A 57671-nucleotide genomic window follows, 5' to 3' on the forward strand; every position below is an offset into this window, starting at 1 on the left:
ATGCCGACGTTGCCGGTAGCCAACATCGTCATCACTGGTGTGGAACGAACACTGCCCGGAGTGTAGTAATCGACAGCGTCGGTGGTCCCCCAGTATGTCCTAATTAAATTATTAGTGCCTCCCACCCAGTTGGTGTTGGGAGACACCCTTATCCCACTTCCGTATGGGAACGCTATATTTCCATTCACTTCCAGTTTGTCTCCAGGGGACCCCGTCCCAATCCCGACGTTGCCGCCTGGTAAAATCGTAGCTGCTACAGAGCCACCGTTGAAAAATCGGAGATTATTGTCGTAATTATCAATACGCCAAGTTGTGGATCTAGTCCCACCTGGAAGCAAAGCTAACTCGCCTCCCTCTGCAGTGGCGTCCTGATTCCGCAGGTTAAGAGTACCGGTGCCTGTGTACATTGACCCCGACACATCCAGGCTGCCGCTTGGCACAGTAGAACCGATCCCGACGTTGCCAGAGGTAGCAGCAATCGTAATGCCCTTTGCACCCGAGCTCTGCAACTGCAATGCACCAGCATCGTTGCGCAGCGTACCAGTATTGGTGCCGCCGTCGGCTGACCGAGTTGAGGAGTTGAGGAACAGATTCATGTTAGCTACAGTGTCGTTAGCAACGCGGAAAATTGTGTACGCACTGGCACCAGTATTGGCGTTGTTGACTTTGGCACCGACTTCGCCGTTAGTGTTGCCGTAGACATGCAACGAGTTACCCGGGGCATTAGTGCCAATCCCAATGCTACCTGCAGTATCCATCGATAAGTACGAGGGGCTAAAGGACGTATCGGTAGCAGTACCACCGCCGAAACCGAAGGTGTTAGAGTTAGGCAAGTAACCAAGTGAGACAACTCGGTTACCGTTGCGGATGAAGGCAGCCTGTTGCCCAGCGGTGGGAGCCCTTGTGATTTGCAGAGCTTGCCCGTAGTTTGTCGGATCGTTCGTTCCATCTGTGGTAATAGATAATTTAGCTGCAGCTGAAGTCGAGCCGATCCCGACATTGCCTGTGCTTCTAGCAATCGCAATACCCAGTTTCTCAGTGCCATTTTCGTTACCCGAGAGTCTGAGAGTATCGCTGACCTCGTCGTACTTAATTTTGGCTCCGTAACTACTGGAGGCCTCCTGGAATTCGATCCCTTTGTAACCTCCTGACGGCACAAAGAGAGACAGCAATTCAGTCGGTGCAGTTGTTCCAACCCCGACGTTGCCGTTGGTATCAATTCGGACTCGACCAGTATTGTTAGTAAGTAGGTCAAGAGGGTGAGCTGTATAGGAACCAACAAAAAATGTGTTTGCATTAACAGCGAGATCGCCGCCAACAGAGCCGTTGCGTAACCTGTACCGGGTGTCGGTGGTCCCGGAAGTCATTAGGTCAAGCTGAGTAGTTGGCGCCGTAGTCCCAATCCCGACGTTACCACCCGTCGTGATCCGCATCTTCTCAGTGTTACTTCCACCATTCACCCGGGTGTTAAACGCCAGGTCAAACCCGTAATCACCAGCGGTCGCATTGGTCTTGAATGCGTGGATCGTTGCCGCTTCGGTCGGTGTCGTACCGGTGTAGTTACCCATAAACTCGATACCACCACCAACACCGGCAGCCATGGACGTGGTGTCTTGCACGGCTAGGCCTACAGAGTAAGGCGAGGTCTTGGAGTCTTTGACTGAGGCAATGTGAAGTTTTTCGCCAGGTGAGCCAGTGTTGATACCTAGGTTACCCGCAGCTGTGAAGGCAAATCTGTTAGTACCGCCACTTTCTAGCTTCATCAAATAAGACCCTGCATCTGTCGCCGCAGTCTTAACAAGTAGGCCGTTACGGTTAGTTGCCGTTGCATCTGTATTGGAAATACCGAGAGAGTATCCTGCCCCGTTTGTTGCCCAGGTCAGACCACCAATGGCATTCACTGGCGAGCTTGCAGCATCGGACACTGCAGTGGATGTATTAGCAAGTAAGCTTGGCGTCGATGTCACACCAATACCGACGTTACCTGACGAGTAGCTCAAGGTGTTAGAACTGTTGGTCCACCCAGTGCTCCAAGTCAGCGTACCAGCGTTGTTGGTCAGTACAGCGTTAGTGCCAGCGTTGCTTGCGGGCCAGGTGTAGGTCTGGCCTTTGATAGCCTTGATGTCACCCGTAGAGTCGACCTGGAATTGGGACGTGGAGCCGACGCTGAACAACCTGGCTGGGGCGGTGGTGCCGATACCGACGTTTCCATCTTTCGCCATATAGACTCTGGTGTCGTAGGTGCCATTGTTATCAAAATCATTCGAGAAACTTAGGCCGTAACCACCAGTGCCAAGACGCCACTCTGCCGTATCAATATCGCCGATCTCAACCGTCGTAGCACCGCTGGTGCTACCTAGCCTGACGCTGCCAGCCACGTCTAGTTTGTAGAGAGGATTGTTCGTCCCAATGCCTACGTTACCACCAGACTGCTGCATCACTACCGCACCAGTCGTACCACCCACTACCCCAGCACCACCGTTGAGGGTCAAGCTGCCGCCGTTAGCAAGTGTCGCACCAGTTGCGTTACCGCCGCGGACGGTCACGCTACCACCGTGCGTGCTGCTGCCACCCTCACCACCACGCACGGTGACTGCACCTGAAGTGCCGGTCGAGCTAGTACCGCCGGCGATGGTGACAGCACCACCAGTAGCAGCACCAGTGGCGCCTGCACCCTGGATAGTCAGAGCAGCACCAGCTGTGGATGCCGTAGTGCTGTCAGCTACCTTGATGGTGCGAGCCGACTCTTTTGACAGTGTGATGTCGCCATTAACTTCAAGCGCTGTCGATGGGTTGGTGGTACCGATACCGAATTTACCAGCCGACGTGAAGGTAAACCGATTGGTACCACCACTCTCCATTTTCAAGAGGTATGATCCTGCATCAGTAGCTGCGGTCTTAAGGAGCATACCGTTGCGGTTGGCGGCAGTGGCGTCGTTGTTGGCGATCGTGGCGGCATAATTGGCACCATTGACGGCCCAGGTCACACCGTTAGCATTGGCGCCAATCGAAGCGGCGTCGCTCACCGCGGTGCCAGTATTGGCTAGCAGTGAGTAGGGACTATTAGTCCCGATACCAACAGAGCCACCTTGGTAGATCAAGTTGCTACCCGAGCTTACCCACTGGTTAGACCAGCTGAGGCCCCCGCTGCCGTTATTGGTCAGTACGGTGTTAACACCACCAGCTGCGACCGGCCAGGTGTAGGTCACACCACGGACCTTAGCCAAGTCACCATTGGCATCTACTTGGAACTGTGCAGAACCCGTGCCGATACTAAGCAGCTGGCCTGGAGTTGTGGTGCCGATACCGACGTTACCTACAGTGCTTAGCTGTCCATCAACATGGAATCTCGTAAAGTAGCTGTTAGTACCACCACCGTATGCGCTCGGTTTACGAGCTGAACTTGCACCAGCGCTTTCAAGGTAGAGCACGTTGGTACCGGTTGGATCCAAGCGGAATTGAGGACCACCACTGCCGTAGCGGTGGAAGCCCAATGTCGGTGCTGAAGTAGTGACCGTGGCATTATTGTTCACGATCTCGATACTGTTTGTGGTGAACGCTGCGTTCATCCAGGAGTAGCCGGCTGCACCGGTGTTGCCGTAAGCTGCCCAGGACTGGCCCGCAAGATTACTTGTACCAATAAGGTCGAGTTTGTATCCGGGATTAGTCGTTCCGATACCGACGTTGCCGCTGGCACCATCAATCGTCATCTTTGCGTTGGATGAGGATGGAGTCGCACCCGACGAGTTCGCTGTAAAATACATCTTATTGCTGCCGCCCAAATCAGCCGCAATGCCTAGCCTTTCTGAGGTGCAACACGCTTCCGTGAAATCCAAGTAAGTAATACCACCGGTTGCCGCCATCATCCGGATGTTTCCCGACGTACCGAGGTCTAGGCGCTCAGCTGGAGCCGTAGTCCCAATCCCCACGTTACCCGCCGCAGTAATGCGCATACGCTCGTTTCTCACGGCAGCGGCTGACGTCGTATCAAAGGCCAAGTAACCGGCTTCGGCCGATGTCGTTGCATTCTCGATACCACCGCCGATGAAGGCGTATTCTGTACGAGTGCCGGCAGCATTTTTCTGATCGAAGGTATACCCAGCCTCGTCCCCAACTGCCGCCGCGGTCGCACCTTTGCGTTTGAAGGCAGTGATGATACCAAACGTCCCTGCGCCTGTGGCATCTGAGATACCGGTGATAATCCCGGCATTACCCGTAGTGGTCACAACTTCAAGAGCCCTAGCCGGTGTGGTCGTACCGATACCTAGGTTACCGTTACTATCGAGTACCATTTTAGCCAAAGAATCAGTATACCACTTGTAACCGCCATCCGAGTTGAACCACATGTTGCTAGGTTCAACACCAAGCGAGTAGTCAGATGCACCCACGGTACCAGAGGTACCTGATAATTGGATGCGCTGACCGGTACTGTTGGTACCAGGTACTGCAGCAGTTACACCACCCATGAAGATATCTGCATTGGCGGCAAGTGCGATGTTGCCGTTGACGTCCAGTTTCTGCGACGGCGTTGCAGAGCCGATACCGACGTTACCGCTTTGGAACAAATTGACGTTAGAGCCTGAAGTAGTCCATGGCCAGGCACTGATACAGTTAGCGCTACCACCGAGACAGATGGATCCGTTGACGTCTAGTTTGCCGGCTGGGGCGGTGGAGCCGATACCGACGTTGCCGGCACTATCGATCATTAATCGCGTAAGGTTTGAGGTACCAAGTATCAGATTTGATGTATATTCATTAACGAGATTTAATTGATTTGAAGAATCTAGACCGACACGCCCCTGAACAACTGCACCGTCTTGAGAAAACCGCAAAGTTGGAACATCAGTTTCAGTCACATTATCGGTATCAGCTTCAAGAAGTAAGCTAACGCTTCCTGTACCTGACACGTGAAGATTGGACGTAGGATTAGTCGTTCCAATCCCGATGTTACCACCCTGCTTAATGATCATGTCAGTGGTCCAAGTACTTGGATTAGTTAAACCCGAGCTAGCATGCATAAATCGGATATCACGATCAGCGCCGTTGAATGCGTAGATGTACAGGTCATCATCGCCAGCCGTAGCGCTCATACCACCTGCACCGATACCAAAGTTCGCGTCGTTCATGTAGATTCGACTGTGTTTTGTATAGGTCACATCGCCGAATGCACCGTCCAGGAACATAGACGCGTTACTAGAGCCCTCGGTACCTAGTTGCAGGTTGTAAGATGGGTTGGTGGTTCCAATTCCGACATTGCCACTCACTGCGAGTCCGTTAGCTGGACCTGCAGTTGCGGCTGAGTAGCCAATAGCAGCGTTACCATTAACCTGGAGTTTGGATCCTGGCGACGTTGTTCCGATCCCGACGTTGCCGCTTAACGTCGTCGTGCCCTGAACGTGGAACCCGTCCCACACAGCTAAACCGGTATTGCCGCTGCCATTGGGATCAAGTGTTGTCCAGCCAGCCGTCGCTGTACCAACTTTGTCACCGGCACTGAAGCGAAGCTCAGTGGTTCCGTCGGTGATTTTTGCGGTCGAGGCGCTGACACCACCCGTACCTTGGACATGCAACTTGGCAGTCGGGTTGTTGGTACCGATCCCGACATTGCCAGTGTTGTAGTAGATGTCGTTGGTGTTGACCGAAGTCCACTTGGACGACAGGTAGGTAGTCCAGCTTAGGTTACCGGAGCCGTCGTTCATCAGTAGCTGATTCGAGCTGCCCTGAGCAGATGGCCAGACGTAAGGAACGTTGTTTACTCTCGAAAGGTTACCTGTTGAGCTCACTTGGAATTGTGAGCTAGAACCGACAGCTAGCATGTTTGTGGGGTTAGTGTTGCCAATACCGACGTTGCCGCTGTTTAGAATTGTCAAACGATCATCGTAACCTGCCGTCGCATTACCGGTCGCGAATACAAGACTACCAGTGTTTGTACTTACTGCTTTTTCGTAGATGCGAGCACCGCGCTCGGATGTCGAGTGCAAGAAGCTGATGGCAGCACCATCACCCGCGCTTGATACGCCTCCTGTACCTACTGCAAGGTTTAATGAAGCGGCTTGTGCACCTGTCGTGGAATTGACTTGAAGCGTCGATCCTGGCACCGTTGTCCCCACACCGACGTTACCACCCGTAAACGTCGCAGCGTAGTTTGTGGTACCACCACTGACGTTGACGTTTAGACCAGTGTTGATAGCGCCAGCACCGTTCCAAGTACCTGTGCTTTGAATGTTGACGCCGGTCTTGTTGATGGAGGCTGTGCTCGAGGTGTTGGAGATGTTGAATGACGCGCCAGTAACCGCGGTAGTTTCTGCAGTCGCTTCAGAGACTTGCAAGAGCGAGGTCGGACTCGTGGTACCGATACCAACGTTGCCGTCGCCATTGAGCACCATCTTGGAACTACCGCCGTAACGGAAGTCTAGGTACCTAGATGACACGCCGCCCGTCGTGAAGTCTACGTAAGGAGACGATGTAGACGCATCATATGCGACGTCTAAGTATCGACCGCTCAAAGTATTGTGCTCCAAGCGGAGTGTTGCGGGCGCACCGGTCACATGGAGTTTTGTCGTTGGCGCTGTAGTCCCAATCCCGACGTTTCCATCTTTCGCCATATAGACTCTGGTGTCGTAGGTGCCATTGTTATCAAAATCGTTCGAGAAACTTAGGCCGTAACCACCAGTGCCAAGACGCCACTCCGCCGTATCGATATCGCCGATCTCAACCGTCGTAGCACCGCTGGTGCTACCTAGCCTGACGCTGCCAGCCACGTCTAGTTTGTAGAGGGGATTGTTCGTCCCAATGCCGACGTTACCACCAGACTGCTGCATCACTATCGCACCGGTCGTGCCGCCTGCCACTCCAGCACCACCTCTGAGGGTCAGACTACCGCCGTTGGCAAGTGTCGCACCAGTTGCGTCACCGCCGCGTACGGTCGCGCTACCACCGTGGGTGCTACTGCCGCCCTCACCACCGCGCACCAGGACCGCTCCGGAAGTCCCGGTATCGCTCGCACCAGCGGCGATGGTGACAGCACCACCAGTAGCAGCGCCAGTGGCGGCTGCACCCTGGATAGTCAGAGCGGCACCAGCAGTGGATGCTGTGGTGCTGTCAGCTACCTTGATGGTCCTAGCCGTCTCTTTCGACAGTGTAATGTCGCCGTTTACTTCTAGTGCCGTCGATGGGTTGGTGGTACCGATACCGAATTTACCAGCCGACGTGAAGGTAAACCGATTGGTACCACCACTCTCCATTTTCAAGAGGTACGATCCTGCATCAGTAGCTGCGGTCTTTAGGAGCATACCGTTGCGATTGGTGGCAGTGGCATCATTGTTGGCGATGGTTGCAGCGTAGTTAGCACCATTAACAGCCCAGGTCAGACCGTTTGCATTGGCCCCAATCGAAACGGCGTCGCTCACTGCGGTGCCAGTGTTGGCGAGCAGTGAGTAGGGACTATTGGTCCCGATACCAACAGAGCCACCTTGATAAATCAAGTTGCTGCCAGAGGTTACCCATTGTGAAGTCCAGCTGAGGCTGCCGCTGCCGTTGTTGGTTAACACAGTATTGGCAGCACCTGCGGCCACCGGCCAGGTGTAGGTCACACCACGGACTTTGACCAAGTCACCGTTGGCATCAACCTGCAACTGGTTGGCACCGGTACCGATGCTCAGTAGCTGGCCAGGGGTGGAGGTACCGATACCGACGTTGCCGGTTTTAAACACAGCTGCGTAGTTATTTGTGGCACCCGTCTGAGCGTCGACAAACAAGCTGTAGCTGTTTGTCCCACCACCCAGAGCTGTCGAGCCGATGCCCAGGGCGACCGAGTTAGTGATGGTGTCGTTGGTGCCTTTTTTCGGTGAGCCAGCTAGGTACAGAGAGTAGCCGTTGGTGGTCGTGACTGTTGTGTTAGTAGACGCCAAGGTCGGGGCAGCAATAGCGTTAAAGGCCATGTTGGCTGCGGTACCCGATGCAGCCGTAGCGCTGTCAGTGAAGGTTGGACCTGCGAGGCCGATATAGGCACCGGTCAGACTTGGTGTACCAGACTTAGCACCGCTGACGTCGAAAAGGGAGCCAGGAGCGGTGGTGTTGATACCGACGTTGCCAGAGGTATTGATCATCATTCGTGGTGTATTCAACGGCGACGAATAGACCAGCGGTCCAGTGGATTGGAATACCAATGGGCTCCCAGTTACGCCGTTCCAGGTCCCGTTGATTTGGCCGAAGTAACTATTCGCTCCTCCGTTAGTAAACAACTGAACAACTGCATTGCCACCTGCCAAAGTATTTTCGAAGCGAATCATATCGCCCGCAGTGCTAGTTGATACATGAAGCGGTAAAGCCGGTATCGTCGTTCCTATCCCGACGTTGCCGTTCGTCTTGACCGTTAATTGAGCGCCACCACTGTTTGTGTAGAGGCCGAAATCATGATTGCTCAAAGTGCCGATAAATCCTCCGCGAGCGGAGTCTGCCCATGTAGAAACAATAACTCCGTTGGCGGTCTGTCTGATCCCTGAGACATTGTTAGCAGTGGCAACGTCCAATAATGAAGCCGGCGTCGTCGTCCCAATCCCCACATTACCCGTCGGCGTGATCGCCATCACACTGGCCATCGTATTTGCCGTGCTGCTGGTCGCAGTGGTAGGCGCGGTTTGGAATAAGATCGTACCAGAACCACCAGTACCAGTGCCGTTACCTGCAGTTACCGTCAGGTCTTTACCTTTTTTGTCGGTACCGGTGATATTGGCTGCCCGCACCGTACCACCCGTGGCACTCGCGGTGGCTTCGTTAGTGCCTGCGATCACTGTGGGTGTGATCAGGTTGGTAGCATTGATGCTGTTAAAGGTGGGCGATGCCGTCGTGCGGATGTCTTGTGCCGTGTCGAGCGACAGGGTACCAGCACCTAATGTGTACGTAACACCTTGGTAGGTACCTTGACCCAGGGTAGCTGGTACGGGAGCTGCACCCGTCGATCCCACCAGCACCTGACCATTGGTCATCGCTGCCGTCGAGGTCGGTGCTCCACCGGCACCACCACCTAGGACGATACCGCGCTGGGTCAAGAGACCAGACGATAGCATCGTACTCGTTGAATTGAAGTAAGGCATACCACCCGAGGTACCCGTGGTGAGGCCAGTACCACCGCTTACTACTGGCAGGGTGCCGGTCACGGCATTAGCTGTCTGCGACAAATCGATTGCGCCGAATGATGGAGCGCCACCAGCATTGGGCACTCGTAGCACTTGGGCGCTCGTACCAGCTACCGTGCTGTTGAGTGTGTTCGTGCCGTTACCAAGCATGACGCCGTTAGTAGTAAACGTGCCAGCACCGGTACCGCCGTTGGTTACTGCCAGTAAACCGTTCACGGCCGAGGTCGATGCCAAGTTAACCGCACCGAAGGTCGGCGTACCACCAGCACCGGCTTGCAGCACTTGGTACTGCGTGCCTGCAGCAGTGACGCCGACGTTGCTCGTACCGTTACCGTAGGTGATACCGTTAGGAGTGATCGTCGTGAGACCTGTACCACCCTGACCCACTGGGACTGTGTTTAGTGTCATGGTGTTGCCACTGATACTCAGAGGCGCGTTAGCTACTAAGTTGGTGGTCGTGCTAGACGCAGTGAGGATACGTGAGTAAGCGCTACCGTTTTCTGACAGCATCATGCGGTTGCCAGTCGAGTCAAAGTAGATCTCACCCTGACCCGCAGGGCTCACTGCTGGTGCCGTCACACCACGAGCGATGATGGCACCGTTCATGTCGATCAGAGCACCTGGGTTGGTGACACCGATACCGACGTTACCGTCGTTCATGATGCGCATACGCTCTGCAGGTGGTGCGTTGTTAGCAGTCGATAATACCAACGCGCCTTTGTACGAAGCATCCGTGATGTCGGTGATGATACCGCCGACGCCTGCCACGTTAGTGAGGCCGGTGCCCGTACGGTTAGCTGCGTAGACCGTTTGCGCACCAGAGTTATTGGCTGCTGCGACAGTGTTTTGCATCCGTTCTACAACTTGCAGACCTGCACCCGAGGTAGCAACGTCTAATTTATAGGTCGCTGTCGTCGTACCGAGGCCGATGTTGCCGGAGACTGCTAGACCGTTGCTTGGAGCAGCTGTCGATGTCGCGTAGCCGACCGCGGCGCCGCCGTTAACCTGCAGAGCAGATCCTGCTACGGTCGTCGCGATACCGACGTTGCCAGAGACCGCGAGACCGTTGGTTGGTGCCACCGTTGATGCGCTGTAACCAACCGCTGCACCACCGTTAATTTGCAGTTTAGAGCCGGCCGTCGTCGTACCGATGGCCACGTTACCAGAGACTGCCACACCGTCAGTGGGTGCCGTCGTTGCCGTTGCGTAACCAACCGCTGCACCACCGTTAATTTGCAGTTTTGATCCCGCATCAGTGGTACCAATGCCCACGTTGCCAGAGACGGCGAGTCCGTTGGCTGGACCAGTCGTAGCTGTCGCGTAACCGAGAGCGGTAGCACCATTGACTTGCAGTTTCGAGCCTGCACCCGTCGTGCCGATGCCGACGTTGCCCGACACTGCCAAGCCGTTAACTGGTGCAGTGGTCGCCGCCGCGTAACCAACCGCTGCACCACCGTTAACTTGCAGTTTCGATCCTGGTCCCGTCGTACCGATGCCGACGTTACCGTCGCCCAGGATGATCATCTTCACATCGGGCGTACCATCGGTGGAGCCCGAGGCACCGCTGGTCGCGGTCGAGAAAGTGATCGCTGACGATCCCGTACCGGTGGAGTAACCAGAGGCGAGGGCCAGCGTGCCACCATTTTGGTTAGACACACCGGAGGCTGCACCGCCAGCATTGATACTCAAGCTTGCGCCACCCGCACCGCTCGTATTGCGGTCCACTTGCAGGACGCGCGGACCGTTACCGCCGAAGCTCAAGTCAGCAGTCGGCGACGCTGTACCGATGCCTAGGTACAGGAGCGAGTTGATACCTTGGTTGTTGAAGTTGGAGGCAGCCGTGGCGATAAAGCTCGTCGCTCTCACCACCCCGTTAACATCGAGCTTGTAACCAGGTGAATTAGATCCGATGCCGACATTACCAGCGATGATCATGCCGTCGGCAGGCGCATTGTCGGTGCCGTAAGCTGAGCCAACCGATACACCGCCACCGACGCTCAGTTTCGATACTGGGCTGGAGATACCGATGCCGACGTTGCCAGCATTTTTGATCGTCATCGCTGCCTGTGGGCTAGCGGCAGCTCCCGTGCCACTTGTGTTTTGTGACGCGGTCTTAAAGCTGATGTCACCACTACTAAACTGAATCGTATTACCGTAGCCGTCGGCGCCGTAGCGGAATGCCGATCCGTTCCAGTATAAGTTGTCGCTAATCAACGTATTATTGTTTGCAACACCCTGGAGCATCATGCCGGCAGCTTCGATCGTCGGGTATGACGACGTGCCAGCTAGTTCCAGGGAGGCACTTGGTTGCGTCGATCCAACACCAACATTACCAGCGTTGGTGATCGTTACGCGTGTTGCCAGCGTTGCCTGAGTTGAGCCCGACAGCAGCGGTGAGGCGGTTTGGAAGCTGATGTCTCCCGAGCCACCAGTGCCCGTGCCTACACCGGCAGCGATGGTTACGGTGCCGCCTTTTTTATCCAAAGTGCCGGTAGCTACGTTGGACGAGCGTAGCGTACCACCAGCAGCGCTGGCGCTATTGTCACCCGTACCGACCATAGTCGTGCCTGCATTGAGCAAGGCAAAAGTCGGGCTTGCTGAGGTTTTAAGATCCTGGGCTGTATCAAGGGTAATGGTGCCACTGGCATTAGTGACGACAACACTGTTAGTGCTGCCCTGCGTCAAGGTACCCAGGGTATAACCCGTGCCGTTACCAATGAGGAGCTGTCCACTCGTGGGTAAAGATCCAAGTCCAGTACCGCCTCGCGTCACATCCAAAGTGCCGCTTGCTATGGCCGATGCCGGAAGTGGAGGAATATCGGCCACGTCGAGTGTCGTACCCATGTAGGCACGGCCTTTAGCGTCCACGGCTACTTTGGTGTAGGTACCACCACCAACTCCCGTAGCAGTTAGCGTTGGACCTGGGTAGTTGCCTGTGAGATCACCGCTGGCAGCGCCAGTGAGTTGCGACGGCATCCAAGCCAGCGAGCCGGACCCGTTGGTGGTCAGCACTTGGTTAGAGGTACCATCGTTGACAGGTAAGACATAGGTAACTGAGGTGCCAAGTAATGCCGGCGCCTTGAGCGACAGCGTATTGATGTTGCCGTCGGTTAAGGTGATTTTGCTGTTGTTGTTGACAACGATGTCGTTACCAGAATTGACGGTGCCAGTGGTCGTGATATTGCCGTTGGCATTGATGGATCCACTCGCGATGGTGCCCGTAGTTGCTACGATGGTGGACCCACCAATCGTGCCGGAGTTCATGACACTGGCCGTGATCGTTTTGTTGCTGAGTGCCTCGGCAGCGTCGCGCGTGACTACTACCCCGCTGGTGGGGAACGTTGCAGTCGAATTGACACCAGTACCACCAAAGGCCGTCGGTAGCTGACCAGTCACCGCACCACTGGTGCCTAGGCTTAGCGCGCTGAATACGGGTGCGCCACCACTCACTGTGAGTACTTGACCATTGTTACCCGTAGCCGTGGTTACCGGGCCAGTGCCGCCACCGATGACAACGCCACCGGCAGCTAGGTTGCTGACACCTGTACCACCGACGCTGACGTCGAGAGCACCGCTGGTGATGGCCGATGCAGATAGAGGTGGGATATCGCCCGGTACCAGCGTGCTAGCCATGTAAACGCGGCCTTTAGTATCGACCGCTACTTTGGTAAACGTTCCGTTGTTTACACCCGTAGTCGTGAGCGTGGGGTTAGGATAATTACCAGTGAGATCACCACCACCCGCAGCACCGGTTGGCGTCGCCCCAGTGACCCAGCTCAGGTTACCGACGCTATCCGTGGTCAGGAGCTGACCGTTGCCACCGTACATAGTCGGCAGGGTAAAGGTGATATCGGACGGTGATGTCAGACTCGGAGCACGCAGCGAGACCGATCCTGAGTTGGCGTCGGTGTTAAAGACTAATTTGTTGGCAGATACCCCAGAGCCACGGATGGTGACGTCACCGCCCGTGGTCACGGTAGATTGAGTGTTGATCGAGCCGGTGGTGTCGATGACCGAGTTACCGCCAATGAGTGAGGCACCGCTCACCGTACTGGCGGTGACAAGCACCTGAGACAGAGTTTTGTTCGTCAGTGTCGCCGTACCGGCTTCAGTCACGATGGTACCGGTGACCGGGTAGACAGCATTGGATGCTGTACCGGTACCACCCAGGGATGACGGCAGGATACCAGTCACCGCACCGCTAGCACCGAGATTAAGAGCACTAAACGATGGAGTGCCGCCAGCCGCAGGTATCGTCAGCACTTGGTTGGCAGATCCAACCGCAGTAGCTCTCAGACCACTCGCGCCAGAGCCGATGACGACACCGTCGTTAGTGAGGCTCGCAACACCCGTACCACCTTGAGCCACAGCCAAGGTTCCAGAGGTTACGATATCGGCTGAGATTTGCGGGATATCGGAGCCCACAAGTGTGGTGGCCGCAACGACACGTCCTTTGGTATCGACCGTAACTTTGGTGAAGATACCGCCAGCGCCGAGGACCGTAGCCAGGCTTGGGTTAGGATAGTTGCCAGCAAGGTCGCCGCCAGCGACGCCGGTAGGTGTGATGCCGCTCGTCCAAGCCAGCGTGCCAGAACCATTAGTGATCAGGAACTGACCTGATGTGCCCACACTTGCAGGCAGCGTCAGCACCATCGATTGGCTCGGTGCATCGGGTGCCTTGATGCCCACATAGTTGAGGTTATCGGCACCTTTGAGGACTAACTTGTTGGTGCTGGCACCGTTGCCGTTGATGGTGACATCGCCCGTGGCCGTCATCGTGGAGGTAGTCGTGATCGAACCAGCGGTGCTGATGACGGTGCTGCCACCGATAAGTGAAGCGCCTTCCACCGTGCTGCCACTGATCACCGAGGCGGTGATCGTTTTGGTGGTTAAAGTCTCCGCCGCCTCACGAGTCACCACCGTGCCAGTCGTTGGGAAGGTGGCCGTGCCACTCACTCCAGTACCGCCACGTTGGGTTGCCAGAGTTCCTGTCACCGAAGCGCTCGCGCCGAGGTCAATTTGCCCAAATTCAGGACCGGAGCTTCCGACGCGCAGCACTTGGTTTAGCGTACCCGGTGCCGTCTGGGTGAGTGCAGCGCTGCCGCCACCACCGAGAATGACGGCACCTGCGCTAAAGCTAGAACCACCGGTACCACCGTTGGCGACACTGAGTTCGCCAGTGGTAATTTTGCTCGCAGGTAGCGCAGGCACATCAGCTACGACGAGCGAGGTCGCACTCGTGACACGACCTTTGATGTCGACAGTAACCTTGGTGTACTCGCCGAACGGGACACCCGACGGAGCTAGTTCGGGGTTTGGATAGCTACCTGCCAGATCGCCTCCGGCAGCACCGACTGGCATCGTACCCGCCGACCAGCCAAGGGAGCCTGCACCATTAACGGTGAGCACTTGACCACTGGCTCCGGCGTCAGCTGGCAGTACCAAGTCAAGCGAGCCTGCTAGCGTGTCCGGCGCGCGCAGCGCTACGTAGTTGGTCGCACCTTTGTCATTCAACATCAGTTTATTAGCAGCAGTGCCCGATCCTTCGACTATCAAGTTACCCTGAGCCGTCACGCTGGCGGAGCTGCGGATCGCGCCGGTAGTATTAATCACCGTCGAACCTGTGATGAGGGACGCACCTGATACCGTGCCAGAGCTCAAGACAGAGGCCGTTAAAGTCTTGGTGTTTAGTGTCTCAGTCGCTTCCCGTGTGACCACGGTGCCGCTGGTTGGGTAGGTAGCGGTCGATGCCACACCCGTACCACCTAGCGATGTCGGTAACGTTCCCGTCACAGCCGCAGCACTCGACAAATTGACAGCACCGAAGGTAGGCGACCCACCTAGCGTCGGGACGACGAGCACCTGGCCAGGGCTACCTGCAGCTGAGTTGATCGTACCGGCACCGTTGCCGATGAGCACTGCGTTACTAGGCACACTCGACACACCGAGCCCACCGTTGTCCATACCAAAGACACCGGTGATCGACGTTGTCGGCAGAGTTGGGATGTCGCTCACCGCAAGCGAAGTCCCGAAGATGGCCCTACCCTTCTCGTCGACGGCGAGTTTGGTGTAGGTGCCAGCAACCACAGAGGTGGCCGCTAGGACTGGGTTTGGATAATTACCAGTGAGGTCACCACCAGCGGCACCGCCTGGCGTCGCACCCGATGTCCAGGTCAAAGTGCCAGTACCGTTGGTCGCTAGCACTTGACCAGCGCTACCGTAAGACCCGGGTAGCGTTAAAGTGATCGACTGTGTCGGGTTATCGGCCGCACGGAGAGCTACAAAGTTATTGTTGTTGGCACTGTTCAGGACGAGGTTATTGCGCGCGCTACCTGTGCCGCGGATGGTGACGTCACCGGTGGTCGCCAGTGTCGCGGTCGTATCGATCGCACCCGAGGTTGCGATTACAGTAGGACCAGTGATCAAACTCGCACCGTCGATGGTACTGGCGTTGACCAGGGCGCCTTGTAATGTTTTGTTGTTTAGAGTCTCGGTGGCATCGAGAGTCACAATGGTACCGGACGCAGGATACACGGCTGACGACGAGATCCCGGTACCACCGTTGCTGCTCGCCAGGATGCCAGTGACCGCGCCGGCAGACCCGAGTTTTACTGCACCAAACACCGGTCCGGTTGGTCCTACGGTCAACAGCTGATCGACACTTCCGGCAGCCGTCGCCGTAACCGCACCTGTGCCTGCACCGATGAGCACGCCTTTGTCTGTGAAGGTGGTTGCACCCGTACCACCAACCGTGACGTCAACAACACCTGATTGAATCACCGAGCCAGCAAGCGGTGGGATATCGCCAGCCGTGAGCGTCGTCCCGGCAGTGACGCGGCCTTTGGTGTCCACCGTCACTTTGGTAAAGGCACCGCCACTTGCCAGGATGTTGGCAAGTGTTGGGCTTGGATAGCTACCAGTGAGGTCACCACCTGCGCTGCCAGACGGAATACCACCTGCGACCCAACTCAAATTGCCCGAGCCGTCGGTCTGCAGGAGTTGACCCGAGCTGCCACTCGAGGCTGGTAGTGTGAGGGTGTAGGAGGCGCCGAGCGTGTTCGGAGACTTCACGTTCACAGCGTTGGTGCTGCCACTGTCGTTAAGCACCAAGCTACGTGCCGCAGTGCCGTCACCGATGACGGTGAGGTTGCCACTGACGTACTGAGCACCAGAGCGCACCGTGCCAGTGGTGTCGATCGTCGTGGTGCCACCAATCACTGACGCGCCGTTGATGGTCGCAGTGGTGATCAGCGGTGAGGTCAGTTGTTTGTTGGTCAGGGTCGCTGCACCACTTTCAGTAACGATGGTGCCGGCCGTAGGATAAACAGCCGTTGAACTCGTGCCGGTACCACCCATGGTGCCAGGCAGGATGCCGACAACCGCCGCTGGGCTAGCCAAGTTGAGGGCGCCAAAGATTGGGGCGCTGCCGTCAGCAGGCACCGAGAGGACTTGGTAGGCTGTGCCGACTGCCGTCGTCTTGACCGTACCAGTGCCGTTACCGAGCATGACGCCATTAGTGGTGAGTGTAGTCACGCCTGTGCCACCAACACTGACGGGCAACGTGCCCGAAGTGATCACACTGGCAGCTAAGTTTGGAATATCAGCAGCCGTCAGGTTACTGCCTAAGGTGACGCGACCTTTAGCATCGACGCTCACTTTCGTGTACTCACCCACCAAGACGCCAGTGCCCACGAGTGTTGGGCTTGGGTAGTTGCCAGTAAGGTCGCCACTTGCCGCACCGGATGGAGGCACGGACGATGCCCAACCCAAAGATCCCGAGGCGTTTACGGTAAGGACTTGACCGGACGTCCCTGCGCTCGCTGGGAGTACCAGGTCGACATTGCTACCTAGGGTATCTGGAGCACGGAGGCTGACGAAGTTGCTCGTGCCTTTATCGTTAAACTGAAGTTTGTTTGAAGCCACACCGCTACCTTGGATGACCATCGCGTTACTAGTCGTAATCGTAGAGGTCGTCTTGATCGAGCCCGAGATGTCGATGGTGCTGGCACCCATCAGGAGCGAGTTACCACCGATGGTGGCATCGTCTATCACTGGTGTATCGAGCGTCTTGCCGGCAAGTGTTTGCGGTGCATCTTCGGTCACAACCACACCGGTGGTCGGGAATGTTGCTACCGAGGCAACACCGATACCACCGCGCGAGGTCGGCAAGATGCCCGTTACTGCAGCTGCATTGGTTAGATTGACTGCACCAAAGGTGGGAGCACCACCACCATCCGGAACCACCAGGACTTGGTTGGAGCCACCAGGTCCTGCCATGCCCAGCGTCCCGCCGCTTGTACCGACGACGACACTGTTGGCCGTGAACGACGTGAAGCCAGTACCGCCGCGCACGACGGGCAGCGTGCCGCTCGCGATTTTAGATGCATCAACTGGGGGGACATCAGCTTCGACCAGTGTTGTGGCCGCAGTGACCCGACCTTTAGCATCGACGGTAACTTTGCTGTAGCTACCGGGCGTAACACCAGTGGTTGTTAGTTGTGGGTTCGGGTATGTGCCGGTCAAATCACCGCTCGCATTACCCGCAGCCGCAGCTCCCGACACCCAAGCGAGATTGCCGGCGCCGTCGGTACCAAGGAGTTGACCTGAGGCGCCGCTGCCGCTTGGGAGCGTTAAAGTACCCGAGGCGTTAAGGGTGTCGGGGACTTTCAAGGCGATGAAGTTACTGTTGGCTTTATCCTGGAGCACGATGCTGCGCGCATTGGTACCGTCACCGGTGACCGTCAGATTACCGTTGACTGTTTGTGCGCCCGAGGTCACAGATCCCGTCGTATTAATGACGGTCGATCCCGTGATGAGCGAGGCACCGCTGATCGTACCAGCGCTCAAGGTCGCAGTAGTTAATGTTTTGTTTGCCAGTGTCTCGACTGCGTCGCGGGTCACTACCGTGCCAATCGTCGGGAACACGGCCGACGAGGCGACGCCGATACCACCGTTAGCCGTGGCGAGAACTCCGGAGACCGCACCGGCCGATCCGAGATTCACCTGGCCGAAGGTCGGACCACTCGCGCCGACCACCAGGACTTGGTCCTGAGCACCAGCTGCCGTAGCCGTCACCGCAGAGGTGCCACCACCGACCAGGACGCCGCCTGCAGTCAGGTTGGAAGCTCCGGTGCCGCCGTTGGTCACGCCGAGGGTGCCCGCTGTGATCATGGTGGTCGAAAGTGGCGGTAAATCGGCTTGTTCGAGGGTCGTCATGCCAATGACGCGACCTTTGGTATCGACCGCAACTTTAGCATAGGTGCCGGCAGCAATTCCGGTCGCTGCGAGTTCTGGATTTGGATAAATGCCCGTCAAATCGCCACCAGCTTGACCCGTAGGCGATGCGCCGCTGACCCAGCTCAAATTACCGAGGCTATCCGTGCGCAGCAATTGACCGTTGGTGCCAAGTGCCGCCGGGAGTGTCAGGACCACGGAACCAGCAAGGCTATCTGGAGCCTTCAGGGCTACACTCTGGCTATTGTCAGCGCTATTAAGGACCACACGACTCGTTACGCCACCGGTGCCCTGCAGCGTCACGTTACCACCTGATGTGATGGAAGAACTCGTGCTGATCGCACCAGTGGTCGCAATCGTCGTAGCACCACCGATTAGTGAATTGCCCTGGACCGTGCCACCGTTGAAGACGCCACCAGTGATCGTCTTATTAGTGAGGTTGGCGACGCCCGCCTCAGTTACGACGACGCCCTCTGTTGGGAATGTTGCCGTCGAGACCACCCCGGTACCACCGTTACTCACGCCAAGGACGCCGCTCACTGCCGCCGCGTTTGCCAGATTGACCGCACTAAACCGCGGCGTACCACCACCTGGAGGCACTACCAATACTTGGTTAGCTGTACCTGGGTTGGTCGCCATCAAGGCACCCGAACCGCTACCGAGCACCACACCATTGTTATTGAAGGTGCTAGCACCCGTACCACCGTTGGTGACACCTAACGTGCCCGAGTCGATTTTGCTGGCCGGAATGCCAGGAATATCAGCCGCTACCAAGGAGGTCCCTGCGGTGACGCGCCCTTTGGTATCGACCGTGACTTTGGCGTAATCACCGGCACTGATGCCAGTAGGTGCAAGTACTGGATTTGGATAATTACCAGAGAGATCGCCGCCAGCTGCACCCATGGCGCTGGCGGGCGAGGTCCACGAGAGCGACCCTGTGCCGTTGGTTGTCAGTAGCTGTCCGTTACTGCCGTCACCGCCTGGGAGTGTGAACGTGACAGAACTCGCAACGGTGTCGGGCGCTTTGAAGCCAATGAAGTTGAGGCTGCCCTTGTCATTAAACATGATTCTGTTTGCAGCGCTGCCGCTCCCCCGGATACCAAGATCACCGACAACCGTCTGCGCACCTGAGCGGATCGTGCCCGTCGTATCGATCACGGTCGCCCCGGTGATGAGCGAGTTGCCGCTCACGGTACCAGAGGCCAATATGGTCGCATTGAGAGTCTTATTACTGAGGGTCTCGGTCGCAGCTTGCGTGACGATCACGCCGGTGGTGGGGTAAACGGCATTGGAGCTAGTTCCCGTACCACCTAAGCTCGCAGGCAAGATACCGCTTACAGCTGAAGCATTAGAGAGATCGACGGCGCCAAAGGTCGGCATCGCACCGTCAGCCGTGACGCGCAGCACCTGGCCGTTGGTTCCGGGACCAGTCGATTGGAGAGCTGAGCTGCCGTTACCGACCAGGAGGCTATTGGGTGTAAACGTGGCGACACCGGTACCACCGTTGGCAACACCAAGCTCACCCGAGGTGATCTTACTTGCAGCGATATTGGGAATGTCCGCAGCGACGAGATTCGTCCCGTAAATGGCGCGGCCTTTGGCATCGACTACCAGTTTGGCGTAAGTGCCAGCGACGACCCCACTAGATGCGAGTGTTGGGCTAGGATAAACGCCATCGAGATCACCCGTTGCCGGTCCCGTCGGTGCTGCACCACTGACCCAGGTGAGTCCACCAGTACCGTTGGTCGAAAGGATCTGGCCGTTCGTTCCCGTGCCGCTTGGCAGTGTCAGAGTCATCGACGACGCCAAGCCATCGGGTACCTTGATCGACACGGCGGCCGAGTTATCTTGATTATTGAGCACCAGTTTATTGGCAGCAGCGCCACTGCCGCGCACCGTCACATCACCATTCGCTGTCACGCTACCTACTGTAGCCGCTCCAGACGTCGCGATTACCGTGGCGCCACCGATCAGCGACGCACCGACGATAGAGCCAGACGTTATCACCGGAGCCGATAGCGTTTTGTTAGTCAGATTGCTGACACCAGCCTCAGTAACGATCACACCGGAGGTCGGATACGTAGCCGTGGAGCTGGTGCCCGTACCACCTGCACTTGCGGGGAGGATACCAGTGACAGCGTCAGCGTTGCTGATGTTGATAGCACCGAATGACGGCGTACCACCACCAGCCGGAACGCGTAACACTTGGTTAGAAGTACCTGCCGTCGTCGCACTGAGACTGCCGTAACCACCACCAATCACGACACCATTGTTCGTTAAGTTATTGACACCGGTACCACCACGGTCAACACCAAACACACCGCTGTTGATCGATGTCGTCGTTAGGCTGGGGATATCGGCGGCATCTAGTGTCGTTGAAGCCGTAACGCGACCTTTGGCATCGACCACCACTTTAGCGTAGGTACCCGCATTGACACCGCTATTTTTCAGCACTGGATTTGGATAGTTGCCGGTGAGATCACCATCGGCAGGACCGATGGGCGCTGCACCGCTGGCCCAACCAAGAGAGCCTGCACCGTTGGTACTTAGGAGTTGTCCAGCCGTTCCGTCAGCCTCTGGCAGCGTGATGGTATAAGAGCTGCCGACGGTATCGGGAGCTTTTACTTTGACAAAGTTGGTGGTGCCTTTGTCGTTGAAGGTCAGCGTATTAGCTGTGGTAGCGTTACCTTGAATGGTGACGCCACCAGCGATCGTGGCCGTGCCGATGCTGAGCGTGCCCGTGCTTGCAATCGTCGTATCGCCCGTGATGAGCGACGTGCCGTTGATGGTGCCCGAAGCGACGACGGTGCGACTCAGGGTCTTATTGCTGAGTGTTTCTGTGGCCGTTTGCGTCACGATCACGCCGCTCGCTGGGAACGTTGCCGTCGTCGTGATGCCAGTACCACCGTTAGACTTACCGAGTATGCCGGTGATGGCTTCGCTCTGCGCCAGATTGAGAGCGCCAAACACTGGGGCGCCACCACCACTCGGTACGGTCAACACTTGATAGGCACCACCGGCCGTAGTCACTTGCAAGGTGCCGCTACCGTTACCAAGCATGACGCCGTTACTAGTAAAGGTCGATGCCCCCGTACCACCACGCGCCACTGCTAACGTACCCGAGTCGATCATGGATGCTGGCAGTGACGGGATATCACTGACGCTCAAGGTCGTACCCATGGAGACTCGACCCTTGGCATCGACGCGCACCTTAGCGTAAGTGCCAGCGGTGACGCCCGTGGTCGTGAGGATTGGGTTTGGATAGTTGCCCGTTAGGTCGCCGCTGGCATTGCCGGTAGGCTCGATGCCAGATATCCAAGTGAGTGTGCCACCACCATTGGTGGTGAGGATTTGCCCCGCAGTGCCCGCAGCTGACGGCAGTGTGATCGTCATCGACGTGCCGAGGAGGTCTGGGGCCTTAAGCGTAATCGCTTGAGTGTTACTGCGGTTATTAAACACTAAACTATTGGCATTGGTGCCATCACCGAGGATCGTCACAGCACCGTTGACGTTTGCGCCACCGGTCGTGATGGTTTGGCTCGTTGCAAAGGTGACGTTACCGTCGATACGCACATCACTGAGCGTGCCACCGTTGATGGTTGGCGTCGTTAAGGTTTTGTTGGTCAAGGTCTCGCTCGCGTCACGCACGACGACCACGCCAGACGTTGGGAACGTAGCTGTCGAATCGATACCGGTACCGCCTTTAGCTTTAGGCAAGATATTCGTCACAGCATTGGCTTGAGCGAGGTCGATCGCACCGAATCTAGGTGCCGTGCCGTCACTTGGCGCGATAAGGCTTTGGTAGGGAGCACCGGCAGCCGTGGTCATCAGGCTGCCCGCGCCGTTACCAACGACGACACCGTTAGCCGTAAAGCTAGTAACTCCCGTACCGCCGCGCGTGACGGGGAACGATCCCGTGTTGATTTTCGCTGCATCGAGATACGGGACGTCGGTTGGCACAAGTGTCGTCGCACCGTAAACGCGGCCTTTGACATCGACCATCACTTTAGCGTACGTGCCAACGGCGACGCCCGTGGTGGTCAGAGTCGGGCTCGGGAACGTGCCTGCCAGATCGCCACTAGCAGGACCGGTTGCACCGCCACCAGTGACCCAGCTCAAAACTCCGTTACCGTCAGTAGTGAGCAGTTGCCCGCTGGTTCCGGCTGAACCCGGAAGCGTAAAGAGCACTTGACCCGTGACGTCACTCGGAGCGGTAAGAGCAACAGAATTTAAACTACCCCGATCGTTCAGGACGAGGCGACTCGGCACGGTACCATTGCCTTGGACAGTGACCGTGCCTTGCACCGTGGCGGCAGCGGCAGTGATCGCGCCGCCGGTTCTGATGTTGGACGCACCGACAATCTCAACGCCATTCAACGTACCGCCGTTGATGGCGGGCGTCGTCAGTGTTTTCCCCGTCAACGTCGCGACACCCGCCTCGGTGACGATGACGCCAGAGCTTGGGAACTGCGCCGTCGAGCTTATACCCGTACCACCGGCAGTTTTTGGTAGGATGTTGGTGATTGCGGCCGCTTGCGATAGATCGATCGCACCAAAGCCTGGCTGACCACCACCGGCCGGAACGACCAAGCTCTGATACGAGGTACCAACTGCTGTGGTTGCCAGCCCGCTGCTACCGTTACCAATCACAACGCCGTTTACCGTAAACGTATCGGTGCCAGTACCACCGCGACTGACGCTCAGGGTGCCTGAAGTAAGGATCGCAGTTGATAACTCCGGAATGTCGGCGACAGCGAGTGACATGGCACCAGTGACGCGACCTTTGGTATCGACGCTCACTTTGACGTAAGTGCCGAGAGCGATTCCGGTCGTGGTGAGGGTTGGGCTTGGATAATTGCCTGTTAAGTCGCCGCCAGCAGCGCCGATAGGTGCAGCACCTGTCACCCAACTAAGCACGCCCGCGCCAGTGGTCGTCAGGAGCTGACCAGCGGTGCCAGAGGAATTAGGCAAGGTCAAATTCACCGACCCGGTTAGCGTATTTGGCGCCTTGAGCGTCACGGCGTAGGTCGAGCCCTTATCGTTAAGAACCAGGCGATTTGCCGTGCTCGTGTTACCGACGACTGTCAAATCACCATTGACAGTTGTCGTTGCCATCGATGCCGTGCCTTGTGTACTGATGACGGTCGATCCACCGATGACCGACGTGCCCTCAATCGTGCCGCTCGTGATGATCGGCGCCGTCAGCGTTTTGTTGGTTAAAGTTTGCGGACCGACATCCGTCGTGATCACACCCGAAGTCGGGAAGATCGCCGCCGATGGCGTGCCCGTACCGCCGAGCGAGCGAGGCAAGAGTCCCGTCACTGCTGCGGCCTGCGATAAGTTAACCGCACCAAACGAGGGCAGGCCACCGCCGCTACCGACTACCAAGCTTTGGTAAGGCGCACCGGCTGCAGTCGAAAGTAAATTGCCCGCCCCGTTACCGAGGATGACACCGTTACTAGTAAAGTTGGTAGCGCCGGTACCACCATTTGTGATGCCGAAGACACCCGATCCGATGATCGACGCAGGCAGTGTCGGGATATCACCTGGTACCAGAGTGGTACCAAAGAAAGCGCGGCCCTTGTTATCAACGCGGATTTTCGTATAGGTGCCAGCAACGACCCCAGTCGTCGTCAGCGTCGGGTTTGGATAATTACCGGTGAGGTCACCACTGGCTGCACCGACTGGACTCGCACCAGTAACCCAGGTCAAAGCTCCTGATCCAGCGGCACTCAGTAGTTGGCCACTCGTGCCTGGACCGGTCGGTAGCGTGAACGTGTAAGATGTCGCAACCGTATCGGGAGCTTTGACGCCCACATAGTTTACGCTGCCCTTATCATTGAGCACGAGTTGATTAGCGTAAGTGCCGTCGCCTTGGACGGTGAGGTTACCAACGACGCGCGTCGCACCTGCTTGTATCGTCCCTGTCGTATTAATTGATGTACCGCCTTCGATCACTGAAGAGCCGGTAATCGTGCTTGCGGTCACCACGCCACCGCTGATGGTTTTGTTGGTCAGCGTCTCTGAAGCAGCTTCCGTTACGATCACACCGCTGGCAGGGAAGGTTGCCACGGAGACGATACCGGTACCACCGTTAGATTTAGGCAGGAGGTTCGTGACGGCAGCAGCTTGCGAGAGATCTATCGCACCAAATCCTGGTGTACCACCGTTGCTCGGCACGACGAGCGACTGATAAGCGCTACCAGCTCCGGTCGAGTAGAGATTACCAGTGGCATTGCCGATGATGACACCGTTCGATGTAAAGCTGCTAGCACCGGTACCACCAAACGGTACGCCGAACACGCCCGTCGTGATCGCAGCGGTGCTGAGTGGCGGGATATCACTGGCCACTAAAGTGCCACCGTTTAGGACGCGGCCTTTAGTATCGACTGTCACTTTTTGATAGGTTCCGGCAGCGACACCGGTGACGCGTAGACTTGGATTAGGATAGAGACCATCAAGATCGCCACCAGCAGCTCCGGTTGGCGAGGCACCAGCCACCCATGATAGGACGCCGCTGCCGTCGGTGCTCAGTAGCTCGCCGGCGTTGCCATCGGTCGTCGGTAGTACTAAATCTACCGCACCAACAACCGTATTAGGCGCCCGCAACGACACGTAGTTAGTCGTGCCCTTGTCGTTCAATATGATTTTGTTTCCTGCACTTCCCGTCCCTTGGACTGTAATCGTACCCGCTACGGTAGTGGCGCCTGAACTGATCGTGCCCGTTGTATTGATCACTGTGGATCCCACGATCAGCGATGCGCCATCAATCGTGGCGGCGCTGATGACAGGGCTAGTTAACGTCTTACCCGTCAGAGTTTCGACAGCCGCTCTGGTGACGATGACACCGTCACTCGGGAAGATCGCCGTGCTGGTAATACCGGTACCACCTTTGGTTTTCGGCAGAATATTCGTGACGGCAGCATCTTGCGCCAGGTCGACAGCGCCAAAGGCCGGTGCCCCGCCGTTACTCGGCACGACCAGAGTTTGGTAAGCTTGGCCAGGGGAGGTAGCCTGAAGACCACTTGCTGCGTTACCCAAGATGACGCCGTTGGTTGTAAAGGTTGATTGGCCCGTACCGCCGAATGGCACGCCGAAGACACCCGAAGTGATTTTGCTCGCTGTTAGATTAGGAATATCAGCCGCCACCAAAGTGGTCCCATCTGTGACGCGGCCCTTGGTATCGACCATAACTTTTTGATACGTACCAGCGGCAACACCCGTAGTCGTCAGTGTTGGGTTTGGATACGTGCCAGTCAAATCGCCGCTAGCAGTGCCCGTTGGCGCTGCTCCGCTGACCCAGGTGAGAACTCCCGAGCCCGTCGTTGACAGGAGCTGACCGGAACTACCCGCGACACCTGGCATTGTGATGGTTACCGGTGATGCGACGGAATCAGGAGCCTTAATGGCGACGTAGTTGGCAGATCCACCGTCTGTCAGTACTAAACGGCGCGCCGCTGATCCTGTGCCGACGATAGTAACATCGCCGGCGAGCGTTGCCGCGCCGGCGGTCATGTTGCCGGTCGTGTTGATCGTCGTCGCGCCAGCGATGAGTGAGTTGCCACTCATCGTGCCGGAGGTGATGGCAGGTCCTTGGAGCGTCTTATTGCTGAGCGTTTGCGTGCCGACGTCGGTGATCACCACACCGCTACTTGGGAACGTAGCGACCGACGAGATGCCGATACCACCGCGACTTGTAGGCAAGATGCCGGTCACAGCAGCGGTCTCACCGAGGTTTAGTGCTCCAAATGTCGGCGAGCCACCATCGGACGGCACCACCAGTGTTTGGTACGCCGTGCCGGCCGCAGTGGCGTAAAGGCTATCCGCATTGTTGCCCAAGATCACACCACGTGCCGTGAACGCCGTCGCCCCGGTACCACCGACACCGACGCCGACGGTACCGCTACCAATTTTGGATCCTGGTAACACGGGAATGTCGGCAACGAGCAGCGTGGTACCCACTGTGATACGGCCTTTGAGATCGACACCTACTTTAGCGTAGGTACCGGCCGCTACACCGGTAGCTGTCAGTTCTGGTTGTGGATAGGATCCCGTCAAATCACCGCCGGCGGCACCAGTTGGCTCTGCACCGGAGACCCAAACCAGATTGCCGCCGCCGGTCGTTGCGAGAAGCTGACCGCTACCGCCGGTGCTTCCTGGCAGCGTCAAGGTCAGCGATCCACTCAGGGTGTTTGGTGCTTTGATGGCAACACTATTGGCGTTGCCACTGTCGTTCAGGACTAAACTACGGGCCACGCTACTATTGCCACGAATGGTGACATCACCGCTGATGGCCGTGGCACCGGCATTGATCGTGCCCGTTGTGTCGATGACAGTTGCACCGCCAATCGTCGAGCTTCCGTTGATCAGTCCCGTCGTCAGCGTGGAGCCAGTCAGCGTTTTATTGGCAAGGGTTTCCGTAGCTTCACGAGTAGCCACTGTACCAGTGGCAGGATAAACCGCTGACGAAGCAACGCCAGTGCCACCAAGACCGACGGGCAAGACGCCGGTCACTGCTGCGCCTTGCGAAAGGTTGATCGCACCAAAAGTCGGCGTACCGCCGCCGGCTGGAACCACCAAGGTCTGATATTCCGATCCCGCAGCCGTCGAGAGGAGGTTGCCACCAGCGTTACCTATGATGACACCATTATTGGCAAAGCTCGTCGACCCCGTACCGCCGTAGCCCACGCCAAGTACGCCGCCGTTGATGATGTTGGCTGAGATGTTGGGGATATCAGACGAAGCAAGGGACGTTGCTGCCGTTACACGCCCTTTGGTATCGACGGTCACTTTAGTGTAAACACCGGCACCCACACCAGTGGTCGTCAGTACCGGATTTGGATAGGAACCGGTGAGGTCGCCACTGGCTTCTCCGATAGGCGCCACACCCGACACCCAACTCAGGACGCCGCCACCTGTGTTGCTGAGTACTTGTCCCGCGCCACCCACTGTGCCTGGCAAGGTTAGGGTCACAGTGCCAGTGACATCATCCGGCGCTTTAATCGCTACGTAGTTACTGGAACCGCGATCGTTAAGGACGAGTTTATTCGCGGCAGTCACACCGCCACGTACGGTGAGATCACCCGATATCGTGGTTGGGCCGCCGCTTATGGTACCCGTGGTGTCAATCACGGTGGCGCCACTTATCACGGAGTTCGCAGCGATGGTGCCGGAATTGATTACCGGAGCTGATAGCGTCTTATTGGAGAGAGTACCCGCACCAGCTTCCGTCACGACCACACCGGTTGCAGGGAATGTTGCCGTGGAATTCACGCCAGTACCACCGACTGTCGTCGGTAGCACTCCGGTCACCGCCGCACCAGCCGAGAGATTCAGGGGACCAAAGGTCGGTGCGCCACCGACGCTGGGCACAGTCAGCACTTGATTGGCGCTACCTGCACCTGTTGCAACTAAACTTCCGGTGTTGTTACCGAGGATAACACCGTTGGTCGTAAAGCTCGCAGCACCCGTACCACCGACCGTTACAGGAATCGTACCGCTGGCGATCGCTGTCGCTGGGAGTGGCGGGATGTCACTCATCGTGAGGGTGGTTCCCAGGTAAGCGCGACCCTTAGCGTCCACAGCTAGTTTAGCGTAAGTACCGGCCGCGACACCCGTCGTGGCTAGGGATGGGTTTGGATAGTTGCCACTGAGATCGCCGGTGGCAGGACCGCTTGGGGCTACGGACGATACCCAGTCAAGGACGCCGCCACCTGAGTTACTCAACACTTGGCCAGCGGCACCAGCCGTGCTTGGCAGTGTGAGCGTTCCTGTGGCGTTCATAGTGTCCGGTGCTTTGATAGCTAACCACCCACCGTTGCTTTTGTCTTTAAACACAACTTTGTTTGCATTGGTATCATCGCCTTGAATCGTGAGATCGCCGCGCACGGTGGTCGCGCCGCCAGAGATCGTGCCGTCAATGTCGATCACCGTCGCGCCACCGATGAGCGATGCCCCTGTGACTGTGCCACCTGTGAAGACTGAGCCCGCAATAGTTTTGGCACTCATGCTCTGCACACCAACGTCCGTAATCACCACACCGCTGGTCGGGAACGTTGCGGTCGAGTCAACCCCGGTACCACCGCGTCCAGTTGGTAAGACGCCAGTCACAGCAGCCGACTGCGACAGATCTAGTGCGCCAAACTGAGGCGCCGCACCGTTACCTGGCACTACCAGTGTTTGGTAGGCGCCGCCGGCAGCCGTCGAGTAAAGAGCACCACCGTCGTTGCCTAAGATGACGCCTTTAGCAGCAAAGCTGGTTGCACCGGTACCACCGACGCTCACTGCTACGGTCCCGCTGCCGATCGCACTGCCTGGAAGCGACGGGATGTCCGCAGCGCTTAGCGACATCCCAGCATAGGCGCGGCCTTTGGCATCAATGGCGACTCGCGCATAAGTACCAGCGGTAATACCGGTCTCCGTGAGAGTCGGAGCTGGATAGTTGCCACTCAAGTCTCCCGTTGCCGCACCGACGGGTGTCACGCCATTCACCCAACTCAGTATACCAGCACCGCTCGTGCTGAGCACAGCACCCGACGCACCGTCACCGTTCGGTAGCGTAAATGTCACCGACGTACCTATGGCGTTCGGTGCTTTAAAGGCGATGTATTTACTCGACCCGCTATCGTTGAAGACCAACTGGTTGGCCGCAACGCCATCACCGCGAACGGTCAGCGGACCGGCAAAGGTACCGGCACCGGCAGACACACTACCAGTCGTATCAATGACGGTTGCATCCGTGATTCGCGATGCGCCCGTGATGGTACTTGCAGTCACGACCGATGCACTCAGCGTTTTACGCGTCAGCGTAGCGACACCGTCTTCAGTCACGACGACGCCACTCGTCGGGAACTGTGCCGTTGAGACCACACCGGTACCACCGACACCTGTCCCGAGGACACCTGTAACAGCCGACGACTGCGAGAGATTGAGAGCACCAAAACGTGGCGCGCCACCACCACTCGGCACCGTCAGCACTTGGTAATCGCCACCAGCCGCCGTCGACAGTAAATTGCCGCCACTATTACCGATAATGACACCATTGTTAGTAAAGCTGGTAGCACCAGTACCACCTACCGTTACCGGTAGTGTTCCGTTACCAATGACCGAGGCTGGTAGTGTCGGAATATCGCTAGCAGTGAGGCTCATACCTGCGTAGACACGACCGCGGTCATCGACCGCCAGCTTGCCGTAGGTGCCAGCCGTTACGCCCGTCAGAGAGAGTATGGGATTGGGATAGCTACCAGCTAAATCACCACCGGCGAGTCCAGAAGGCCGCGCACTCGACACCCACGACAAGATCCCGGTGCCGTTAGTGGCAAGCACTTGACCGTTACTACCGTCGGTACCAGGGAGCACATAAGAGTAGGAATTAGCTAGTGTGTCTGGCGCTCTAAACGAAAGACCTTTAGTCGAATCACGATCAGTCAACGTTAGATTATTGCCGGTGGCACCGTTACCGCGAACGGTTAAGTCGCCACTGACGGTGGTGGCACCACCGCTGATCGAACCGGTGATGTTGATGGGACTACCGCCCGTGATCACGGCATTGGTGATCGTGCCACCGGTGACTACAGGGCTCGTGATAGTTTTATTAGCTAATGTTGCGGCACCCTCGGCCGTGACCACTGTGCCACTCGCCGGGAACACTGCTGTCGAGTCGCGTCCGGTACCACCACGCGAGGTTGGTAGCACACCGGTGACAGCATTGTTTTGGCTGAGATTGATGGCGCCAAATACTGGCGTACCACCGCCAGTGGGCACTGTCAGGCTTTGATATTCAAGACCTGCAGCAGTCGTGCCCAAGTTACCAGACACATTACCAACGACGACGCCGTTAGTGGTAAAGCTGGTGGCTCCGGTACCACCGACACCGACAGGTAGCACACCGCTGGTGATTTTAGTGGCCGAGATACTCGGGATATCGCCTGCAACCAGAGAGGCGCCAGTTGTGATCCGGCCTTTAGCATCGACCACAACTTTAGCGTAAGATCCTGGCACCACGCCGGTTGCACTGAGAGTTGGGGCTGGATAGAATCCCGTCAGGTCACCACTCGCTGCTCCACTAGGCCTGACGCCGGTAACCCAGCTCAGTGCACCGAAGCCGTTGGTCTGCAATACCTGGCCAGTCGATCCGTCGTTGCCTGGCAGGGTCCAAGTGACCGAGCCAGTCAAAGTGTCGGGAGCTTTCAGCGCCAAGGCATTGATAGAGCCAGCATCGTAAAGCACTAATCGTTTAGAATTGGTACCGTCTCCGACGACAGAAAGATCACCGTTGAACGATCCTGCGCCAGCAGTTACCGACCCCGTAGTGGCAATCACCGTGTCTCCGCCAATCAGGGATGCGTCGGTAATAGTAGACGCAGAGATAGTCGATGCGGCCAGCGTTTTACTACTGAGGGTCTGTTCCGCATCTTCCGTGACGACCACGCCTGACGCGGGAAACGTCGCCGTCGATGTCACGCCAATACCACCGCGACTGGTCGGTAGGATTCCGGTGACAGCGGAAGATCGGCCGAGGTTGAGAGCACCAAAATAAGGTGAACCACCGTTGCTTGGCACGACCAGAGTCTGGTAGGCAGTGCCCGCAGCTGTGGATAGGAGATTGCCGTCATTGTTACCTAGGATGACTCCGTTCGCGGCGAAGTTGGCTGCACCGGTACCACCATTAGTCACACCGAGGATACCTGATTTGATCATCGTCGTGGCCAGTGGCGGCATATCACTCGGTAGCAGCGTGGTACCTGCAATCACACGTCCCTTAGTATCGACGCGTACTTTTGCATAACTACCGGCTGCGACACCAGTAAGGGTGAGAGTGGGGTTTGGATAGGTGCCGGCAAGATCACCACCCGCATTACCTAGTGGGCGCACGCCGCTTACCCAACTCAGTATGGAACCACCGTTAGTCTGCAGCACTTGGCCTGGTGTACCGTCGCCACTGGGCAGCGTGAAGGTTGTGGATGACGCCAATAGGTCCGGCGATTTAAACGATATCGAGTTTACTGTTCCCCTATCGTTAAGAATCAGCCGATTAGCCGTTGCGGTGTTGCCCTGGATGGTGACGTTGCCGGCAAGTGTTGCAGAAGCCGCCGCGATGTTCGCAGTTGTGTTGATTTGCGCTGCCCCAGTGATGAGCGTGGAACCGCTCAGTGTGCCTGAGGTAATCACTGGCGCACTCAGAGTCTTACCGGTAAGCGTTTCGACCGCCGTGCGCGTCACAATCACGCCGCTTGTCGGGAAGGTCGCCGCAGAACTAATACCCGTACCACCACTTGCACGCGGCAAGATGCCTGTTACCGCTGCACTTTGGCTCAAGTCGACAGCCGCGAACCCAGGAGCACCGCCGCCCGCAGGTACAATCAGGCTTTGATAGGCCGTTCCTGCCCCGGTCGACAGCAAGTTACCCGTGGCGTTACCTAAAATAACGCCGTTAGTGGTGAAGCTTCCAGCACCGGTACCGCCTCGCTCGACTCCGAGTTGGCCCGCGTTGAGAATGCTGGTCGGCAAGCTTGGGATGTCAGCCACGGCTAATGTGGTGCCGTAGTAGACGCGGCCTTTGTCATCAACTGCAAGTTTCTGATAGGTACCAGCAGTGACGCCCGTGGTGGTGAGGACAGGGTTCGGGAATTCACCGACGAGGTCACCACCTGCTGGTCCTTTAGGCACAGCCCCCGACACCCAGCTCAGGGTTCCAGTGCCATTTGTTTGCAGTAGCTGACCACCGACACCGTCAGCGCCCGGAAGTGTAAACACAACATTGTTTGCAAGAACATCAGGTGCCTTCAGCGAGACAGACTTCGCTGCACCTTTGTCGTTGAGTACGAGTTTATTGGCGGTGGTGTTGTTGCCGCGGATTATGACGTTGCCTGCGACCGTCGTTGTCGCCATCGAGGCGGTACCGCTGATGTCGATATAGGTCGAGCCAGTGATCATGGCGCCGTCCAGCGTGCCCATGAGGATCGTAGGATTATCAAGCGTTTTGCTGGTCAGTGTCTGTGTTCCGGCCTCAGTGACGATCACGCCAGAGCTCGGGAACTGCGCTGTCGAAGCCACACCGGTACCACCAGCCGCAGTGGGGAGTACGCCTGTAACCGCAGCCGCCTGCCCGAGATTGAGTGGCCCAAAGGTCGGCGCACTACCGTCACTAGGCACAATCAGGGTCTGGAAGGGTGCGCCCACACCGGTCGACTGTAAGCCGCCAGCATCGTTGCCGATGACGACGCCTTTACCGGTGAAGGTCGTAGCTCCAGTACCGCCGCGACCTACTGGCAACACACCGGAGCCAATGATGGAGGCCGGCAGACTCGGTAAATCCGCAACGCTGATACTGCCACCACTTGTGACGCGGCCTTTGGCATCGACGGTAACGCGGAAGTAGCTACCCGCAGCTACACCCGTAGGTGCGAGCACTGGGTTTGGATACTCTCCTACAAGGTCACCACCAGCGGCACCGGTTGGAGCCGCACCCGATACCCAGCTAAGCACACCTGCGGCGTCGGTTGTCAGCAACTGACCAGCACCGCCGCGCGCCGCTGGCAATGTGAGATCGTAGGAATTTGCGAGGCTATCAGGCGCCTTAAGGCCGATACCTTTGCTAGTGCCCTTGTCGTTTAGGACTAAACGGTTGGACAAGGTCCCGTTACCCTCGACACTGATATCTCCCGCGATGTCTATAGCCGATGCCCTGACCCGACCGGTCGTATCAATGTTGGTTGCACCGGTAATCAGCGAGCCACCGGTGATCGTGCCGCCGGCAATGGTCGGCGCAGTGAGCGTTTTATTCGTGAAGGTTTCAAAACCCTCGAGAGTTGCCACTGTTCCCAACTGCGGGAACACAGCCGTTGATGCGACGCCAGTACCGCCGGCAGATGTCGGGAGAAGTCCACTGACGGCGCCAGACTGAGCGAGGTTAAGCGGACCAAAGCGAGGCGTGCCGCCGTCGCTGGGCACCGTCAAAACCTGATACGCCGATCCCGCACCAGTCGACAAGAGGTTAGCACCGCCGTTACCAATGATGACACCGTTGTTGGTAAAGCTGCTTGCCCCGGTACCACCATTGCTCACGTCAAAGACGCCGCTTGCGATAATCGAACTTGGTAGACGCGGAATATCAGCGGGCACCAAGCTAGTCGCCGTCGTCACTCGACCTTTGGCATCGACGGTGACTTTTGTATATTCACCCGCGGTCACGCCGGTGTTGACCAGAACAGGACTTGGATACTGACCAGACAAGTCACCACTGGCTACACCAGTCGGCGTGACGCCACTCACCCACTGAAGGATGCCCGTCCCGTCGCTGGTGAGAATTTGGCCCGGCGTGCCGGATGAATTTGGCAGCGTCAAAGTCAACGAAGTAGCAAGGTCGTCGGGTGCTTTGATAGAGACGGCGTTGGTGTTGAGGCGGTTGTTAAATACCACGCTGTTCGATGTTACGGCGTTACCTTTAACGGTCACGTTACCGTCAATCGTCGCACTTCCCGACGCAAGCGTCCCCGTCGTGTTGATAACCGTCGCACCGCCAATGACGGAGTTGCCGGCGATGGTGCTGGTGCTGACCAAAGCTCCAGCCAGCGTTTTATTGGACAAGGTTTCGCGGGCATCACGCGTTACAATCGTGCCGGTGGTTGGGAATACGGCTTGCGATGCTGTGCCCGTACCACCAAGAGTGGTAGGGAGAATGCCAGTGACGGCCGCAGGCTGACTCAAATTGAGTGCACCAAAAGTTGGTGCGCCACCACCAGCTGGAACCACGACAGTTTGATAATCACTACCAGGGGCAGTCGAGAACAAATTGCCACTTTCGTTACCAAGAATGATACCGTTGCTCGTAAACCTTGTGGCGCCGGTACCGCCTTGAGATACATCGAGCGTGCCGCTACCGATGATGGATGCCGGCAGACTCGGGATGTCGGCTACAGTGAGGGCTGCACCGGCAGTGACACGACCTTTAGCGTCAACGGTTACAGTCTGATAATTGCCTGGTGCTACACCAGTGGTTGTGAGTTGGGGCGCAGGATAATTACCCGTTAAGTCGCCACTCGCACCACCGGTCGGTGTCGCACCCGATACCCAACCAAGGCGCCCTTGACCATCGCTCTTCAGGAGCTGATCCGAGCCGCCGACCGTCGCCGGTAGCGTGAACGTCACGGTGCCGCTTAAGGTATCGGGGGCTTTGAGTTCTACGGCATTGATGCTGTCTTTGTCTTGCAAAACAAGTTTATTCGCATCAGCGCCATTACCAACAATCGTTACGTTGCCTGCAGCTCTGATCGCACCGCCACTGATAGGACCACTTGTGTCGATGACGGTGGCACCGGTCACGAGCGATGCGCCACTGATCGTACCGGCGCTAACCATGGGACCAATAAGCGTCTTATCGGTCAGAGTGGCACGTCCGGCCTCAGTGACAACCACACCTGATGACGGGAATACCGCCGTCGACTCGATACCCGTACCGCCAAGTCCACGCGGCAATATGCCCGTCACTGCGGCCATTTGCGCTAGGTTGATGGCGCCAAAAGTAGGTGCCCCGCCACCACTCGGCACCACTAAACTTTGGAACGGACTGCCCGCTCCGGTTGACAGGAGATTGCCACTGTTGTTGCCAAGAATTACCCCGTTGTTGGTAAAGCTCGTAGCACCGGTACCACCGCGGCCCACACCGATCACACCCGATGTAATCACCGATGCAGGGAGCTCCGGAATATCGGCAACCTCGAGACTGCCGCCTGCAAGGACGCGCCCCTTGGTGTCGACATACATCTTCGTGTAGCTACCAGCACTTACACCAGTGGCGGTCAGCACTGGGTTGGGATACTGCCCGCCGAGATCACCGCCTGCCGTTCCCTTGGGAGTCGCACCGCTCACCCAGTTGAGCTGGCCCTGACCATTCGTCGTCAGCAGCTGACCGTTATCACCGTCCGTTGCAGGCAGCGTCCAGGTGACACTCCCACTTAAGGTGTCGGGTGCTTTGAAGGCGACATAGTTTTCCGTACCTTTATCGGTCAACACCAGACGCTTAGCATTGGTCAAATCACCACGGATCGTGACATCACCGTCAATCGTTGCCGCTGCGGATTTAATCGTACCGGTTGTGTCGATAACGGTGGCACCACCAATAAGGCCAGCGCCTGTCAGCGTGCCGGCACTAATCACTGGACTCGTCAAATTCTTGTTACTTAGGGTAGCGACGTTGCTATCCGTAATCACCAGACCGGACTGCGGATAAGTTGCCGTCGAAGTGATACCGGTACCACCGAGGCTAGTTGGCAAGAGACCCGTCACGGCAGCTGGCTGCGCCAGATTGATGGCCCCAAATGTAGGCGTCGTGCCATCGTGTGGGACGATGAGACTTTGGTACGGTCTACCTGCAGCGGTCGATAGGAGATTGCCGTCACCGTTGCCGATCATCACACCACCAGGTGCGAAACTTGTAGCTCCCGTACCGCCCTTACCTACATCGAGTATGCCCGAGGTGATCTTGGACATGGATAGGTTCGGGATGTCGTTCACCGCGATCGTGTCACCAGAGGTGACGCGGCCTTTGGCATCGACACCCACTTTAAAGTAAGTGCCCGGAGTGACACCGGTCGCTATCAGGGTCGGGTTCGGATAATTCCCCGTCAAATCTCCACCGGCACTGCCAATAGGCGCAGCACCACTTACCCAAGTTAGCGCGCCGTTTCCGCTCGTGCTAAGTAGTTGACCGGTCGTGCCGGCGGCATTTGGTAAGGTCAAAGTCAACGTGCTCGTCATTTCGTCGGGCGCTTTGATCTCGTAGCCAAAAGTCGTCCCACGATCGTTGAGGACTAAACGATTAGCAGTTGCGCCGGCACCTTCGATCACGATGTTGCCGCGTGACGTGATGCGACTTCCAGCAATAGATTGCGCGGTGTCAATGACCGTGTTGCCCGAGATGGTCGTACTACCGGCGATCGTCGCGTCGTTGATTGCGGGACTTTCCAGTGTCTTATTGCGAAGAGTCTCCGTGCCATCTGCCGTGACGATCACGCCAGATCCTGGGAACACTGCCGTCGACTCGATACCCGTACCACCGAGACGTTTAGGTAAGATCCCGGTGACAGCCTCGGGTTGCGCCAGATCGACTGCACTGAAGACTGGTGCGCTGCCGTCTGCTGGGACCGTGAGGCTCTGGTAGCGCGAGCCTGCAGCGGTCACTTGCAGCGCACCGTTAGCATTACCGAGCATGACACCGTTGCTAGTAAATGTAGAAGCTCCAGTACCACCATTGGTCACACTCAACGTGCCGTCGCTGATAATCGACGCCGGCAAGCTCGGGATATCGGCAACGACTAAGGACGTGCCGCTGACCACCCGACCTTTGGCATCAACGGTCACCTTGCTATATTGACCAGCAGTGACTCCCGTCGATGCAAGCGTTGGGTTCGGGTAATTGCCGACGAGATCACCACCGGCCGTGCCCGACGGCGGTGCTGACGACATCCAGGTTAGCTGGCCGCTGCCGTTGGTACCCAGGAATTGACCGAGCGACCCATCACCGGCAGGTAAGGTGAAGGTCGTCGAACCTGCAAGGACGTCTGGTGCTTTGAGCGAGACCGCATTGACCGAGTCTCTGTCTGTAAACACCATTTTATTTGATGTTGCGGCGTTACCTTTAACCGTGATGTTGCCATTGGCGTTGATCGTAGTTGCCGAGACGCTGCCAGTAGTGCTGATGACGGTAGCTCCCGTGATCACCGAATTACCGGCCAAGGTACCAGTCGTAATCAGCGGGCTTGCCAGCGTTTTATTGGTCAATGTTTCCGATGCGTCTTGCGTGACGACGACACCAGCACTAGGGAAGGTCGCTACCGAACTGATCCCGATACCACCACGACTGGTCGGCAAGACTCCCGTCGTGGCAGCCGTTTGGCTAAGGTTAATTGCACCAAAAGTCGGAGCGCCACCGGTGCTTGGCACTACTAAACTCTGGAACGCGACTCCCGGTGCCGTCGAGAACAGGTTGCCGCCATCGTTACCGAGGACGACACCATTGTTGGCAAAGCTTGTGGCACCCGTACCACCGACGCCTACGCCGAGGACGCCGCTACTGATTTGTGATGCAGGCAGTTGCGGTATGTCGCTGACCACGAGAGTGCTGCCCGCCAACACGCGGCCTTTAGCATCGACGGCAACTTTTTGATAGGTGCCCGCAGCAACACCAGTAAACGTTAGCTCAGGACGTGGATAAGAGCCTTGCAAATCGCCAGTTGCTGCACCTGCTGGAGCTGAGCCAGAAACCCAAGTTAAATTTCCGGCACCGTCTGTTGTGAGCAGCTGACCAATAGCTCCATCGGTGCGCGGCAGGGTGAAGGTGGTCGACCGCGTGAGGTCGTCCGGAGCTTTGATGGAGACGGCATAAGACGTACCGCGGTCATTAAGGACTAAACGATTCGCATAGGTCCCGTCACCCTGCACCGTGACGTTACCACTTAAGGTGGCTGACTGAGCCTTGATCCGACCCGCCGTATCAATCTCGGTCGCGCCGGTGATCAGTGACGCACCAGCGATCGTTGCGGTGTTAATCAGTGGTGCCGACAGAGTTTTGTTGCTTAGATTTGCGAGGCCTGCCTCGGTCACGACAACGCCACTTTGGGGGAACGTTGCCGTCGAGCTTACGCCCGTACCACCGGAGGTGGTCGGTAAAATCCCCGTGGTTGCGGCAGGCTGCGCTAAGTTCACGGCGCCAAACACCGGTGCTCCACCGCCCGCTGGCACGGTAAGGCTTTGGTACGCACCTCCTGCGGCAGTCGAGAAGAGGTTACCATCCTGGTTACCTACGATGACGCCGTTACTGCTGAAGCTCGAGGCACCCGTACCACCGAAACTCACAGGGAGACGTCCAGAACCAATGGCACTCGCTGGCAGGAGTGGAATGTCGCCGGCAGCAAGCTGCCCACCAGTAAACACCCGACCTTTAGCGTCAACGGTTACCTTGGTGTAAACACCGGGTGTTACACCTGTCGCGGAAAGTGTTGGGCTAGGGTAGGAACCGACGAGATCTCCGCCTGCTGCACCTAGAACTTCGGCGCCACTCGTCCAGTTCAGAGCACCGTTGCCATCCGCAGTCAGCATCTGTCCGGCGCCACCGGCACTGGCAGGCAAGGTCAGAACGAAAGATCCGCTGAGGCTATCGGGAGCTTTCAGTGCAATGGCATTGATCGAGCCTTTGTCATTTAAAACCAATTTGTTGGCAGAAGTCGTATTGCCGCGGATCGTGATGTTCCCGTCAATGGTGGTGGCCCCGGCTGTGATCGTGCCTAGAGTGTCGATCACAGTGCTGCCGCCGATGACCGCTGATCCAATGATCGAACCGCCGGCGATCACTGCGTTACTAAGCGTTTTGTTGGTTAATGTATCGCTCGTGCCACGGCCGACCAGCGTGTCGGTCGCAGTGGGAAGGAACAGCAGCCCACCACCGTTGGCAATACTGCTAATCGACGGGGCAATTAAGGTTTTGTTGCTGAGAGTCGTAACTCCGTCCTCAGTGACCACCACGCCCGAGGTTGGGAATGTTGCCACCGAATTGACACCAGTACCGCCCGCCGTCGTCGGTAATATCCCCGTCGTAGCTGCTCCTTGACTGAGATCGACGGCACCAAAGCGAGGTGCGCTTCCGTCACTTGGCATCACTAAGGTCTGGTAGGAGGAACCAGGTGCCACCGTCGCCAAACCACCACCGGTCGTACCAACCACAAGTCCACGGGCGGCGAACCCGGTGGTACCGGTACCACCGCGGGTGACGTCTATCACACCGGAGCCTATGGCCGATGCGGGTAGGCTTGGTATGTCGCTAGCCACCAGCTGTGATTTACCGACGACACGACCCTTAGTGTCGACTATGACTTTGGCATAAGTGCCCGCGGCCACTCCGGTAGGTGCCAGCTGAGCGTTAGGATAAGCACCCGTCAAGTCGCCACCGGCCGCACCGTACATGTTCTGGCCGGATACCCAGCTCAAGTTACCTAAGCCGTCGGTCTGCAGTAGTTCGCCTGGGCTGCCGTCCTGTGCTGGCAGCGTCCACACATAAGTTCCCGACAGGGTATCGGGGGCTTTGAGGGCGATGTAGTTACTCGTGCCTTTATCAGTCAAAACCAGTTTACTGGCCAAGTTGTTATTACCGAGAATTTTCACATCGCCAGACACTGTAGCCGCACCAGTTCTGAGGGTACCAGTCGTATCGATGGAGGTACTACCGGCAATCACTGAACTCCCCGTGATCGTACCAGTGGTAATCACCGGACTAGAAAGCGTTTTGTTTAGTAACGTATCAACAGTCTCACGACCGACGAGCGTGTCGTTTGTGGTCGGTAAAATCACCAAACCACCGTTATTGATGGCACTAATCGTCGGCATGGACAGCGTTTTATTAGTCAGTGTTTCTGCGGCGGTCCGCGTCACGACCGTGCCGCTGGTTGGGAATATGGCCGTCGAATTGACGCCGGTACCACCGAGAGCTGTGGGGAGTTGGCCTGTGAGTGCACCGTCGCTGGCGAGGTCCAAAGCCCCGAACGATGGCGCTCCACCACCACTCGGCACGCGCAGAATTTGATTAGAAGTTCCCGCAGCAGTTGAGAATAAATTACCGCCGCCGTTGCCAAGCATGACGCCGTTAGTCGCAAAGCTCGACGCTCCCGTACCGCCGTTGAACACCGGTAATGTCCCGCTACCGATTTGGGAGGCCGGTAGCTTAGGAATGTCAGCAACTGTTAACGTGGTCCCTGCAGTCACACGCCCCTTAGTGTCCACGGTGACTTTGGCGTAACTACCAGCGCTAACACCCGTAGATTTCAGAACGGGATTTGGGAAAACGCCCGTTAGATCGCCACCAACATTGCCACGTGGGATGGCGCCGCTCACCCAACTCAGGTTGCCGCTGGCATCAGTCTGCAGCAGCTGACCATCGGTGCCAAGTGTCCCAGGCATGGTGTAGGTGATCGATTCAAACATGGCATCGGGTGCTTTGATTGACACCGAGTAGGTTTGACCGCGATCGTTCAACATCAACTTATTGGCAGTCGTATTGTTACCTTGAACCGCAATGTTTCCGTTAATGAAGGTCGGGCCCGCCGTGATCGTACCGACAGTGTTGATACTCGAGGCTCCGACGATCACGCTGGACCCAGTAATGGTGCCATTAATCATAATCGGTGCACTCAGAGTTTTATTGCTGAGAGTCTCAACAGTTTCGCGACCAACTAGGGTGTCAGAGGTGGTGGGGAGCGTTAGTGTGCCACCGTTGACGAGCGTGCTAACCACCGGCTCGATCAGTGTTTTGTTTGTCAACGTATCAGCCGTGGCGCGTCCCACTAACTGATCGTTACCCTGAGGTAGGACGATCGTACCGTTATTAGAGATTGTACTGATCACAGGCTCTTGCAGCGTCTTATTGGTGAGCGTCTGATTTGCAGCCTCGGTAACGATCACACCGTCGGTCGGGAATATGGCGGTTGTGTTGATGCCTGTACCACCGAGGGCACGCGGCAAGATGCCAGTAACTGCTGCCGTTTCACCGAGATCAATCGCGCCGAACGAGGGCACACCCCCGTCGGCAGGAATTCGCAAAATTTGATTAGCGGCACCTGCTCCCGTTGAGAACAAGTTACCCGTGTCGTTACCGAGCACGACACCGTTGTTGGCGAAAGATGTGGTCCCCGTACCACCGCGTCCGACACCGATAACACCGCTTGTGATAGCCGACGCTGGAATGGGAGGTAAGTCACCGAGCCCTATAGTGCCACCGCTTAAAACCCGCCCTTTGGCGTCGACTGCAACTTTGAAGTAAGTGCCAGGATCGACCCCGGTTGCTGCTAAAGATGGATTTGGATACACACCAGCCAAGTCGCCACCTGCGTCACCCGTGGGTGCAGCGCCAGATATCCAGGATAAGTTCCCTGCCCCATCGGTGCGCAGCAGTTGACCCGCAGTCCCCGCACCACCCGGCAATGTCAACACAGTCGTTCCACTGAGGTTGTCAGGAGCTTTAAGCACGACAGCATTCTCGGTGCCGCGATCGTTCATGACCAAAGAATTGGCCGATGTACCGTTACCACGGATCGTGACGTTACCAGTGACTGTGGTCGCACCTGCGTTAACGTTGCCAGCCGTATTGATCGTTGTGGTGCCATTAATGATGGAGCCGCCACTGACGATGGCACCGTTGATAATCGGATTTATCAGGGTTTTGTTTGTGAGCGTATCTGTGGTGCTACGGCCGACCAAGGTGTCCGTTGTGGTCGGTAACGTCAACGTTCCCGTGTTGTTGATCGTGCTGATGACCGGTTTCATCAGAGTTTTGTTGGTCAGAGTGTCCACGGTATCGCGACCAACCAAGGTATCTGTCGTGGTCGGCAGCGTTAAGGTGCCGGTGTTGGCGATCGTGCTAATCGTTGGCTCGACTAGGGTCTTATTGCTCAGTACAGCCGTGGCAGCCTCGGTGACGACCACGCCACTAGTTGGGAACTGAGCTGTAGAACTGACGCCGATACCACCGCGACTCGTTGAGAGCACGCCCGTCACTGCAGCACCTTGGCTTAAATCAATGGCACCAAACGTCGGCGCACCACCACCAGCGGGAACGCTCAATGTTTGGTAAGGCGCTCCAGCGTTCGTTGACACCAAGCCACCCGCGACACGCCCCAAAACGACACCGTTGTCGTTGAAGCTCGAGGCACCGGTACCACCGTTGACCACACCGAGCACACCACTTGATATGACGGAGGCTGGAAGTGGCGGAATATCACCAACCACCAAAGTCGATCCGTTCGCGACACGCCCTTTGGCATCAACGGTTACTTTTTGGTACACACCGGGCGCGACGCCCGTGTTAGTCAGCTGCGGACTAGGATAGTTGCCGACGAGATCGCCACCTGCGGTGCCTGTAGGTGATGCACCGCTGACCCAGCGCCACGCTCCAGCGCCATCGGTAGTCAGCAGTTGTCCATCAGTCCCGTCACTTGCAGGGAGTGTGAAGGTCACGGAACCAGCAAGTGTGTCGGGAGCTTTCAGCGAGACGGCGTTAGTCCCAACCTTGTCGGTAAAGGTCAGGCGGCTCGCCGTATGGGTATCACCTTTCACCGTCAATTCGTTCGCTACAGTGATGCGACCCGTCGTATCAATCACGGTGGACCCAGTGATCAAACCAGAGCCGGTCATCGTGCCGCCTTGAATCATTGGCTGCGCGAGCGTCTTATTCGTTAATGTGTCGACGGTCTTTAGACCAACCAGCGTGTCGGTCGTCGTTGGCAGGGCCAAAGTGCCCACGTTGGTGATGGTGCTGATCGTCGGATTGATGATGGTTTTGTTGGTCAACGTTTCCGATGCCGCGCGTGTGACGACCACACCATCAGTAGGGAATGTTGCTGTAGAAACTACACCCGTACCACCAAGTCTAGTTGGCAGCAGTCCTGTGACCGCGTCAGACTGGGACAGGTCTAAAGCTCCAAATTCTGGCGATCCCCCAGCTGCTGGAATGCGCAAGGTTTGGTAAGCAGTGCCAGGGGCTGTCGCATTGATACCACTCGTGCCATTACCGATCAGGACGCCGCCGGCCGTCAAACTTGCAACGCCGGTACCACCGCGTTCGACGCCAAGCGTCCCCTGGCCTAAAATCGACGTCGGTAGGCTGGGGATATCCGATACGCTCAGAGTCGTACCGTAGCTGACGCGCCCTTTGGCATCGACAGTCATTTTCTGATAAGTGCCAGGTGTGACGCCGGTCATGGTCAATTCGGGGTTCGGGTACATAGCCGTCAAATCACCCGACGCTGGTCCCGTCGGCGATGCACCAGAGCGCCAGCTCAAATTTCCAGCTCCATCGGTAAAGAGAAGCTGCCCGCTTGTGCCCACGCTATTGGGCAGCGTCAGGTTGACAGGCGACGCCAAATTATTTGGTGCTTTGAGCGATACGTAGTTCGATGTGCCTTTGTCATTGAGGAAGATGCGATTAGCGCTAGTGCCATCTCCCTGCACTGTGATGCCGCCAGCGACCGTGGTCGCACCGCTACGAATCGTTCCCGTGATATCAATCACCGAGCTGCCAGTGATCAGGGAAGCGCCTGTGACTGTGCCTGATGTCATAGTCGTAGCGGTAAGATTTTTGTTAGCCAGTGTCTCGACAGCATCACGCGTTACCACCACACCTGCAGCAGGGAACACCGCTGTCGAGTTGACACCCGTACCACCGACACTCGTTGGCAATACGCCACTGGTAATCTTGCTAGCTGAGAGCTCGGGGATATCCGCAGGTACCAATGTCGTACCGTAGATCACGCGCCCTTGCTGATCTGTCGTCATTTTCGTGTATTCACCAGGCATACCGAGATTGGGGAGACTCACCATCGCGTTACCACCGATGGTGCTCACGACGACGCCGTTGCCGGCGGTGACGCTAGAGATCTTGTTGTTGAACGTGATCCAGTCGAGCACCGACAGATAACCAGACGAGACGGACGATGCCTGGCCCATCGAAATGTTGCCGGTCGTGTTGTTGTAGGTCACTGGAGCTGTCGCGGAGATCATTTTGCGCGCTGCTTGCTGCGCGCGGGCTTCGGTGAAGTAGAGGTTGGTAGTCTCAGTGACATCTGCCGTCGTCAAGGCGACGTCGCCAGTCTTACCAGCAACAGACGACACTGGCACCGTCGGGAAGTTGACCCAACCAAGCTTGCCCGAACCGTCGGTCTGCAGCACTTGACCGGTAAGTCCATCACCAGATGGCAGCGTCCAAATTTTATTCGCCGCGATTTCATCTGGGGCTTTGAAGCCAACGTAGTTACTGCCCGTCAAGTTACCGAATCTGAGTTCACCAGTGGCACCAGCACCGGTGTCATACGGTTTCAAGAACACACCAGCCTGTTTCGATGTTTCCAGACTGCCGGGAGTAATGACTGAGTCTGCCGTGATGGCATCTTGTTTCGCGTTAAATTTGAGCCAATCTGAGGTCGTCAGGTAACCGTTACTGACACTGCTCGCCTGCGTCATGCTGAGCACTGGCGTCGTTCCCGCCATCGTCACTGCCAACGGTGCTTGCGCTGTCACGGTGGTGCTCGCTGGTATCCACTGGCTACCGTCGTAGCTGAGTACTTGTCCCACTTCAGGAGCGGTGGCACTAACGTTGGTTCCCTGGAGGGCTCCCGCGCTTGCTGAAGGTGTTTTCCAAACAATTTTTCCCGAGCTGTCCTTCGTCATAAACTGGTTCGGTCCTGGCGCAGCATCGGGACCCACCGTTAGTTCCCCGTCAGAGCTAAACTTAATTGTTTTATCATCAACGGGGACGCGTGCAGCGTAAGGAACAGTGACAACTTGTTGCAGTGGATACGGTGACCCACCGTGCGTGAGATCTGTCACTTGGAACCACACGCGCTGCCCGACATCTGGAAACACGCGATGATAATCTTCTGGGCTGAGCGTCACGCGTACTTGAAAGATGCCGTCTTGTAGGACGATTTTTTCAAAGCCATCGCGCACCGTAATAATTGGTGCACTCGCGTCGCCATCATGGAAGAACGAGATATCAAGTGCAACTGGTCCTTCGACAGGACGTCCACTCGGATCAGTTAACCGACCACTGACGACGAAATCGTAACTCGTATCGGCGGACGCGATACTCACGTGAAACGACGCAGCAAGTGCCACCATCGCAGATAAACTATTTTTACTCAATTGAGGCGACGACAGAATAAGTGCACGCAAAATTTGCGCAAAGCGATACCGGTGCGCTGCTGCGCGCACTGACTTGGTCGCTTTGTTCAATTCTCGCATCATCTGCCGTCGCCCTCGTTGGCCGCACTGGTAGAGCGAACTCGCACCTGTGGTATCAGGGGCTTCGGCATTTCGGGGGCTAACCTTAAGCGAATACTTGGGTAGGCAAATTTTTCCTATAAATGTCCCAAAAATTTGGACTTATTTAGGCCGGTGGTTGGTTCTCGGTGACTGCAGGTGCTATAATATTGATTAATCCCAACAATTCCCGATCACAGACGAGCGGCCCTTGAGGCGAACACCGCCAGGCGTATCCCACTACCCACGGACCGGGCTCCTGCCCTTGGTTCTCGGTGCCGCTTTTTCTCTTCCGGGCACGGTCCTTGCACAAGGGCGTAAACCGACGTCTTCACTAGGTACTTCGGGGTCCAGCCCAACCGCCTCTGACGTCCTAACCACGCCTGTGCAAACCGGGTACCTAAAGGTACTGTGGCCAATGCCCCCCTCACGGGATCCCGACACCGATCGGACCAACGCCACCATCGCCGCTGAGGCCTGTAAACAATTTGGACACTCATTTTTGCTTGGTTACGGGCTTTGGGGCACCGGACTTTTTGACGAATTTGGCTGCTTCACATCGATCGGTCAAAAGTTCTTTGGGGGCCGCGAGCCTAAATCGGATCCAGCGTGGACAGTTGAATTCACGCAAACACAAGATCGTTTAGTTGTGCGCTTGATGCTCGCCACCGATAAGCTCACCAATTCAGCAGCCGCTGCCTTGGTCGCTCCAGCGATCGAAGCTGGCTCCGTTGCCTTTCCCGCTCCCCCGAACTGGCAGTATCTGATGCGCGATGAGTTTTACTCTAAACTCGTCGCCGCCGCTGTTCTCGATACCGCTCCGGCCGCTACGCGCCTACCGTTGCCAGCCACTGCGCTCAGACCTGAAGATGCCAACCAACTTGGCAAGACCGCAGCACCAACGTCGCTCCAGCTCTTTACTTGGGGCGTTCAACCCGAAACGGGCCTGTGGACCGCGCATGTGGTCGGGGCGGCGCGTATCGAAGGCAGTGACCGCGTGTTTGATTGGGTCGACCGCGGCGGTGTGACGCGTGAGTCCATCGTTTATGCGCAGCGCCGCCCTGGTCCCGAATACGGAGCTCAAGCACTCCTGATTTCGATACGCCACCGCGGGCAAACGATCATCGACGGCTCCGACGAACCGCGGCCAGGTCGCTTACCCGGACTGACGCAGACTGCCCCCATGCCTTTAATACAGCCTTTGGCTCAGACAACGACGATGGCCCAGTCACCGATGCCACAAACGCCAGCGCCTTCCTCACCGGTCGAGTCCCAAGTGCCTTTGCAACCGATCGCACCACCACCAGTTCCGGTAGAGCAGCCGATTGCCCCACCACAAGTCGAAGTTGCCCCAATCCAGCCACCAGCTCCGGTGGCGGAGGCAGCCCCGATCGCACCCAGCCCGATTTCTCCATCGCCCATCGAGCCAATGGCAGCACCGATGCAAGCACCGGCGCAGATGTCAGCCCCGCAGGACGAGGGACCCATGCATTTTTCGTGGGAAAACAGGCCTCCGCGTGTGGCTACGAGCGAAAGCTTCGTGTCTCTACGCTACGGTTTTGAAATGATTGATTCGGCAACGGCCCTCTTCTCGCCGGGGTCCGTCGTGAGCTTTACCAGCGAATTCCATCGTGGCTGGTTCAACGGCCTCCGCCTCTACACTGACTCTTGGCCCGATCATAAGCGGGATATTGAGGGCGAAGTCTTCAGTATTACATGGTCCCGTTACAATGTGGGTTGGGCGTACCTGTACAGATTGACAGGACTGATCGACAGGATTGAGGTCATTCCCAAGGCCGGGCTATGGAGCATCACCTCGCGCCTGCCTATAACGATGCCCAACGAAAATATTGTGACGCGTGAATACAAGGCAAGTGGCCTCAAAAACTTCGGTCTCGAGATTAATGGTGTTATCGAAAATGCGAGTTATCTAGCTAGGCTCTTCCATTCGCGCGACATGACGCTGCTCAAGGAAAAAACTGCCGACGGTGCGGCAAACGAGCTCACTGCAAACCGCACTGGGCTTGAGCTCTACATCAAGGGCGGTCCGCTACGCTATATCAGTAACAGCATTCGATGGAATCTACTCGCCTTTGACTACTTCGAAGACCTCACCATCAATGAGACTGGTGGGACGAAGTCTGATCTTAAATTTGTCTACAGCACTGCCTTCGCTGGTGGAGGGGTGAGTCTGTCATGGTGAAGCAACCAAGCTTGCTACGTCAGCTACTATACTGCGCGCCCTTCTTGATGGCGACACACGCGCCCCTAGCCGCAGCAGAGGACTATGGCCAACAGCAGACGAGTGGCGGCAGTGAATCTGCTACCCCCGATCCACTAAACTGGTTGGCGCGCATGAATTTCCCAGCCTCCAGTCCACTGGTACGACGCGTTATTACATTGAAAGCCCTACCCTCCGACCGTGGCGAGCTACAGGTATCGCCCGTTGATCGGACGATGCTACAGAGTCTCCATTTTCTGGACGTTGCCAGCCTTGAAGACATTAGCTGGACCGACGTGATCAACAGGCGACACGCCTGGGCAGGGCGCGGGGTGACGCGCCGCCTAAAGGCCCTACTACAAGCTACGGGATCTCAGGCTATTTTGATCATCCCCCCACCCGGCAGCAGTGAGGCGATGGCATTGATTCGCCCAGACACTAACGGCCAACTGGACACGGTCGCACAGAAGTTGGAACGCCTACCTAAAGCAGAAGACGCGAAAGACGTGGCTGTAGCTCTCCGAGAAATGCTCGGCTACGATGCCATTGTGCTTTCCCACGAGGGTCCCTACGTCCTTTTGCAAACACCAGATCTCAATGCTGGGGCCAAGCTGCTTCACGGCGTAGCCATAGGCAACTCAGCGACCAGAGCATCGGTAAACAGAGAGACCGGCGTACCTACTGCGTTCCTGCGGCTTAGCCGCTCCCTCGGTCACTACTCCGTGTGGCGCATCGTCTCGGCGACCACTCCCAGCCTGATCCCAGCTGGCACTAAGGTGCTACTGGAGTCACGAGCTAGGCCTGAACGTTCCCCACGCCAGCCTTCGCCACCAGTGGTCGCGCCCCAGTGAGCTGGTGTGAGTCATTTGCTTAGTGAGCGAGCATCGCCGACGTCGACATGAGCTGCACCGGACGATTGAACAGTCCCGTGGCATGCTGCAGATATGCCGCTATTTCGGGCTCAGCCAGCAAGGTTCCGGGGAGCACGGGATAACGGCCATCGCCAGGTCGCGCATCGTAGACGTAAATTGGCTCGTTTCCGATAGCATTGGTCTGCGCTAGCTTCTTCTGAAACTCAGGTTCGAACCGTGGTGACATGATAAAGGCCGAGGCTGCACCACGATAGATCAGCGAGGCTTTTAGGCCCGAGGCAATTTTTGCCCAAGTTTCAGTAGCAAGAGGTGCGCCCCAAATCGTCGCCACAACCTCTCCTCGACGCACGAAACAGTAACCCTCCTGAGAGCGATCGACCGTGCCACCTGGTACGGCGGTCATTCCCTGGGCTGCCCGAATCAGCGGCAGGAACACATCGAGATCTTCGCCACTTTGCAGATGAATGGAGATCGTGTCATTGCCCTCACGCGATGGCGGCAAAGCAAGCCACGACCCCGACGCAGGATTGGACTCCCACCCCCCTGGTGCCAGGTGCAAGGTCAGCGGCGAACGTGTTTTGAGATCGGTCAACGATCCTAAACTTAAATGCAGCGAGCCATTGCCTACCTTGCCTGGACTGCGACGGGTGCGGGGTTGAGCACTGGTAATTGTCAGATTCAAAAGATCACCGATCCGTCGATGCTCATTGGTATCGCCTAAAATATCTTTGATTAGTATGTAAGGCGTTGGATTGCCAGCATCACTCAGGACGGGGACACCGTGGATCTCATCATCGCCCTCGACAGTCACGCGAACGAATGGCAGATCGTCTCCCCCATCGCGCTTTACCTTACCCCGTGTCCGCGTCGTAACACCGGTGCCAAAGCTAGCCGGGATGCTCAAAGATACTTCGCTGAGTTTACGCTCCGTCCAAAGCACAGTACCACCAGGGGCTGCCGCGCGTGGTGCAGGCATATCCATGGGTGGCGGTAGCGGCGCCGGCTCGTCTTCTAGGGGCTTACCAAAATCGGCATCTGCGGTAGCGACGCCTTTCGGCTCCTTAGGTGCCTTAACTAAAGGTTTCGCCGCCAGGGTACGCCTGACGGTCGTTGGCGCGACGGCATTCGGTTTGTCCTCGCCCGCTACGAAGGCCGTATAAAATAGACCGTTGAGCAGGAGCACTAAGGCAACCGTTACTGGCGTTGAAGATGGATCGAATCTACGGGCTGTCATGACCACCGACCTCCACCCCGAAGATCGGCCAAAGCTCTAAAATCATGAGGGCAATTAAGACAAACATTGAATTTTATTGAATTACTTTTTTCGAAATTGGCAAATTCGCCCTTGGCAACTGACAAGAGTTGGCGTCAGTCCAAGTGACTTCGGGTGCTTGCGCCCGCGCGCGGCTGATGCCAATATCAGGTGGGCCCACAGGACTTTGCCAGACGGCTAAACTGCGGCGCTAATTTGGCTTTTTTCGAACGAGTGGGATGATTCCTTATGCAACTGACCCTTTACCACTACTGGCGCTCTTCCTGTTCCTGGCGTGTGCGCTGGGCCTTAGCACTGAAAAAAATCGCCTATACCCCCGTAGCCATAAACATTCTTAGTGGCGAGCATCAAGAAGTCGTCTATCGCGCGATTAATCCATCCGGGCAGTTACCGACGTTAGTGATTGACGGCCGTAGCTTCAGCGAGAGCCTAGCCATCATCGACTGGTTGGACGAGACTTACCCTAGCCCGCCTCTTTATCCGCCGAGCCCTCTGGACAAACTGTACGTGAAACAGTTGGCGCTAAAGATAGTTGCTGGGACGCAGCCCCTGCAGAATCCTAGCCTGATGAAATATTTTGTCCCGGTTGAGAGTGAGCGACGTAAGCACATGCAGCACTTCATATTTCAGGGACTGTCTGTTTACGAGCGACTCCTCGCCCAACGTAAACCTGGGACATGTAGCTTTGGAGATTCCCTAACTGTCGCTGATATATGTTTAGTTCCGCAGGTTTACAATGCCCTTAGATTTGACGTCGACCTCAAAGACCTGCCACATATCCGGCGGATCTACGAGCACTGCCTCAAAACGGAGGCCTGTGACCAGGCGGCGCCGCATCGCTTTGCCCCTTCTAACTGATCCAGTTAAATGTTGGTGAAGAAGGGTCGGATCAATCCATGCGTATCGGTCCTCGGATCGGTGCAAGCATGCGGTTGTGCCACCAAGCATAGATATTGAGTAAATGCCTCAGGCGTTCGATTTTCTTTGTCGTGCACCATGTACGTCGCGATAATCTTTTGATTCTATCGCGAAACATAGCGCATGTATGATTTAGGGCAAAGAGTGGATCCCTACCACCTCTTTTGAGTTCACCTTGGCCGACGACACATCCGCGTCGTCCTTTGTGTTGCTCGTGAGGCATATGTTTCCCAAATACCTCTTTAACGATGACGGGGTATTTGGGCCAGCAATCCGATTTCAGTAATGTTAAGTTGGGACAGAGCCTCTTAACCTCATTCAAAACCCGACGGAGGGATTCGGGCCTATTATCCGCACGCGGTCCGTAGCGTTTTACAGCCCGCTTAGCTAGGGTACTTTTTGCTGGCATTTCTGCGGCACTAATTGCAATCACTTGCCGACTTGATGCTGCCACCGCTAGGGAAACCGAGATCGGCTTACACTTAGTGTGTTCAAAAGTTTCCATATCATCAAATATCACCGTAGTTTCTTGGCCAGCTGCAATGTTTTTAGCCTGTCGGTCTTTGAGATGAAGCTCAGCCCGGTTACCAATGCGGATAATCTTACGAGCTACGGTAATCGGCCGACAGCCGAGAAGTCTGGCACATCCGCGCTGCGAAACAGATTCCATCGCTAGGCGCAAAACTTTCTGTGTTAAATGAGGCTTACGCTCGCGATACGTTAGCGCTCCCGTTTGATCAGAAAAGGAAGATGCACAATCCTTACAAAAATATCTTTGAACCCGCCCTAAGTGACCTGTTTCACGAAAAAAATATCCAAATTTGATCACCTGATTGTGACCTTTTGGACAAAGTTTTAAAAATTTTTTTTGTTTATTCACGACCACCTCCTCATCTTGAGGCGGCGATCATGCTACAAACTCATTGCCGGAAGAAGTGACATGAGCACGCATAACGGCGACATGAGAGATTCTCACCAACAACTAACTGAATCAGTTAATCACGATTTAGGAGGCTTTTCAGCCTCAACCGCCGCGGCGGCGGCATGATCCGAACGCACCGATGCCACTAGGGCATCGGCCACCGTATCAAAATGGCGCAGATCCTGTTTAGCATCATTGTAAAGGCGCTTGTAATAAAAGTAGTTTCTGAGCACTAGCTTTACGTATCCGCGTGTCTCTTTGTAAGGAATGCGTTCGACAAAGACCAAGGGATCGCGCGTCGGCAGCGTGGTGATCCAACGTTGTGCCGCGGCAGGGCCGGCATTGTAGGCAGATAGCAGGTAGATCGGGCTGAGATACTTGTCGAGCAGTGATCTCACGTGATGCACACCGATTTGCAAGTTGACGTCAGGCGTCAGGAGTCCATTGCCAGCGGATAAGCTGGCCAGGACCGCCTTCTTCACATCATTGCCCATATAATCCGAGCCCACCTGCCGCATCTCTAGCTGCGCCGTCTGCGGCATAATCTGCATGAGTCCTAGGGCGCCGACAGGTGACCTTGCTAACGGATTGAACACGCTTTCTTGCCGAATAATGGCAAACACAAAATCAGCATCCACCCCGACCTTCGCGGCAAATGCCCGCACCTCCTCGGCGAACTTTTGCGGATACAGTATGCGCTCAAAACCGGCCGGCAAACTGCTCCTAAAAGAACGCGGTAGCGCATCATAGATTTTCACTGCGTCCAACCATTTACCTGCAGCATAGGTAACCAGAGCTTTGACTATTAGTTTCTCTGGTTTACCGTCCGCGATATCGACCTCTTCCATCTCGCAGACAGCATCGTGATGCAAACCAATGCGCATCAGCGCTTCGATTCGCCGAATCTTCTGCTGATCAGGAGAGGAAAATGGCTCCTGCAGCATCTCAGGTCTAAACCGAGGTAGTCGCGCTGGTTGCATAGCTAGGTGCTGACCTGTTACCTTTTCCAGCATGTAGTGACCAAGGGCTCCGTAGTAGGTCGAATAGTACTCGGAGGCAACGCGACGCCACATCTCGCTAGCCTCGCTAAGCTTACCGAGTTCAAGGTAGGCTCGCCCCGACCAAAATAAGGCAAATGACAGCGATGATGCTGAGCGCTCGTCAACAGGCATACCGGATTGGCTGTTAATTAGGCCTTTGAGCGGCTCTAAGACCTTCTGCCACTCGCCGCGGCCAGCCAAATTGACACCGAGCGCCATCATGGCTTCGTCATAATTTTCCTCTTTAGCAAATCGCGACAAATAGTCTTCATAAAGCACAGCAGCGCGTTCCAGCTCGCCCTGGTTTTCGGCGATACGTGCCAACGAATAAACAGCTCGCGCCTCGTACTTTTTATATTTAGTGGCGGCTTTAGCTGCAACGTCTTCAAAGGCCTTACGTGCCTCGTCAAATTTATTGCGTGACCAGTCGATAAAGCCAAGGCGCAGACGGGCCTCCGCCCATCCGTCGAATCCGTAGGTATCGCTCATCGCCTTGGTGATATTCTGCCAGAACTCCGCCCTTAGCTTGGTATCTTGGGCGCGAAAACATCCATCAATCACCTTACCGGTATTCGTGGCATCAGTCAGTGAGCTGAGACCTTTAGCAATATGCAGTCCACCTAACATGAGGTCTTTGGCCTTGCCGCACTGCTTTTTCCCGGCAAGTTGCCGGGCCTTATTGAAACTTGCTTCCGGTTCATGAGAATCCACGGTTTTACCGCTAGATTCAGCCAATTGACTCAGCCAAGGGGTCGTCGCAACCAGCGCCGGATACGACTGCGCCACAGCTAAAATACTGTCGCCAACGGTACGCCGCCGGGGCTCGGGTAAATTAAGGATCACCCGCTTCAACGCCAACTGCTTGAAACCACGCGACCTGTAGCGATCAATCCGCTGCAAAAGTGCACGTAAATCATCGTCATTGAGAGGCGTTAATTTATCAGAGGTAAGATCAACCAAAAGACTTTGTTTACTAGCACAGGTCCCAGCTGCACTTTGGTTGAATCGCTGGCTTATGGCCGCACGCTCACCAGCGTCTAGCTCGGGCGATTTCAGCAAATTCAGGTAAAGAAATGGTAAAAGAGGATGGCTATCGGCAGCGCTCCCGGCAAGATCGCCCGACGCTTTGAGGATCTTGAAGGTTCCCTCAACCACCTGCCGGCGTGACTCTGGAGGTTTAAAATTAGGAGCCAGATTGCGCGGTGGACCGACAAGCTCGGCGGCCTCGTCCTCGTCGTCATTGATTTCAGGGGTGTTCATGCGCGCCAGTTTGAGGAACGCAGTGGTGATCTGATCCTGGCTCGCCAGCATGGCCGTGAACTGATCCTCTGGAAGCTCAAGCGGTGATGGCTTTTTCGCGTGAAGCGCCAGCCAAGCACTAAAGCTAGGATCGACGGGTGTCGGACCTGACGCCGCTCGATTGAGGGGATAACTGTCGGGAAGTGCCGCAGCAAATCCAACTTTTGCAGAAGGGCTCAAAAGGATCGAGCCGGTCAAAAATACCAAGCGGAGGTTCATGCGGGATGGCCCATTCATAGCAGAGTGTACCTATGCTATCCGTGTCGGCAAAAACCAGGCGACCTTAAGCTGACATTGTCTACAAACTCTGACCACATCATAGCTGTACGCGACCCTAAAAGACTAGTGCGCACAGCGAAATTCCTGCGATTTATCCTAAGGAACTGCTTTACATGGGGAGCCATGTGAGTCATGGTATTATTGCCAAAAAGTTTGGGGCCGAGATGAAACAACTCAACCTAGCAGCCAAAGAATACGACCAGATTCACTCACTTTTGGAGCGTCTTAGCACCAATGTGCGGGATCAATTGCGCGAGCTAAAAAAGGCCGCCACCGATGAGGACGTGGTCAAACTGCGTCAGATTGTCGAGAGGGACCGCGACATCGATTCCCTCGAACTGGATCTTAACCGCCGTGCCAGGTCCTTTATCGAATTGCGTGCGCCGCTAGGCCCAGATTTTCGCTCGCTCATGCAGGTTGTACAAATAGCCAGCAATCTTGAGCGCATAGGCGACTGTACGGAGTACGTAGCGCGGCATATAGCGACTAGCTTCCAGCTCAAGACGGCCATGCCGGAGGGCTGGGATCTGATCGCCAACATGATAGCGAAGTGCCTGGAACTCCTTGATCTCTCGCACGCTGCTTGGCAGCGCACCGACGCCCAACTGGCCGAGCGCTTGCCGCACCAGGACGAGGAGGTCGATCTATTGCAGAAACATGCACGCCAGCTCATGATTGCGCAGGTTCGCGCCGGCAAGATCGATGTCGAGCTAGGGTTGGAGTTGGTGCTCATCGCCAACAAGCTCGAAAGTATCGCCGACATTAGTTCGCACATTGCCGAAAGCGTGGTCTTTGTGGTGCAGGCGCGTCAGATTCGGCACGAAAAGCGTAAGTCACCGCTGGCCGAGCCCACTAAGGGCTAAGAGGTTAAGGCTTAGCGCCACCGCTACCGGCCCGGGCCAGGAGTGTGCTGTCCATCTGCACAACGATGCGATGCTGCAGGCATTCAGCCTCACTCGACAGATCCTGCAGCAGCGGCTCTAATTTATTCAGGAGCAACTTAGCACAAGCCTTCCAGTCGGAATTGGCACGAGCCAGGGCCACCTGCGCCATGATGCGCCGCATCAGGCCTCCAATTCCCTGAATAGCCGCAAGCTCCGGATGCGACCGATCCACCAGACCACTCACGTGGTCCAGTAACTCACAAATCAGATTGAGATCATCGGCGATACCGTCTAGTTCGTTGGGTTTCTGCTGCGCCTTGGTTTGCCAACATGCCACCGCCAAGGTCTTTAGCCCACCGGTGATGGCACTCGCCAGATTCCGCATGGCATCGAGCGTCTGTGTTGTCAGTTCAGCAGGAGAATCGATCTGAAGCTCGAGCTTGGTGGACTCACTCAGTGGCACTTTCCCGGCAGCACCTAAATCACCGTGATCCGCAATCAGCATGTCATTAAGACTGACACGGGTGATCACGTGACCGGGCGGCACCAGCGTCGTATCAACCCAGTCGAGCGCCTCGCGCAGCGACCGGATCGGTACTGGGACCGGAACCTTTTTATTGTTTATAAAAATTCGTTTCAGCATATCACGCGTTTAATGTGCCTGCGGTTGGGTCAGTGAGACGAGCGATTTGCTGCGAGAGAGCCTGCGCACGCTCGTTGTATGGATCAATGGACACGATACGTTCGACCAAGCTCTTGGCCGCTTGGTTGTCACCCACCTTGAACTTAATGACGGCAAGCGTATAGAGCATGTTGTGATCGTGTGGGTGGAGCCCGATATAGGTGGCCAGTGCCTGCTGGACTTCCGCAAACTTGCCGCGCTCGCTAGCGATCTGCACAAGGGTAAACAGTGCTGCCGTATTTTCCGGATTACACTCTAAAGTCTTGACCACCCAGCGACTGGCTTCGTTCAGCTCACCCATGCCCTGGAATGCCAGGCCGAGTCCGAGGTTCGCCATCTCGTCTTCCGGCGCCAAGCTGACGGCTTTTTGGAACTGCAGGACAGCGCTATCGAAGGAGTTACGCGTCAAACTGATGGTGCCGAGACCGATGAAGGCACGGGACGCATAAGGATCGAGCTCAATGGCTTGCTGGTAGGCTTGCTTGCCGGCCTCGCCGTCACCCAATTTGGTGAAGCAATCACCGATCAGACGGTAGAGGTTGGCCTTATGATGGATAGGAATATCTTTAAGCTGGAAGATCGATTCGATCACATCGATTGCAGCCAGGTACTGCTTGGCATGGACTTGCGCCTCGACCTCGAGAACCTGATGATCAAGGGCATTGACGTCGATCGTCGGCGTTTGGCGGTTCACGATCGAGAACACCTCGAGCATCTCTCTGGTCACCCGAGGCTTAGCGGCCTTGAGCTGCTGCAAATTCTTTGCCGCAATATCAATGCGGAGACTTTGGGTGGCGGCGGCTTTCCGGATGGCCTTAGCGAGCGACTCCGGTGACCCCGGACAGAAGTCAAAGCGATGTTTACCGATCGTCTCCTCGACGAGTGGTCCCCGCGCCGCGATCACTGGCACACCGTTAGCTGTAGCGATCATCAAACGATAAGGGTCGCCGTCGACGCGGTCACGCGACGCAATCGGTGAGTAGTAGAAGCAATCAGCAGCGGTCAGCACCTCGTGGAAGGCATCGCGACTCGGTGCGGCATAGACGGCTTGGCGGTCGAGTCCCAGCGTCACAAGACGGTCACGAATTTCAGCTGAGAAGCTACCAATGCCGCAGAACACCAGCTTCATCCGTCCTGCCAGCGACTTATCGCTAAACTCGATAAGCTTCATCGCGTGGACCAGGTCCAGAAGCGACTCTTCCCACTCAATCTGCCCGAAGTGTGCAATCACGAAGTCAGTATCGGCAAGACCGAGATTGGCGATAGCTCGTGCCCTGGTCTTGGCCTGGCGTTGGATTCGCTGCTCAACAAATGGCGAAAAGCTGAGGATTCTTTGCGTGTCGACACCCTCGATGAGGAGTGCTTGCCGTGCCGCCTCTGTTTGGACCAAGAACGCGTCAGCAGCGTTACCCACTTCCGTGCGGATAGTGCGCATGTGGGTAATATCTTCGCCTGGCATAGGGGTCAAGTTATCTACCCAAATGATCAGACGGAATCGGCTACGCCATTTCGCTTTGACCGCTTGGTAGGCATACATCCCGAGGCGTTCTTTGACGACCACGAGGTCAAACCCCTGCAGGACTTTTTCAAGCCCCGGCAGGTAGGTCGTATTTTCGCTGTGGTCTGGCAGCGCTATACACGTCAGCTGGTCGTAACGGCTGGTCTGCGTCAGGTAGCCGACTATGGATTCCGAGGTAACGACCGTGACCTCATAGTCGGATGCTGTCAAAAGAAACTGATCGATTTCCTCGACTGACGGCAACGTGCCGTAAACGAGAGCCAGTTTTTTTTGTACTCCGCTGTTGGACACCATGGAAACCTCCTTGAGGTCGGGGGAGACTACTAACTATGGTTAAGCTGATTGCTCAAATCTCGAGGGTTCGGGCTCACCGGAGCGGTAACAAGTGATCTTTTGGCGGGCGATTTGCAGTTTGCGCACTAGTTCCGCGGTCTTTGACTGGGATTCACTGATGACGGCCTGGAGTTTACTATCGATCTGTCTGATGTCTTGCCAGAGTTCTTGAACCTCGGGGTCGTCGGCCAGTTCCTCGATCGATCCCGTTGCCAGTCGCGTCTCAACCACCCGGAGATTGTGAAATGCTGCGGTGCGA

11 protein-coding genes (1 of these 11 running past the window's edge) are annotated in these 57671 nt (G+C 56.5%); 4 read left to right on the forward strand and 7 right to left on the reverse strand.

Annotated elements, in window-relative coordinates; translation table 11 throughout:
* Positions 1-45155: hypothetical protein (locus FJ146_09640; GenBank protein ID MBM4252221.1), on the reverse strand; the 45155-nt coding region annotated here is incomplete at its 3' end.
* Between the two features lie 226 nt (positions 45156-45381).
* Between FJ146_09640 and FJ146_09645 the strand changes: the two genes are divergently transcribed.
* Both FJ146_09645 and FJ146_09650 read left to right on the forward strand, forming a co-directional pair.
* The gene (locus tag FJ146_09645) at positions 45382-47373 is read left to right on the forward strand and encodes a hypothetical protein (protein ID MBM4252222.1); all 1992 of its coding nucleotides are present in this window, start codon (positions 45382-45384) and stop codon (positions 47371-47373) included.
* A complete protein-coding gene (locus FJ146_09650; protein MBM4252223.1) occupies positions 47367-48242 on the forward strand; it encodes a hypothetical protein in 876 nt (291 codons plus the stop codon). Before FJ146_09645 ends, FJ146_09650 begins: the two co-directional genes overlap by 7 nt.
* Before the next feature lie 19 nt (positions 48243-48261).
* Here the strand turns inward: FJ146_09650 and FJ146_09655 are convergent, their stop codons facing one another.
* Complete coding sequence (locus FJ146_09655; protein ID MBM4252224.1) at positions 48262-49497, reverse strand: hypothetical protein; 1236 nt, start codon at positions 49495-49497, stop codon at positions 48262-48264.
* A 267-nt stretch (positions 49498-49764) separates the two neighbouring features.
* Between FJ146_09655 and maiA the strand changes: the two genes are divergently transcribed.
* Positions 49765-50394, forward strand: coding sequence for a maleylacetoacetate isomerase (maiA, locus tag FJ146_09660; protein ID MBM4252225.1), 630 nt, complete (start codon positions 49765-49767; stop codon positions 50392-50394).
* Positions 50395-50425: 31 nt separating this feature from the next.
* Here the strand turns inward: maiA and FJ146_09665 are convergent, their stop codons facing one another.
* Positions 50426-51334, reverse strand: a complete 909-nt coding sequence (locus FJ146_09665; GenBank protein MBM4252226.1) for a hypothetical protein — start codon at positions 51332-51334, stop codon at positions 50426-50428.
* A 119-nt stretch (positions 51335-51453) separates the two neighbouring features.
* Complete coding sequence (locus FJ146_09670; GenBank protein MBM4252227.1) at positions 51454-53952, reverse strand: tetratricopeptide repeat protein; 2499 nt, start codon at positions 53950-53952, stop codon at positions 51454-51456.
* Between the two features lie 155 nt (positions 53953-54107).
* On the opposite strand from FJ146_09670, the gene FJ146_09675 reads away from it, so the two are divergent.
* Positions 54108-54857 carry a hypothetical protein gene (locus FJ146_09675; protein ID MBM4252228.1) on the forward strand — a complete coding sequence of 250 codons (750 nt, stop codon included), beginning with the start codon at positions 54108-54110 and terminating at the stop codon, positions 54855-54857.
* Between the two features lie 4 nt (positions 54858-54861).
* Here the strand turns inward: FJ146_09675 and FJ146_09680 are convergent, their stop codons facing one another.
* The 3 genes in view from FJ146_09680 to FJ146_09690 are tightly spaced (at most 39 nt apart) and all read right to left on the reverse strand, a layout consistent with a single transcriptional unit that may run on beyond the window.
* Entirely contained in the window at positions 54862-55521 is a 660-nt protein-coding gene (locus FJ146_09680) for a hypothetical protein (protein ID MBM4252229.1), read from the reverse strand.
* A gap of 1 nt (position 55522) precedes the next feature.
* A complete protein-coding gene (locus FJ146_09685; protein MBM4252230.1) occupies positions 55523-57373 on the reverse strand; it encodes a tetratricopeptide repeat protein in 1851 nt (616 codons plus the stop codon).
* 39 nt (positions 57374-57412) lie between these two features.
* Positions 57413-57671, reverse strand: the 3' portion of a protein-coding gene (locus FJ146_09690) for a hypothetical protein (protein ID MBM4252231.1). 86 nt of this gene lie beyond the right edge of the window; the window shows 259 of its 345 coding nt (coding positions 87-345); the start codon falls outside the window, past its right edge; the stop codon is at positions 57413-57415.

The organism is Deltaproteobacteria bacterium (assembly GCA_016874735.1).
Lineage (GTDB): Bacteria > Bdellovibrionota_B > Oligoflexia > Oligoflexales > CAIYRB01 > CAIYRB01.

Bases quoted from the DNA above. Each gene is read 5' to 3' on its own strand.
- FJ146_09650 (MBM4252223.1), top strand. From the start codon at position 47,367: ATGGTGAAGCAACCAAGCTTGCTACGTCAGCTACTATACTGCGCGCCC.
- FJ146_09655 (MBM4252224.1), bottom strand. From the start codon at position 49,497: ATGACAGCCCGTAGATTCGATCCATCTTCAACGCCAGTAACGGTTGCC.
- maiA (MBM4252225.1), top strand. From the start codon at position 49,765: ATGCAACTGACCCTTTACCACTACTGGCGCTCTTCCTGTTCCTGGCGT.
- FJ146_09670 (MBM4252227.1), bottom strand. From the start codon at position 53,952: ATGAATGGGCCATCCCGCATGAACCTCCGCTTGGTATTTTTGACCGGC.
- FJ146_09675 (MBM4252228.1), top strand. From the start codon at position 54,108: ATGGGGAGCCATGTGAGTCATGGTATTATTGCCAAAAAGTTTGGGGCC.
- FJ146_09680 (MBM4252229.1), bottom strand. From the start codon at position 55,521: ATGCTGAAACGAATTTTTATAAACAATAAAAAGGTTCCGGTCCCAGTA.
- FJ146_09685 (MBM4252230.1), bottom strand. From the start codon at position 57,373: ATGGTGTCCAACAGCGGAGTACAAAAAAAACTGGCTCTCGTTTACGGC.